Consider the following 57,671-nt stretch of genomic DNA (forward strand, 5'->3'; position numbering starts at 1 on the left):
GAAGACGGCACATCGGTGAGCGGCACGGCGGAGGCTGGCAGCACGGTCACGGTGACTGATGCAGCCGGTAATGAACTGGGCAGCGTGACGGTGGGTGAAGACGGTAGCTTCAGCGTGCCGCTGTCGCCGGCGCTGACCAACGGCGAGACGGTTACCGCAGTGGTGACCGATACGGCGGGCAACAGCAGTGAGCCGGTAACGGCAACCGCGCCGAATACGTCGGTACCGGATACGACAGCACCGGACGCGCCGGTGGCGTCGGTCAGTGAAGACGGTCAGACCGTGAGCGGCACCGCTGAGGCGGGGAGCACGGTACAGATTACGCTGCCGGACGGCACGGTGCTGAGCGCCAGTGCGGATGCATTCGGGGTTTACAGCATCGCATTGCCGGAGGCGCTGACCAACGGAGAATCCGTCACGGCAACGGCGACCGACGCGGCAGGTAACGTGTCCGAGGCGACCACGGTAACCGCGCCGGATACCACGGCACCGGCGGTGCCGACCGCGACAGTCAGTGAGGATGGCGCTTCCGTCAGCGGGACGGCGGAGGCGGGCAGCACGGTGACGGTCACCGATGCCGCCGGTAATGAGCTGGGCAGTGTCACGGTAGGCGAAGACGGCACCTTCAGCGTACCGCTGTCGCCGACGTTAACTAACGGCGAGACGGTCACCGCGGTGGTGACCGATACGGCGGGCAACAGCAGTGAGCCGGTAACGGCAACCGCACCGGATACCACGGCACCGGCGGTACCGACCGCCACGGTGAGTGAGGATGGATCTTCCGTCAGCGGCACCGCGGAGGCGGGCAGTACGGTGACGGTCACCGATGGGGCAGGTAATGAACTGGGCAGTGTCACGGTGGGCGAAGACGGCACCTTCAGCGTGCCGCTGTCACCGGCGCTGACCAACGGTGAATCCGTGACGGCAACGGCGACCGACGCAGCGGGCAACAGCAGTGAACCGGTGACGGCAACCGCGCCGGATACCACGGCACCGGCGGTACCGACCGCGACAGTCAGTGAAGATGGATCTTCCGTCAGCGGCACGGCGGAGGCCGGCAGTACGGTGACGATCACCGATGCTTCGGGCAATGAACTGGGCAGCGTGACGGTAGGCGAAGATGGCACCTTCAGCGTGCCGCTGTCACCGACGCTGACCAACGGCGAGACGATCACCGCGGTGGTGACCGATACGGCGGGCAACAGCAGTGAACCGGTGACGGCAACCGCGCCGGATACCACGGCACCGGCAGTGCCGACCGCGACAGTCAGCGAGGATGGCGCTTCCGTCAGCGGGACGGCAGAGGCCGGCAGCACGGTGACGGTCACCGATGCGGAAGGCAATGAGCTGGGCAGTGTCACGGTAGGCGAGGACGGCACTTACAGCGTACCGCTGTCGCCGGCGCTGACCAACGGCGAATCCGTCACGGCAACGGCGACCGACGCGGCAGGTAACGTGTCCGAGGCGACCACGGTAACCGCGCCGGATACCACGGCACCGGCGGTGCCGACCGCGACAGTCAGTGAGGATGGCGCTTCCGTCAGCGGGACGGCGGAGGCCGGCAGCACGGTGACGGTCACCGATGCCGCCGGTAATGAGCTGGGCAGTGTCACGGTAGGCGAAGACGGCACCTTCAGCGTACCGCTGTCGCCGGCGTTAACTAACGGCGAGACGATCACCGCGGTGGTGACCGATACGGCGGGCAACAGCAGTGAGCCGGTAACGGCAACCGCACCGGATACCACGGCACCGGCGGTACCGACCGCCACGGTGAGTGAGGATGGCGCTTTCGTCAGCGGCACCGCGGAGGCCGGCAGTACGGTGACGGTCACCGATGCGGAAGGCAATGAGCTGGGCAGCGTGACGGTAGGCGAAGACGGTAGCTTCAGCGTACCGCTGTCGCCGGCGTTAACTAACGGCGAGACGGTCACCGCGGTGGTGACCGATACGGCGGGCAACAGCAGTGAACCGGTGACGGCAACCGCGCCGGATACCACGGCACCGGCAGTGCCGACCGCGACAGTCAGCGAGGATGGCGCTTCCGTCAGCGGGACGGCAGAGGCCGGCAGCACGGTGACGGTCACCGATGCGGAAGGCAATGAGCTGGGCAGTGTCACGGTAGGCGAGGACGGCACTTACAGCGTGCCGCTGTCACCGGCGCTGACCAACGGCGAGACGGTTACCGCAGTGGTGACCGATACGGCGGGCAACAGCAGTGAGCCGGTAACGGCAACCGCGCCGAATACGTCGGTACCGGATACGACAGCACCGGACGCGCCGGTGGCGTCGGTCAGTGAAGACGGTCAGACCGTGAGCGGCACCGCTGAGGCGGGGAGCACGGTACAGATTACGCTGCCGGACGGCACGGTGCTGAGCGCCAGTGCGGATGCATTCGGGGTTTACAGCATCGCATTGCCGGAGGCGCTGACCAACGGCGAATCCGTCACGGCAACGGCGACCGACGCGGCAGGTAACGTGTCCGAGGCGACCACGGTAACCGCGCCGGATACCACGGCACCGGCGGTGCCGACCGCGACAGTCAGTGAGGATGGCGCTTTCGTCAGCGGCACCGCGGAGGCCGGCAGTACGGTGACGGTCACCGATGCGGAAGGCAATGAGCTGGGCAGCGTGACGGTAGGCGAAGACGGTAGCTTCAGCGTACCGCTGTCACCGGCGCTGACCAACGGTGAATCCGTGACGGCAACGGCAACCGACGCGGCAGGCAATGTGTCTGAGGCGACGACGGCAACCGCGCCGGATACCACGGCACCGGCGGTACCGACCGCGACAGTCAGCGAGGATGGTGCTTCCGTCAGCGGCACGGCAGAGGCCGGCAGTACGGTGACGGTCACCGATGGGGCAGGCAATGAGCTGGGCAGCGTGACGGTGGGCGAAGATGGTTCCTTCAGCGTACCACTGTCACCGGCGCTGACCAACGGCGAATCCGTCACGGCAACGGCGACCGACGCGGCAGGCAACCTGTCCGAGGCGATCACGGCAACCGCACCGGATACCACGGCACCGGCGGTACCGACCGCCACGGTGAGTGAGGATGGCGCTTTCGTCAGCGGCACCGCGGAGGCCGGCAGTACGGTGACGATCACCGATGGGGCAGGCAATGAACTGGGCAGCGTCACGGTGGGTGAGGACGGCACTTTCAGCGTACCGCTGTCGCCGGTACCAGCGGCAGGAGACGCGCTGACGGTAACGGCGACGGATGCGGCCGGGAATATGTCCGGGCCGGCCACGGCGACGGTGCCGGATACGTCGGTGCCGGATACGACAGCGCCGGATGCGCCTGTCGCGTCGATCAGTGAAAACGGCCAGAGCGTGAGCGGCACCGCCGAGGCGGGGAGCACGGTACATATTACGCTGCCGGACGGCACGGTGCTGAGCGCCAGTGCGGATGCATTCGGGGTTTACAGCATCGCGCTGCCGGTGGCATTGACCAACGGTGAATCCGTGACGGTCACGGCGACCGATGCGGCCGGAAACATGTCTGAGGCAACTACGGCAACCGCGCCGGACACCACGGCGCCGGCGGTGCCGGGTCAGCTTACCGTGTCAGAGGATGGATCATCCGTCAGCGGCTGGGGGGAAGCGGGCAGTACGGTGACGATCACCGATGCCACAGGTAATGAACTGGGCAGCGTGACGGTAGGCGAAGATGGTAGCTTCAGCGTACCGCTGTCACCGGCGCTGACCAACGGTGAATCTGTCACGGCAACGGCGACCGACGCAGCGGGCAACAGCAGCGGGCCGGCGACGGCAACCGCGCCGGATACCACAGCACCGGACGCGCCGACTGCCACGGTCAGCGAGGATGGTGGTAGTGTTAGCGGCACGGCGGAGGCCGGCAGCACGGTGACGATTACGCTGGCAGATGGCACGACGGCGACGGCACAGGCGGATTCAAACGGGAGCTACAGTTATGCTTTCCCGCAGGTACAGGCTAATGGCGAAACGATATCGGTATCGGCTACCGATATTGCAGGCAACGTTTCGGCATCAACCACGGTCACGGCGCCCGTATTGTCACTGGCGGCCAACGATAATGATGTCGTACTGGATCTGAGCGCCGATTCGGCAACGACGGTCGAGTCGTTAAGCGATTGGGGATTCTTAATCGTCGGCGCGTTAGGCGATATCGTGTCGTTGCTGGGAGATGACAGCGCGCAAGTGACCTTTACGGTGGATAGTAATGCGACGGCCGATGTCGTATTAGAAGCCAGCGCTACCGGCAGCGTCTTGTCTTTACTTAATACGATGGGCGTCACCGTACAGCAATATAACGCGCAAACCAGCGCCTGGAATACCGTTGCTGATAGTTCCGATCCGCAGTGGGCCAGCGTCTTTACCATTGGTCGTAGTGGCGTTTCTCTGAATCTTGACAACTTAGGTGAAGGTACTTACCGCGCATTGGCCTATAACACCACGCTGCTGGCCGTGGGATCGTTCACCAGCCTTACCGCAACGGTGACGCAAACCGCCGCAGGCGTAGTGAGTGGTGAAACCCTCTATACCGGCAACGTCATCACCGATGAGGATCCGGTGCATGGCGCCGATACCGTTCCGGCTAACGCGGTAGTGACACAGGTTGTGAATCACGCTGGCGATGTGGTTTCCGTTACGGCAGATGACACCGTGATTGAGGGGGAATACGGTACGCTGACCATTGATCTGGATGGTAGTTACACCTATACGCTGACGGAAACCTCCACCGCCGTGTTGGGACAAACGGATAGCTTCGCCTATACCCTCAGCGCGGGGGCGTTGACGACCAGCGCCAACCTCACGATCTCTTTGGGGGCTGAACCTCAAGCGCCCGGTAATGTTGTTGCGGTTGATGATGAAGTCGCTATCACTTTCGATACTTCAGTGGATTCGATTGATAATGGCCCTTCATCACAAAGTGGTTTCACCGTGCTGAATCTTGGTCTGGGCAATGTGCTGAATGTAGGTATTCTGGACGACCTTACCGACCCGATTATTTTCGATATCGAGGAGGGAAGCAGCAGAACCATGACGCTTCAGGCTTCGGCAGCCGGCGGTTCCGTCGTATCCGGTTTCGATCTCTATATTTACAAGTTCAACGATGCTACCCAGCAATACGATCAGTATCGCGTCGTGGATAGCTGGCTCCAGGTCCTGCTGGTGGGGGGAACCTCTGAGGCGTTGACGCTCACCCTGGAAGGCGGGCGGTATTTGTTCCTGATGGATACCGCTTATGGATTAACCGCGTTCACCCGCTATACCTTAAATATTCTGGAAGACCATATTTATAGCGTGGAAACGGTGAGTACCAGCGTTTCCGGTAATGTCATGCAGGATGACACCGCGCCTTCGGGGTCGATCATCAGCGCTGTTAACGGCGTGGCGATCGCCGCAGACGGGATGACCAGTGTTACGGGTTCCTATGGTGTGTTGGCGATCGATGCACAAGGGAATTATACCTACACGCTGAATAACGGTGTGGGCGCCGATGGTATCACCGCGCCGGACAGCTTTGTCTACACGCTGACTGCGCCGGATGGCGAGTCTGATGTCGGTTCGCTGAATATCACGCTGACCCCTAGTTCGCTGGCAGCCATTGAGGATAGCGTCACCTTGCCGGTAACGGCGGTGCAGGAGGAAACCAGCTACAGCGATACCGATGTCGGTACGACCAGTTGGTCGTCATCATTGTTCAGCTCAACGTCAGGTAACGGCTCCGGGACGCTGACCGTCGCAGACAACTCCGCGCTAAAAGACGCCACCATCACGTTTAATGTGGGCTCCAGCCTTAATCTCGGTGGTCTGAGCATTAGCTGGGCTTTATTGAACAGTGAAGGTACGCAACTGGCGTCTGGTTCGGTAGCCAGCGGCACCTTGCTGGGCGGTACGGCAACGGCGTCACTCGGCGACCTGGAATTGGCGGCGGGTGATTATACCCTTAATTTCACCGGCTCTATTGGCGCGTTGTCCTTAGGAACGATCACGGTGAGCGCCTCCGTGACGGGCACCAGCCAACTGCTCGACAGCTTCCAGACGGACTCCGCCACCGCGGAAGGTAATATCTTCGACGGTAGTGGTTCGGCAGACAACGCCGCCGATCAGCTGGTTTCGGTGCAGACGAAGGTCTCCGTGACCGATGTCAATGGCCAAATCACCACGCTCGATCCGTATATCACGAGCGACGCGACGGCATCGGTTCAGGGGCGCTATGGCACCTTGACGCTGGATAGCAACGGTGATTACCGCTATAGCCTTTCAAATGATGTGGATATTTCCACCATCACCCAGAAAGAGACGTTTGACTACACCCTGACCGCGCTCAGCGGTGAAACCGCCAGTTCGACATTAACCATCGACCTTACCCCCCAATTGGATGGATCCATCCATAGCGATATCGCGACCAGTACGGCTTACGACGATACGTTCGCCCTTGGTCTTGGGGCAGACACGTTGATCTTTAACCTGCTGGATAGTGCGGATGCGACGGGCGGCAACGGTAAGGACACCTGGACTGATTTCTCACTGGCGGAGGGCGATAAGGTTGATATCAGCCAGCTACTGGAAGGCTGGGATGCTGGCACCGGTAATCTCGGCGACTGGCTATCTGTCGAAACCGTTAACGGCAACACCGTGATCGCGATTGACCGTGATGGGCAGGGAAGCGCGTTTACCTCAACGGATCTGGTGTCGCTCCAAACGACGCAGATTACGCTGGATGAATTGATGGAGAACAACGCGATTATCGCTTGATGTAAAACGACAGCCCACAGGCACCGTGGCGAACCCCGGTGCCTGTGGCACATGCAATTTTTTCATTATATCAGGGAACAATATGGGAATTTGCCGTAGCAGTATGATGAGACTGACCTGTTTATGGGGAGTGATGGCGGGCGTTTACAGTGGTATCAGTGCGGCACAGGTTGACTCTCACACGCGCATTATCAGTACCGGACAGATCGTATCTCAGGATGCTTTACCCTCGCTTTCCGGCCAGATGGCCGCACCGATTCCCTCTCATGTGCCGGAAAATTTAGACCTCAATGCGGCCATTAGTCGCGCGGTTTCCTGGCACCCGGATATTCGTGAGGCCATCGGGCGCCTGCTTGAACAGTCTGAAACGGTCAATGTGGCAGAGGCGAAATACTATCCGCAGATAAATGGCGGCATTAATAACGGCATCACCAATAGTTACGGCAACAGTGGTTATAGCCCGTCGCTGGTGCTGTCCATTTCCCAGATGCTGTATGACTTCGGTAAAGTCGATAGCGAGGTGCGCGCGGCGAATGCCGGCGTCGCGCAGCAGCAGGCGAATGTCCTGGTCAGTATTGATAAGGTCGCGCATGACGCCGCATCGGCGGTAGTCCGTGTTCAGGGATACCAGCGGCTGGTCGATATCGCTAAAGATCAGTTAGCGGCGCTGGAGGGGATCAGTCAGATGGCTCGTCACCGCAGCGATGAGGGAGCGAGTTCACAGTCAGATGTGGTGCAGACCGATGTGCGTATTGAAGGCGCGCGTTCTGCCCTGTTGCAGTATCAGGCGAATCTCGATCGCTGGCGAGCGACGCTGGCCTCTCGATTGGGCTGGGCGCAGATTCCCCGAGTGAGCGATGACTTTCCGGTGAGTCTGAAAAATGCATGCAGCAGCGGTATGCTGGACGATCGGCTGATTCCGACGGTACTTGCGGCCTATGCCCGCGCGAATCAGGCACAGGCTCAGATGGATGAAGCAACGGCCCGGATGCGTCCGACGATTTCATTACAGCCTGAAGTCAATCACTACCTTAACGATCGCTATGCGAACAGTGAAAGGCTGGATCGCACCCAGTATTCCGCATGGGTGAAAGTCGAAATGCCTCTCTATCAAGGTGGCGGCCTGACCGCCAGCCGTAATGCCGCGGCGCATGCGCTTGAAGCGGCGAATGCCGCAATAGACATTGCGCGGCTGGAAGCGCGTCAGCAACTTACGGAATCGCAGAATGAATCGCAAAGTCTGGCCCATACCTTGCAAATTCAGGCGCGTCAGCAGGCGCTGGGGGAGAGGACGCGCAAACTTTATCAACAGCAATATCTGGAATTGGGCACCCGGCCATTACTGGATATCTTGAATGCTGAACAGGAAGTCTTTCAATCCCGCTTCACTGAACAGCAGACGTTGATGCAACTGCATCAGTTACAGCTTGATTGCCTGTACAGTACGGGAAAAATGCGCAACGCCTTCGCATTGAATCATCGCGCTATTCAGGCCGTGGAGATTCAACCATGAGCCAGACAGAAGAAATGACCGCTCCCGTTCAGGCGGAAGAGACGCCATGTTCAATGTCCGCGTGGGCGGCCGCCATTGGTTATGTCGGGGGACATTACCGGCTGGTCTTCTCTCCGGGCGCGCTTCAGTCCAGCGCCCGCTGGCTGGAAAACCACGCGTTGGAAGAGGCGTTAAGCCATCTGGCGCGACTGGCGGGAATGACCGCCAGGCTCCAGAACTCGCCGGATATCGCTACATACCATTTGCCTTTGGTCGTGCAACTGGCCGACGGGCGCGTCGGCGTGATTGAGCAGTTTGACGGAGAAGATAATCTGCTCGTCTGTTTTATGGAGGAGGATAAACAGCTTAACGCGCTCTCTCTGCGCCAGCTCTTGCCGGAAATTCGCCACATTGCCGCGTTCAGGCCAGCCAATCTGGTAAGAGACGAACGCGCCCGGCACTACCTGCAAGCGTATCGCCCCGACTGGCTGTGGCGGTGGGTATTTCAGGATATCAAACCCTATGGCTACGTCATGCTGGCTTCGTTGCTGGTCAATATTCTGTCGCTGGCCGGCATCCTGTTTTCTATGCAGGTTTACGACCGCGTGATTCCCGCGCAGTCCTACCCGACGCTCTATGTGCTGGCGATTGGGGTATTGATCGCCGTGATTTTCTCTTTCCTTTTACGGATCAGCCGCGCTTATATCACGGATATTTTGGGGAAACGCGCGGATATTCGGATTTCCGATCGCGTTTTCGGCCACGCGCTTCGGCTAAGAAACAGCGCGATCCCCCGTTCAACCGGCAGCTTTATTGCTCAGATCCGTGAACTGGAGCAAATTCGGGAAATGGCGACGTCAACCACGGTTTCTGCCGTGGTCGACCTGCCATTCTTTCTGCTGTTCTGGCTGGTGATGGCGATAATTGCCCCGCCGCTGTCATGGATCGCGCCTGTGGCCGCGCTGTTGATGATCCTGCCCGGTCTCTGTATGCAAAAGAAACTGGCGCAGTTAGCGCATTTGTCCACGCAGGAAAACACATTGCGCAATGCGGTGCTGGTGGAAAGTGTTCAGGGTCTGGAAGACATCAAATGGATGCAGGCGGAAAACCGTTTTCAACAGCAGTGGAATCATTACATCAGCGCGAGCGCGGAATCCGGTGTGAGAACCCGCAAACTCACGCAATGGTTGATTAGCTGGGGCGTGAGTGTGCAGGGCATGGTGTATGCGCTGGTGGTGATGATTGGCGCACCGCTGGTGATGGAAGGGGAAATGACGACCGGGGCTATTGTCGCGGCTTCCCTGTTAGCGTCTCGCATGATCGCGCCGATGACGACGTTGTGCGGCGTACTGGCACGCTGGCAACAAGTTAAAGCGGCGAAAGAAGGGTTGGATAGCATCATGCAACTGCCGCTGGAAAGCAGCGAGGACGAACGAAAAGTGCATTGCGATGTGCTCTATGGCCACTACCGGTTTCGCGGCGCGTCGTTTCGCTACCACAACGAGACTAACCTCATCGCGTTGAGAATAGCACAACTGGAGATTCGTCCCGGTGAGCGGGTCGCCCTGCTGGGGCGCAATGGCGCGGGAAAATCCACCCTGCTTCAAGCGATGGGAGGAGGAATGGATCTCGTAGAAGGTGAGTTACTGCTTGATAATCTGAGCCTGCCGCAGATTGATATGGCCGATGTGCGGCGTAACGTTTCCCTGACGACGCAGAACGCACGGTTATTTTTCGGCACCTTACGCGACAATCTGACGCTAGGCGCACCGCGCGCCAGTGATTCTGAGATCTTTGCCGCTCTGGACGTGTGCGGCGCGGGGAACTTTGTCAAAAAGCTGCCCCTGGGGCTGGAGCACCCGGTAATGGAAGGGGGATTAGGGCTTTCGGGCGGTCAGCGGCAATCGATCCTGCTGGCGCGCATGTTATTGCGTAATCCGAATATTGTGTTGTTGGACGAGCCCACGGCATTTCTGGATGAGCATACCGAACGAGAGTTTATTCAGCGCCTCGGTCACTGGCTGGGCGGACGGACATTGGTCGTCGCGACGCACCGGGTCGCAGTACTGGACTTGGTGGAGCGCGTCATCGTACTGAAAGAAGGGCAGCTTGTGATGGATGCGCCGAAAGAACAGGCGCTGAATACGGGCCGTCATCGCCCCGGTCATCAGGAGGTGAAAAATGAAAATGCAGTCGTCTGAATGGATGAAGGACGATCCCGAGCGGCAATATAGCCGGGAACGACGCTACATCGGCGCGCGGCGTATTATCGTCCTCACCACCTTACTCTTTTTCGTCACGGGCGTATGGGCATGGTTCGGTACGCTCGACGAAGTGTCGACCGGCGGGGGGAAAGTGATCCCCAGCTCGCGCGAACAGGTTTTGCAGTCGCTGGACGGCGGCATTCTGGTGGAATTGAACGTGCGGGAAGGGGATGTGGTTGAGGAAGGACAAGTCGTTGCCAGGCTGGATCCGACCCGTTCCGAATCCAATGTGGGGGAGAGCGCCGCCCGTTATCGCGCCGCGCTGGCTGCCAGCGCCCGCCTGAGTGCGGAAGTGAATGATGAACCGCTGACTTTTCCTCCTTCGCTGGAAAGCTGGGGGGAGCTGACCGCGATGGAAACCCGACTTTATAACAGCCGCCGCGCTCAGCTTGAGGATGCCCAGTCACAGTTAAAGGAAGCGCTGAGGTTGGTGGATAGCGAGTTAAACATTACCGAGCGTTTGGTGAAAAGTGGGGCGGCGAGCCATGTTGAAGTGCTGCGACTTCGGCGCCAGAAATCGGATCTTGAACTGAAAATGACCGATCTGCGCTCGCAGTATTATGTACAGGCGAGAGAGGAACTGGCGAAGGCCAACGCGGAGGCCAATACCTTATCGGAAGTAATTCGGGGACGCACGGACTCCGTGATGCGTTTAACAGTGCGTTCGCCCATGCGCGGCATTGTGAAAAATATTCAGGTGACGACCATTGGCGGCGTGATCGCGCCGAACGGTCAACTGATGGAGATTGTGCCGTTAGATGATCACCTGCTGATTGAAGCGCGTCTGTCGCCACGGGATATTGCGTTTATCCACCCCGAACAAAAAGCGCTGATAAAAATTACCGCCTACGATTACGCCATATATGGCGGGTTGGACGGCGTGGTAGAAACGATTTCGCCGGATACCATTCAGGATGAAGTCAAACCGGACGTTTTTTATTACCGCGTGTTTATTCGCACCCAGCAGGATTATCTGCAAAATAAATCGGGGCGCCAGTTTTCCATCGTGCCGGGGATGATTGCGACGGTGGATATCAAAACCGGTGAGAAAACGGTGATGGATTATTTAATTAAACCGTTTAATCGCGCGGCAGAAGCGCTGCGAGAGCGTTGATACCGAGTACAGACAAGAATTTGACGGCAAAAAGTAACGCTATCAGTGGCGCGTCGATTTCCCCGGTGACCGCCACGCCGTGCGGTTTTCGCTTCTCAGTCCGTTTATCCTTTCCCGCTCAGCGCCCACCGGGATTTATCCGCGTTTCTTCCTTGTGTTCTTTAATGTCGGGCACTATACTTACGCGTCATTTTTTCAGCCGCACACATACACGTTCCTTGCCTCCACGGGCCGCGGTTGACCCAGACAGGAGGCTGAATAATCCGTAAGGAGCAATTCGATGCGTCATTACGAAATCGTATTTATGGTTCATCCTGACCAGAGCGAACAGGTTCCGGGCATGATCGAGCGCTACACTGCTACCATCACTGGTGCGCAGGGCACGATCCACCGTCTGGAAGACTGGGGCCGCCGTCAGCTGGCTTACCCGATCAACAAACTGCACAAAGCGCACTACGTTCTGCTGAACGTTGAAGCGCCGCAGGAAGCGATCGATGAGCTGGAAACAAACTTCCGCTTCAACGATGCCGTTATCCGCAGCATGGTTATGCGCGTTAAGCACGCGGTAACTGAAGCATCTCCAATGGTGAAAGCGAAAGACGAGCGCCGTGAGCGTCGTGAAGATTTCGCAGAAGCTGGCGATGATGTGGATGCAGGGGATTCTGAAGAGTAATTGTCGTGGTGGCGATAAATCGTCTGGTGTTGTCCGGCACCGTGTGCAAGACGCCCATTCGTAAAGTCAGCCCGTCAGGCATTCCTCACTGTCAGTTTGTGCTTGAGCACCGCTCGACGCAGGAGGAAGCCGGATTGAGTCGGCAAGCATGGTGTCGTATGCCCGTGGTTGTCAGTGGACTGTCGTCACAAGCAGTTACCCACAGTATAACGGTCGGCACGTTACTTACCGTACACGGGTTTATTAGCTCCCATCAAGGACGCAATGGCCTGAGCAGGATAGTGTTACATGCCGAGCAGATTGAATTGATAGATTCTGGAGACTAGCCAAATGGCACGTTATTTCCGTCGTCGCAAGTTCTGCCGTTTCACCGCGGAAGGCGTTGTAGAGATCGACTATAAAGACATCGCTACGCTGAAAAACTATATCACTGAAAGCGGCAAGATTGTTCCGAGCCGTATCACCGGTACTCGTGCAAAATACCAGCGTCAGCTGGCCCGCGCTATCAAGCGTGCGCGTTACTTGTCTTTGTTGCCGTACACTGATCGTCATCAGTAATCGGCCACTGTCCATTAACGAGACTTTGAGAGGATAAGGTAATGCAAGTTATTCTGCTTGATAAAGTAGCAAACCTGGGCAGCCTGGGTGATCAGGTAAACGTTAAAGCGGGTTACGCCCGTAACTTCCTGGTTCCGCAGGGCAAAGCTGTGCCGGCAACCAAGAAAAACGTTGAGTTCTTCGAAGCACGTCGCGCTGAACTGGAAGCCAAACTGGCTGACGTTCTGGCCGCTGCTGAAGCTCGCGCCGCTAAGATCAAAGAACTGGGTAGCGTAACCATCGCGTCTAAAGCTGGCGACGAAGGTAAACTGTTCGGTTCCATCGGTACTCGCGATATCGCTGATGCGGTAACGGCGGCCGGTGTTGAAATCGCGAAGAGCGAAGTTCGCCTGCCGAACGGCGTTCTGCGTACTCTGGGTGAGCACGAAGTCAGCTTCCAGGTACACAGCGATGTCTTTGCTGAGCTGAATGTCGTTGTTGTTGCTGAAGCGTAATTCACGTTTATCGTCGAATTAACACTTTAGTTAACATGTGAAACGCTGGCCTTGTGCCAGCGTTTTGCATTTCAGGGGGGACATACCTGTAGTAAGCTTGTCTCTAAGGAGGCTCACATGTCCGAATTAATTCACCTCATCCGCGTGTATGACGCGCAAGCGCCTTTTCCTCCCCACACCTTTCTCATCGACCGCCTCTGGCCGCGGGGCATCAGCAAGGCGCGTCTGGAAGGGGTAGCGTGGTTTAAAGACATTGCGCCGAGCAACGCGTTACGCAAGTGGTTTCATGCCGAGCCTCAACGCTGGGCGGAATTTGTGGATTATTATCGTCATGAACTGACACAAGGGGCGGAATGCGACAGGCTATTGACGCTGCTTGAGCGGCAGCAGGTCATCACGCTGCTTTATGGCAGTAAAGACGCGCAGCACAACCATGCGATTGTTCTGCGCGATTTTCTGTTGTCCCGTCTGGCGCGTTAGCGAGTACGAGTAAATGCGCCATCCGCGCCGCGGGTGAACCGAATCGTCTGGTTGGTCGTGGTTTCAATTTCCAACTCGGCGACCATGCCTTGCGCATTCAGCTGTAATTTGACTTCCTGTCCTGCCCGTAAATTGCTAAGCGGTTTGTCCCGTCCTTCCACCTGCGCCATGGCGAACACATCGCTGACGGGCAGGTTGTTGTCGCGAAAGAGTTGCGCCAGCGTTTGTCCCGAGGCGATCTGATACTGTCGCCATGGCGCCGATGATGACGGCGGCGGTTCGGTCGCAGCAGGCTGTTGCTGCTGCGAAGACGGGGCGTTTTCAATGATCACGGCCTGCATGGCAGCCTGATTGTCCGCTTGAGTGAGAGGAACGGAGGTCGTATTGACGGGCGGCGTGTGTTGCGGGCTGTAAGGCCAAAGTAGAACGACCAGCAGTAGCGCAATCGCTACTAAAATCCAGCGGCGATGGAAGAACGGCAGGGGTTCCATCCAGCGATAGCTATCGGGGAGATGCCAGATTTTTCGCGATGCGGTCGCGATTTTATCAAGAACCGAGCCGGCACGTTGACGCAGGGAAGGCGAAGAGGAATGTGCCGGCCTGTCGTCGTCCTCTGCGTGCTCGATGGTTGCGTCATGTGAGGGCCGCCGCTGAACAATGCGTTGGCAGAAGCGTACTAACGTTTGATAATCCCAGGCGGTTTTCCGCTTCCTGGGCGCAATTCTGCCCATGGTGACCTCTCTTACTACAATTCAGTATAAAAACTCGCCAGTATAGAAACATGGTCGGTAATCAAGCGATGCCAGCAGCGAGGCGGCGTGTCAATAAAGTATCAGGGTAATAATGCAATCCAGTATACCGGTAATTCGCATTGTCTGACCAGTTAACACGTTGATGATTAAGGCGGCGCGCGTGTCGAAAACGCCATCGCTATCAGTATAGGCCAACGGTTCGGAATGATTTGTCCGGCATTCGGTTAACGTGATTGCCTGCACACAGGATTTTACCCCAATCTCCGTCGCTGTTATGCTGCGCTTTCAGTTTTTTACAGATTAAAAGGAACATCCATGACAACCCCTTCTTTTGATAGCGTCGAAGCGCAGGCAAGTTACGGCATCGGCTTACAGGTCGGTCAACAGTTACAGGAATCGGGTCTTGAAGGTTTGATCCCGGAAGCGCTGCTTGCTGGCCTGCGTGATGCGCTGGAAGGTAATGCGCCTGCGGTGCCTGTGGATGTGGTTCATCGTGCGCTACGTGAAATTCACGAACGTGCCGATGCGGCGCGTCGTGAGCGTCAGCAGGAGATGGCGGTAGAAGGCCAGCAGTTCCTGGCTGAAAATGCGCAGAAAGAAGACGTGAGCAGTACGGAATCTGGTTTGCAGTTCCGCGTGCTGACTCAAGGGGAAGGTGCGATCCCGTCTCGTCAGGATCGGGTACGCGTGCACTATACCGGTCGTCTGGTGGACGGCAGCGTGTTTGATAGCTCCGTTCAGCGCGGTCAACCCGCGGAATTCCCGGTCAGCGGCGTGATCCCTGGCTGGATTGAGGCGTTGACGCTGATGCCGGTCGGTTCCAAGTGGGAACTCTACATTCCGCATAATCTGGCGTATGGCGAGCGTGGCGCGGGTGCGTCCATTCCGCCGTTCAGCGCGCTGATTTTTGAAGTGGAACTGCTGGAAATTCTGTAATCTCCGGATTGATAGAAAAAAGGCGCTCAGTGAGCGCCTTTCTGGTTTCTACTGACGGCCTCATTTTACAGAGGCGTTGTTACTCGCCGCGCAACGCGCGTGGGAACAGCAAGTTGTTTTCCAGATGGATGTGTTCCATCAAATCGGTAATGAATTCATTGATCCCCGCGTACAGCGCGCGCCAGGTATTACAGGCACCGTCCGGCGGAACGACGCCGTTAGTCAGCTCTTTTACCACTTCGACATCATGTCCGGCATCATCGTGCTCATGCTCCATCACCGAAATCGGCGCGGCGGCATTTGCGCCCATGCCCTGTTCGATCATCGGGAAGAGGATACGTTCCTCTTTCATCATATGCTGAGACAGCTCGTTATAGATGATGGTCAACTGCGCCGTGAGACCGTGCGGGCAATGGGCCTTTTCATGATGTACCCGCTCAACTTTCTCCGCCATCAGAATCAATTCCGGCAGTTGTTCACGGTGACGGTCATGAAAACGAGGGATGATATAAGCGATAATGTCGGTCAGCGGTGCGTCACGCCAGTCCCGTGCATCTGAAGGCTGTGCCGCCAATGCCTGTAGTTGGGTTTCCAATTCGTCAATGTCGAGGTCTTTTTTGTCGGCGGCGCGGCTTAACGTCTGTTTCCCGCCGCAGCAGAAATCCAGGTTTAGCTCACGAAAGAGTTTGGTGGCGCGGGGGATAGCGATAGCCAGTTCGCCCAGAGATTGATCGCGGTATGCCATGATGGTGCCTCTCAAGAATTACAATTTATAAATTGCATTTTAAATGCATCTTTTGGCGTTGAATATACCGCTTACGAGGTAGAGCATAAAGCTTAATGTGCGGCTGCACGGCATCAGCGTTAGCGAAACGTTAAGAACGGTAAAGTCAGGAAAATGTGCATTTATCTGATAGTGGCGCAGGGGACTTCCCGGTATACCTGAGTCAGGCTGCCGTCGCGGTGAGCAAGGAGTTAGCCTATGTTTAAGCCACTCGTCATCAGTACCCTGTTTATGGGAATGTTTGCGATCATGCCGGCAGCGGAAGCGGATAGCATTCGTATTGATTTGCTGCCTGGTGTGACGCTGAATATCGGCGATCGTGACAAACGAGGTCGCTACTGGGATGGTTATGACTGGCGCAGCGAGCGCTGGTGGCATCAGCACCGGGGTTACCATCGGGGTGAACGCAATCGGCACGGTCACTATTGGGACGGCTGGCGCTGGCGTGATGCTCGCTGGTGGCATGAGAACCTGCGTGACAGACGTGGCGATGATAAGCGTCGTTTCGAGCCGTCTCGCTATGATGACGATCGTGGGCCGCGGCGCGCTGATGGGGACAGACGCGGGCATGAGCGGCGAAAGGATGACTATCGCAATGGACGGGGAGCGTTTCGCGACTAACAGATAAAGCGTACCGCGAAAGCCGGGGCTGGTTGGGCTCCCGCCGATGCAGGAGCCCGCGCATAACAAGGCGTTTAGCGCTTATTTAGCCTGTTGCAGGTCAAGGCGGTAAACCGCGAAGCCCGTTTCATCATTGCCGACGGGGGTCATCGGGTATTGCGCTTTCTCTTTGATAAACGCCGCGGCTTTTTCCGACGGTGATGTTTCAAAACGGATATCCAGCGGCGTCTTACTGACGACAGGCGCCAGACGCCAGTTGTTATCCGCCTGCGGCTTCACCTCTCCCGATTTCTTGGTTTCCGCGCTGATGTAAGCGGCCAGAACGGCGCGGTTTTCATCCGGCGAGGCGAAGGCCACATACTTTTCCCCCGTGCCGGCAAATTTCTCGCCGTAGGCGCGGTAGTTATTGGTGGCGATCAGAAAGGTCGCGTTAGGATCGATCGGTTTGCCGTTAAACGTCAGCGCATTGATACGGTGTGCTTTCTCGTTGATCAACGCGCACTCGCTGTCATAGCGGGCAGGCTGCGTGACATCAATCTGATAATTGACGCCATCGATCACGTCGAAGTTATAGGTACGGAAACCGTCCCAGTTGAGCAGAGATTGCGGTTCGCGCTTGTTCGGATCGATTTGATTGAACTGACCCGCCGCGCATTCCAGCCACTCCTGTACCTGCCGCCCGCTGACTTTCACTACCACCAGCGTATTCGGGTAGAGATAGAGATCGGCGGCGTTGCGGAAGGTGAGCTGGCCTTTTTCTACTTCGACATAGCTAGCCGGATCGTTTTTCCGTCCACCGGCTTTAAACGGCGCGGCGGCGGAGAGCACCGGCAGATCGGCCAGATCGGGATCGCCCTGTATAAAGTGTTCGACATAGGCGCGCTGGGCGTTGTTGACGATCTGTACTGTGGGATCGTCCTGAATCAGCGACAGATAGCTATACATGTTGTCTGCGGATTTGCCGATCGGCTTGCTGACGAACTCGCGCGTATTCTGGTGCGCGTCGGAGAGAACCTTAACCAGTTTGTCGTCTTCCGCCGCCAGTGATTTTTTCTGCGCCTTATCGTAGATCGGTCTGGCTTCCGCTTTTGCACTTATCACTTTCCATGTGCCGCCGTCGTTATTCAAGGTGAAATCGACAACGCCCAGATGGTCGCCCCACTGTCCCGGCATCACCGCAGGCACGCCGTTGAGCGTGCCCTGTTTGATATCGGCACCTTTGATATTCGCAAAATCCTTGCTGGGGAACACCGCGTGGGCATGACCAAACAGGATCGCGTCAACACCGGGAACCTGGCTGAGGTAGTAAACCGAATTTTCCGCCATTACCTTATACGGCTCGGCAGAAAGACCGGAGTGGGGGATGACGACCACCAGATCGGCGCCTTGCTTACGCATTTCCGGCACCCACTTTTTAGCGCTGGCGGTGATGTCTTCCACGGTAACTTTCCCGCTCAGGTTGGCTTTATCCCACACCATAATCTGCGGCGGCACGAAGCCAATATAACCGATACGCAGGGTATGCCGCTTGCCGTCGCGGTCCGTGACGGTTTTGTTTTCAATATGATAGGGTGTAAACAGCGGTTTACCCGTGTTAGCATCCAGCACGTTGGCGTTCACATAAGGGAATTTCGCGCCTGACAGCGCCTTATGCAGATAGTCCAATCCGTAGTTGAATTCGTGGTTACCGATATTGCCGACGGAATAGTCCAGCGTGTTCATCGCCTGATAAACCGGATGGACATCACCAGCCTTCAGCCCCTTCGCCGCCATGTAATCGCCTAACGGACTCCCCTGAATCAAGTCGCCATTATCGACCAGCACGCTGTTGGCGGCCTGTTCGCGCGCGGCGTGGATCAGGCTGGCGGTACGCACCAAACCAAATTTCTCGGTTGGCGTATCCTTGTAATAATCGAAATCCATCATGTTGCTATGCAGATCGGTGGTTTCCAATACCCGTAGATCAACCGTAGCGGCATGAACGGTCGTGGCGACCAGCGTAGCAAGCAGGCTGAGTGCCAGTGGATACTTCATTGCGTAACTCCTTGTGTAGGTGGTCATTGTCGGCGCGTGAGGCGATCGGGGGTGTCTTTCATATCATGATGAAGTTAAAGTGATTATCGTCTCTAAATGCTGAGGATGATATGAATAATGGCAATAATCGTCGATTGCCTCACAGAGGTATCATGGATGACAGAGATGAAGTCTGCATTACGCGTAACCGATAACGATGAGGTGGATCATGTTAGAAACTGTTTGCCAACTGGCTCGCGATGCCGGCGCCGCCATTATGCAGGTATACGAAGGGCATCACCCTGTGGATGTGGCGCATAAGAAAGATGATTCACCGGTGACCGCCGCCGATCTGGCTGCACACCGGGTCATTAAGGACGGGCTGAGCGCCGCGTTTCCTGAAATTCCGCTATTGTCAGAAGAAGATCCACCGGCATGGGACGTTCGTCAGCACTGGCAGCGCTACTGGCTGGTCGATCCGTTGGATGGCACCAAAGAATTTCTCAACCGTAACGGCGAGTTTACGGTGAATATTGCGCTGATCGAGAATGGTCAGGCCGTGCTGGGCGTGGTGTATGTGCCGGTCACGGGCGTAATGTATGCCGCCGCGGACGGAAAAGCCTGGAAAGAAGAAAACGGGCAGCGTCGACAAATCACGGTGAAGCCGGCGCACCCGCCGCTGGTGGTGGTCAGTCGTTCTCATGCCGATCGGGAACTGAAGGATTATCTTAGCCAATTAGGCGAGCACCAAACTGTCGCGATTGGCTCGTCGCTGAAGTTTTGTCTGGTTGCCGAAGGAAAGGCGCAGCTTTATCCGCGCTTTGGGCCGACGAACATTTGGGACACGGCGGCGGGGCATGCGGTCGCGGTCGCTGCCGGCGCGCAGATCCACGATTGGCAAGGGCAGACGCTGTCTTACACGCCGCGTGAATCTTTCCTCAACCCCGGTTTTCGCGTCGCTCTGTTTTAGGTCACGGTTTTTCTTCCAGCAACTGGCGCAGCAGGGATATAACCTGCTGCACTTCCTGTCCAGTCAACGCGCCATCTTTTACGAAACGGACTTTCCCCTGCTTATCCAGCACGGCGATAGCTGAGCTTTGTGGCTGTAGCTGCCAGCTTTTCCGCACGTTACCGTTGCTATCGACAATAAATTGCGACCACGGAAAGGCTTTCTTGTTGTCCTCAAGACTGCTGCGCACGAACAGGCTGGTGCCGATAACGGCATCATCGGTATTCACGATTGTCGTCGTTTGGTAATAATCGTGCGGTAAGTTAGCGGCCTTCAGTGCAGAGATGAGCGGATCATTCATCTTTTTGGCAGACGTCCGGCCAGCGATATGTTGTATCACGCGAACTTTCCCGGGCAGTTGCGCACTGTTCCAGTTTTTATAGCTAAACTGATTATTCAGGTATTGAAGTTCCCCTCTGTCTGCGACGCCAACGGGGGGAACCGACTGGTTAAGCGTCAGCGTATGGGCCAAGGCCAGAGGCGAGATCCCCCCCAACAGCGCAATGAAAGAGAGAACGATGAACTGGTCGCGTACTTTTATCATGGTAAATCCCTGAGCGTTGGCGGCGGCCCGATACGGTATCAGGCAATAGAATAAGCGTAGATTCGGGAAACGGGTCTGTCCTGCTTTTGATAAAACGGTTGCTGTCTGAGGGGAGAATAACCTTATTTTTGAAGGTTTATACTGATAAGAAAGCGTTTATTTAAACACTATTCTGTAAGATTGTGTAAAAGCAGTTAAGAATACTGAAAAGCGGGGAACGAAATGCCGTTTTGCGAGACTAAACTATCAGTATCCGTTATCTCATTAGCGCTCGACATCCTTCGCCATGTTGGTCAAAGGGAGAGCGTCGAAAATAAAACGGGAGAGTAAAAACGATGAGGATCTTCGAACGTTACAATCCTTTGAAAGTCGCCAAGTACGTGAAAACCCTGTTTCGTGGACGGCTGTATATAAAAGGGATTGGTGCTTTTGAGTTCGACTACGGCAAAATTTTATTGCCAAAGAAACAGGATAAACAGCATCTTCTGGTGATGTCTGAAGTCAATCGCCAGGTTATTCGGCTTCAGGCCGAGATGGGATAAATGACGAAGAAGCGGCCCGATATGGGCCGCTTTTTTATCGTCTAACGCAGCGGATTACTTTACTCTGCATGATCCATTTTCACGTTGGAGGAGGGGGCAGGTCGGTCTTCCAGCCGAGTGACCAGCAATTGATCGATCTTGTAACTGTCGATATCCACTACCTCAAACTTATAGCCGGAGAAGCGCACCGAGTCCGTTCGTTTAGGGATTTTCCGCAGCGTATACATCATGAATCCGCCGATCGTTTCGTAGTTGCCGGAATGCGGGAAATCATCAATGTGCAGTGCGCGCATGACGTCTTCTATCGGCGTGCCGCCTTCAATGAGCCAGGAGTTCTCATCACGTGCGACAATCTGTTCTTCCATCCCCTGACCGACGAGGTCGCCCATCAGCGTGGTCATGACATCATTAAGGGTGATGATGCCAACAACCAGCGCGTATTCGTTCAGAATCACCGCGAAATCTTCACCTGCCGCTTTGAAGCTTTCCAGCGCTTCGGACAGCGTCAGGGTATCCGGAACGATCAGTGCGGGACGGATCTGCATGCCGCTGGTCAAAACCAGACTTTGGTTTCCTAACACCCGGTTCAGCAGGTCTTTTGAATCCACGTAGCCGACGATCTGGTCGATATGACCGTCGCAGACCAAAAATTTCGAGTGCGGCTGCTCGGCGATTTTTTCCTTAATGCTGCTTTCCTGTTCGTGCAGATCGAAGTAGACCACGCTTTCGCGTGATGTCATGGAAGACGGCACGGTACGGGATTCCAGCTCAAATACGTTCTCAATCAGCTCATGTTCCTGCTTGCGCAACACGCCCGCCAGCGCACCGGCTTCTACCACGGCGTAAATATCGTCGGAGGTGATGTCGTCCTTACGCACCATCGGCAGTTTGAGCAGGCGGAAAAGGATGTTAGACAAGCCGTTAAATACCCAAACCAGCGGGCGAAAAAGGAACAGACAGAAGCGCATAGGGTTGATTATACGGACCGCTACCGCTTCCGGCGCAATCATACCAATGCGTTTCGGGGTGAGATCGCCAAACAGAATGAACAGGCTGGTGACGAGTGCGAACGAACAGATGAAGCTGACTTTAGCCGCGGCTTCCGGCGACATGAAGCGCTCAAACAGCACGGAGAACACGGGGGAGAAGGACGCATCGCCGATGATACCGGCCAGGATCGCGACGGCGTTGACGCCAATCTGAATCACGGTGAAAAAGATGCCCGGCGTTTCCTGAAATTTAAGGACCATATCGGCGTTGAGGTTTCCCTCATCGGCCATCAGTTTAAGTTTTATTTTACGGGAAGCCGCCAGCGATATCTCGGATAGCGAGAAAAACGCACTGACGGCGATCAGAAAGAGAATCAGTAATAGACTGTTTAATATCATTTTAACATTTTCGCCTGCGCCGGAATTGGCTCAGCGATCCTCAGAAAGGTGAATACACTCGTCATATTTCAGGTTGCTTTGTGCGTTGGCGGCATGAACCGGCACGCCTGCGAGAGCCTCACCCGTTGGGCCGCCACAGCAGCATTCAAATCCGCTCAGGCTGAATGTTTCGTCGACCTGAGTCAGAATATTGAGCGCCCTCTCTTGCCGCTTTCACACAACGCGAATAATTAAAAGTATCAATTCATGGTCGTGATTGAAGGTATATAACCGGGCGATATTCGGCCCGGTTCGGCGGCATTATAACAGGCGCGGTGAAATTCCCGCCAGCGATCAACGCTGGGGCGGCAGGCAGATCCCGATACCGCCTAATCCGCAGTAGCCATCCGGATTCTTATACAAATATTGCTGGTGTTCATCTTCCGCATAATAGAACGGGCCGGCAGGCGCGATTTCCGTACTGATAGGACGGGCGTCGCCGTTCTCTATCATCGCCTGCTGAAAGCGCTGAAGGCTTTCCCGCGCGGCCTGCTCCTGTTCGGGGGTCAGCGTATAGATGGCGGAGCGGTATTGGCTACCGATATCGCCGCCCTGACGCATTCCCTGCGCGGGATCGTGATTTTCCCAGAACAGTTGCAGCAACTGCTCATAGCGGATGATGGCAGGATCGAAGACGATACGCACCGCTTCAGCGTGATCGGTCTGACCGCTACAGACTTCACGGTAGGTCGGATTGGGCGTATAGCCGCCGGTATAGCCGGCTGCGGTGCTGTAAATGCCCGGCTGCTGCCAGAACAGGCGTTCTACGCCCCAGAAACAGCCCATCGCAAAAATCGCCACGGACATGTGGTCAGGCACGTGCGTCATGGAATGTTCATTAACGGCATGCAGTCTGGCCACCGGCATCGGGGTGGCGCGCCCCGGTAAAGCATCGGACTTCGTAATCCGCTGGGTTTTATCAATAGGACTCATCGCGTTGTTGACTCCGCTGGATTCGTAAAATTTTTATAGAGAGCATAACCAAGAAGCATTGAGCTGTCTTTATCTCTTCATCGCGTTTAATGTTAAAGTCATGTTTATTGATAAAGCGACAGACTGATATTTACAGGTAAAAATCTATTCTTAAGATAGAAAATTAGTATTTATCACTAATTTCATGCAAAGTTACGGCGCTGTTTCAACGTTACGTGGTGATGTGTCAGACAGGTGTACAACGTCGAGCGCCAACGCGGCGGGCGAAGTGATAAAAGCCATGCTATAGATTTTTAGGCGACAGATCGATTTTATCAGGGAGCTCAGTGACTATTTTTATCAGAAACAACAGTATTACAGGACAAAAAAGCGGTCTTGCTGCCTGCCGCGCGTCACGATACCGAATTTGGGGCCTGTTGTGCGCGCTGCTGATGTTGGCCCCCGAGAGTCAGGCGGCAAATGTACGTTTGCAGGTCATGGGGCTGGAAGGCGCACTACAAAAAAACGTGCGCGCGCGCCTATCAACGATTGCGGTTGATGAAGTGAATGCCGACGGACGTTTCCGTTCACGCGTTGATGAAGCGATCCGTCAGGGGCTACGTGCGCTGGGCTACTACGATCCACAAATTAATTTTGAATTCCGGCCCGCAGTGAATGGCGGGCGTCCTGTTCTTATCGCGACCGTCACCCCCGGTGAACCGGTCCGAATAGCGGAAGTGAACATCACCTTGCGCGGCGAGGCGCGGAACGATAAAGACTACCAGAAGCTGGTGAAAGACGACCGCCCTGAAATCGGTTCGGTGTTGAATCATAGCGACTACGATCGCTTTAAGAGCGGGCTGAATGGGTTGACCTTGCATAAAGGCTATTTCGATGCACGCTTTCAGAAAAGCCAACTTGGCGTGATGCGAGAAGAGCGAAAAGCGTTTTGGGACATCGATTTTGATAGCGGCGAACGCTATCGCTTTGGGGCGGTAAATTTTCAGGGCTCCCAAATCCGCGAGGCCTATTTACACAATCTGGTGCCGTTTCACGAAGGCGACGCCTATTCCAGCGAAGATCTCGGCGAATTAAACCGCCGCCTTTCCGCGACGGGGTGGTTTAATTCGGTGGTGGTCTCTCCCGATTTCGACGGCTCGAAAAATACGAAGGTGCTGCCACTGGAGGCGGTTGTCACGCCGCGTACCCGTAACCGCGTCGAGACTGGGCTGGGTTACGCCACCGATGTCGGCCCGCGTTTTAAAACGACCTGGAATAAACCCTGGATAAATTCGCGGGGGCATAGTCTGGAAAGCAGTCTGAGCGTGTCCGCGCCGGAGCAATCGCTCGATCTGAGCTACAAAATTCCGTTACTGAAGAATCCCCTTGAGCACTATTACCTGCTACAGGGCGGCTTTAAGCGCGAAGATCTCAACGATACCCAATCGGATAGCACCACGCTGAACGTGGCGCGCTACTGGGAGTTATCCAGTGGCTGGCAACGGGCGATTAATCTGCGCTGGAGCCTCGATCACTTTACGCAAGGCAGTGTGACGGATACCACCATGTTGCTCTATCCGGGCGTGAGCATTAACCGTACCCGCCAGCGTGGAGGGCTGATGCCGGAATGGGGCGATACGCAGCGCTATTCTATTGATATTTCTGACACCACGTGGGGATCGGATATCGATTTTGCCGTGATTCAGGCGCAGAACGTCTGGATCCGCACGCTGGCAGAGAAACATCGCTTTGTGACCCGCGGCAATCTGGGCTGGATTGAAACGAATAATTTCTCCCGCGTGCCTCCTTCTCTGCGCTTCTTCGCCGGCGGCGATCGCAGTATTCGCGGGTACAAGTATAAATCTGTTTCTCCGCGCGGTAGTGACGGCAAACTGACCGGGGCCTCCAAGCTGGTAACGGGATCGCTGGAATATCAGTACAACGTATCAGGAAAATGGTGGGGAGCGGTTTTTGTTGATTCAGGTGAAGCCGTGAATGATATCAAACAGAGTAATTTCAAGACCGGAGCGGGGGTCGGTGTGCGTTGGGCCTCACCGATTGGCCCTGTGAAGCTGGATGTTGCCATGCCGATTGGCGATGACGAGAAGAAGAACAATGTTCAGTTCTATATTGCGCTGGGGCCTGAATTATGACGGATGATAAAAACGGCGGTGAAAAAAAAGCGCATGAGGTCATGACCGAAGAAAATACTACGCCGCAGCCCGTGTGGAAAAAGCGGCCGTGGAAAAAGGTTGGCATCGGCATTGTCGCCTTTCTGATGCTGCTGATCGTGGCGCTGGGGCTGCTGGTGGGGACGACGTCGGGACTGCATCTGCTGCTGAAGACGGCGACGCGGGTCGTTCCGGGTCTGGAGATCGCCAGCGTCAGCGGCGGCTGGCGCGATTTGACGTTGAAAAACGTCAGTTACCAGATGCCGGGCGTTACGGTACACAGTGATGCGTTTCATTTGTCGCTGGCGCCTGGCTGTCTGCGCCAGAGCCAGCTTTGCATCAACGATTTGTCGGCGAATCGCGTTAAGGTGATGGTCGATACCAAGGCGTTGCCTGCGACGGAAGAGCCTGCGCCAGCGTCTGAGCCGGTCACGGAAATCTCGGCGCCTTTCCCTATTTCTCTGCGCCAGCTTGTGCTCAACGGCGTTGAGGTCAACGTGGATGACATGGCGATTTCTCTGGGCGAGTTCCGCACGGGAATGCAGTGGGAAGGTCGGGCGCTGACGCTGCTGCCGACGAAAATCAGCGCGCTGCGGGTGGATTTGCCGAAAACGCCCGTCGATGTACTGGAAGATGGCAAGGTGACGGCGGAGGAAATAGCGAGTGTCGTCAAGGATTCTGCCGCTAGCGTGCGCGAAGCCGTAGAGCAGGGGACAACGCAAACCCTTCATATCGATAAAACCCTTACGGCGACTCAGACGCCATCGATACCGAAAGCCGATCGCGCATCTGACAACCCGGCCCTGAGTGAACCGGAACAGCCGCTGGGCGAACGTCTGAATGAACTGTTCTCTAAACCGCTGCTGCCCGACCTGCCGCAGTTCACGCTGCCGCTGGACCTGAATATTGTTGAGATCCACGGCGAACAACTACGCCTGACGGGCGATCAAAACATTTTAATTAACGATCTGTTGGTGCAGGCTTCGACGCAGCAGCAGCGTTTACGTCTGGATAAGTTCATCGTGCAATCGCCGCAGGGCGGATTAACTGTGCGCGGTGAGGCGACGCTCAGCGATAGCTGGCCGGTCTCGCTGGCGGCTAACGGCGTACTGAATGTCGATCCGCTCAAAGGGGAAAAACTGAAACTGACGGTCGACGGTGGTCTGCGTGAACAGTTGAATGTGGCGCTGAATCTTTCAGGGCCGCAGCGTGCTCAGCTCGATCTGCAAACCCGGTTGGCGGAAGCCGGCTTGCCGCTGGCGTTGACGCTGCAAACCGAGCGCGTGCGCTGGCCGCTGAGCGGAGAAACGCAGTATCAGGCCAGCAATGTCAGACTGCGTTTTAATGGCAAAGTGACGGACTACGCGTTATCGCTGCGTGGGGATCTGAGCGGCGCCGCTATTCCCCCCGCGACGCTGCTGCTGGACGGCAAAGGCAACGAGCAGCAGTTTACGCTGAGCCGCCTGCGGCTGGCTGCGCTACAAGGGAACGCGGATCTGAATGCACTTATCGACTGGAGCAAAGCGATCAGTTGGCGCAGCGAACTGCTGATCAATGGGATTAACACCGCGAAACAGTGGCCCGAATGGCCGGCGAAAATAGATGGCAAGATAACGACGCGCGGCAGTGTTTATGGCGGCAGCTGGCAGTTGCAGGTGCCGGAACTGCGTCTGGACGGCAACGTGAAAGCGAATAAGCTCACGGCCAGAGGCGAACTGCGCGGCAACGCCGCTGGACAGTGGACAATACCTGAGCTGAATCTGGCTTTAGGCCGCAATCAACTGAACGTCAAAGGCGACCTGAGTGATAAGTGGCAGTTGGATGCCGACATCAATGCACCCTCGTTGGACGGCATGCTGCCAGGTCTGGCGGGGCGCGTCATCGGAACGCTCAAGCTACGCGGCAATCTGAACGAGCCGCAAGTGCTGGCGGATATTACCGCGTCCGGCCTGCGCTGGCAGGCGATGACGCTTGGTCGGCTGCGGGTGGAAGGCGATGTCAGCTCAGAACAGCAGATTCACGGTAAACTGGCCGTGCGTCTTGACGCGCTGAAACAGGACGCCCTTGACATTACGCAGTTGACGCTGGAGGCGAGCGGCAATGAGGATCAGCATCAGCTTCAGTTCAATATGCAAGGTGAGCCGGTTGCGGGACGGCTGGCGCTATCCGGGCATTTCGATCGTCAGGAACAGCGCTGGCGCGGCACGTTGAACAATACCCGTTTCGACACCCCCGTTGGTGAATGGCGGCTGACGCAGGATATGGCGCTGGACTACCAGAACATGCGACAGACGATCGTCATTGGGACGCACTGCTGGCGGAACCCGAATGCCGAACTCTGCGTGCCGAAGGCGATTGAAGCCGGGCCGAGCGGACAGGCCAGTGTTCGACTGAACCGCTTCGATCTCGCGATGTTGAAACCGTTCCTGACGGCGGATACGGCGCTGGCGGGAACGTTTACCGGCGGTGCGGACATCAGCTGGCAGGCTGGGCAGGCCTTACCACAGGCGAAAGTCTCGCTGGTGGGGCGCGGGGTGGGCGTTCGTCAACGGGTACAGAGCAACACGCTGCCGATCGATTTCGATACCTTTACGCTGAACGCAGGAATCGATCGTGGACAGGTTCAGCTCGGTTGGTTGATGGCGATCCGCGATAACGGTCGCTTGAGCGGCGATATCCGGGTCTCCGACCCACAGGGACAGCGTAACCTCGGCGGTAACGTCACGGTCAATAATCTTTCATTGGCGTTGCTTAATCCGGCCTTGAATAAGGGCGAAAAAGTGGCGGGGATATTGAACGCGAATCTGCGGCTGGCGGGAGACGCCGCGCGCCCCCAGATATTCGGCCAGATGGCGCTGGAACAGTTGGATGTTGACGGCAACTGGATGCCCGTCGATCTGACTACCGCGCGGCTGGCGGTGAGCTTCAGCGGGATGTCGTCTACGCTGCAAGGCTTCCTGAAAACAGATAACGGGCAGTTGAACCTCGGCGGAAACGCGGACTGGTCCCGGCCCGATGATTGGCGCGCAAGGATCGCGGCAAAAGGCCAGAAACTTCGGGTGACGATCCCGCCCATGGCGCGGCTGGATGTCTCGCCGGATATTGTTTTCGAGGCTACGCCGCAGCTATTTGCTCTAAACGGCTCTGTCAGTATTCCATGGGCGCGCATCGTGGTGAAAGAGATGCCGGAGAGCGCCGTGGCGGTGTCGTCGGATGAAGTCATGCTGGATGCCCAGGGGCAACCGCTGAAGAAAACCAGTGCCGCGATCCCGATCAACAGCAATCTGACCATCCGCATTGGCAATGACGTGCGGCTGGAGGCGTTTGGGTTGGCTGCTCGCTTGCAGGGCGACCTGAAGATGGTTCAGGATGAACGAGGGCTGGGGCTGAACGGACAGGTCGACATACCTTCCGGCCGCTTTAAGGCTTATGGGCAGGATCTGCTGGTTCGTAAGGGGGTGATTCTGTTCTCCGGGCCGCCGGATCAGCCGATCCTGAATATTGAAGCGATTCGTAACCCGGACAACACGGCCGATGACGTCACCGCTGGCGTGCGCGTTACCGGCATCGCCACCACGCCGAAGCTGGAGATATTTTCCGACCCGGCGATGTCGCAGCAGGAAGCGCTCTCCTATCTGCTGCGCGGGGAAGGGCTGGATAGCAGCGGGACGGATAGCGCGGCCATGACCTCAATGTTAGTCGGTTTAGGGGTTGCACAAAGTGGTCAAGTTGTGGGTAAAATCGGCGAGGCCTTTGGCGTAAGTAATTTAGCTCTGGATACACAGGGCGTTGGCGATAACTCACAGGTTGTCGTCAGCGGCTACGTCCTACCGGGTCTGCAAGTGAAATATGGTGTTGGCATATTTGATTCTTTGGCAACGTTGACTTTGCGTTACCGCCTGATGCCAAGGCTCTATTTGGAAGCGGTGTCTGGCGTTAGCCAGGCATTAGATGTGCTCTATCAGTTTGAGTTTTAGTGATGCGAATTATTGTTTACGGCAGTTTACGACGCAAACAGGGAAATAGTCATTGGATGACGAATGCGCAGTGGTTAGGGGATTGTCAGCTCGCCGGGTACGAGATGTACGATCTCGGCCATTATCCGGCGGTGGTGCCCGGTGATGGGGAAATTTATTGCGAAGTCTATCGTATTAGTTCGTCGATACTGACGGAATTGGATGCTTTAAAACGGGATGGTCACGAATACCAGCGTGAGCTGATCGCCACTCCGTTGGGCAACGCCTGGATCTACCTGTACAAACATCCGGTTGCAGGGCTGACGCGTATCGTCAGCGGCGACTGGTTGAAACGCGACGAAGAAATCACTTGATTCTGTGCGTTAAGTCACGCATATGGGGCTTATAAAAAAACACCGCGCAAGGCGGTGTTTTTGATCGAACCATGTTGTTGAACATGGATGGCGTTAAGGCTTATTTGTTTTTGGCGCGCTCGAAAGAGGCAACGATTTCGGCTTTTGCCGCTTCAGCGTTGTCCCAACCTTCCACTTTCACCCACTTGCCTTTTTCCAGATCTTTGTAGTGTTCAAAGAAGTGACCGATCTGTGCGCGCAGCAGCTCAGGCAGATCGTTAACGTCTTTAATATGATCGTATTCTTTCGTCAGTTTGCTGTGCGGAACGGCAACCAGCTTGGCGTCTTCGCCTGCTTCGTCGGTCATTTTCAGCACGCCGACGGGGCGGCAGCGGATCACCGAGCCCGGCTGCAACGGATACGGAGTCGGCACCAGCACGTCAACCGGGTCGCCGTCCAGAGACAGCGTGTGGTTGATATAGCCGTAGTTGCATGGGTAGAACATGGCCGTAGACATGAAACGGTCTACAAACAGCGCACCGGTATCTTTATCAATTTCGTATTTGATCGGATCGGCGTTCGCCGGAATTTCAATCACTACATAGATATCTTCCGGCAGATCTTTACCCGCCGGGACATTGTTCAGACTCATGTCGGTTTCCTTCTCTTAAACCTGAAATAGCGTGGCCGTCATTATAGCCAAAAAGCGTTTAATGTCCCTGATTTTTCATGTGCCAGAGACGTTCGTCGCCAGCGCAGGCTGTTTAAGTAAAAACACTTTCGTTATTAAAGTTTCCTTAAAGAAAGCAGGTGTACTACCGATAGGAACATGATCCAAATCACTTTATACGAAGGTATTTTTCGTATTTGTTTATTGCTTGTCATTTCAGGGAAAATAAGATGTTAAAGAATATAACAATCAAGACGAGTTTGATTGCGCTGTTGGGAATGATGGTTCTGCTTTTATTGCTGGTCTGCGGCATTGGTGTTAGCGCCATCAATCAGGGAAGCGCTTCGCTTACCAAGATCGATAAGATTCAGGGCAAGGAAGTGACGGCGCTGGCGGGGAGTTACACGGCTTCACTTCGCGCCAGAACGGGGGCGGCACTGGCGGCACGCCAGATGGAAAGCGGTCTGACCGATCTCGCTAATGCCTCAGTCGCGCGCGCAGAAGCCTATATGGCGCTTTCCGCTAAAGAAATGGCGCGTTTTCTTTCCTATGGCACCGTAACGGAGCGCGGCGCCAAAATGGCGGAAGAGGTAAAAACTCACTACGAGCAATACATGAGTCAGGGGATCCAGCCGATGGTCGCGGCGCTTAAGCGCGGTGACGTCGACGCTTACTATGTGCTATTGCAGGATGTACTGCCGCCGCTCAGCGTGAAGATGGATAAAGTGGCGAACGAATTCCGCGATTTCGCTCTGGAGGTGGGGGAAGGTATGCTCGTCGAAGCTCAGCGTTTTGCGTTCAGCCGGTTGATCATCATCGGGGCGGTTTTGGCGTCCGTTTTGCTGCTGGTGCTGGCAACCTGGATTGCGTTGAAGCGCTCAATTCTGTCTCCGCTGGAAGAAACGGTTAGACAACTGGAGTTTATTGCCCGGGGTGATTTGACGCAGCCGATCGCTGACGGCGGCAACAACGAGATTGGCCGACTGGTTCAGGCCATGAAGGCGATGCAGTCTTCTCTGGCAACCGCCGTGGGTCGCGTTCGCGATGCCGGCATGCAGATTGACGTCGGAACCCGGGAGCTGGCGTCCGGCAATACCCATCTGGCCGCCCGCACGGAAGAGTCGGCATCGTCACTGGAAGAAACCGCCGCCAGTATGGAGCAACTGACCGCGACGGTGGCGCTGAATGCCGAGAGTGCGGAGCAGGCGCACACGCTGGCGCAGGATGTATCTGACATCGCGGATAAAGGGAGCAAGACGGTGGGGAACATGATGGAGAAAATGCAGATGATCTCCAACAGTTCCGAACGCATTGGCGACATTCTGGCCGTGATTGACGGCATTGCTTTCCAAACCAATATCCTGGCGCTGAATGCCGCGGTTGAGGCGGCGCGAGCCGGCGAGCAAGGGCGTGGGTTTGCCGTGGTTGCCGGTGAAGTCCGTAATCTGGCGCAGCGCAGCGCACAGTCGGCGAAAGAGATTAAAATGCTGATGGAAGAATCGCAAAGCCGCGTCAGTGAAGGCGCCAGCATGGCAAAAATCGCGGGCGAAACGATGAGGGATGTCTCGGATGCGGTCGCGCGCGTGACGGCCCTGATGCGCGAGATTTCGTCAGCGACGCGTGAACAAAGTAACGGGATTGGGCAGGTCAATCTGGCGGTATCGCAGATGGATGAAGTCGCGCAACAAAATGCATCGTTGGTTGAGGAATCAGCAGCCGCGACGCGTTCACTGGAAGAGCAGGCGCGCCTGCTGGCAGAAAGCATGGCGCAGTTTAAAATCCAACCGCAGGAATTTACGGCGATTGGCCGGTTCTAACTGCCTGAAACTCGAATGATTTAGGGATATCTCCCGTAAAAAATTCCCGTGAAAACGGGAATTTTTCGTCTCACTCTTCTGGGGACGTTTGTTCGTCTTCTGGTTTTTTCTTCTTGCGCAGTTTATGCCAGATCTTGCCTTCCTGTCCGCGCCATAGGCGCTGGATGTTGTCGTGGTGGCGCATCAATATCAGGCAGGAAAGCATCGCGACCGGGAAGGTGAACTGGGGTTTGAACCACCAAACGTAAAACGGCGCGATGAGCGCGCTGACGATGGCGCCAAGCGAGGAGTAACCGCTCAACAGCACGGTCAGCAGCCAGGTGCCTGTCATCACGCCCGTCAGATCCCAACCGATAGGGGCAATCGCGCCGAAGGCCGTCGCGACGCCTTTACCGCCGCGAAAATGGAAAAAGATCGGATAGATATGGCCGAGGCAGGCGGCAATGGCGGTCAAGCCAAGATACAGCGGGGGGATGCCCAGCGCGTAAGCCGCCCAAACGGGCAACATGCCTTTTAGCACATCGAAAACCAGTACGGTCGCCGCGGCAGCCTTGCCGCCAATACGCAGTACGTTAGTCGCTCCCGGATTCTTCGAGCCGTGTTGACGAGGATCGGGGAGCCCGGCAATCCGGCAGAACAAAATCGCGCTGGAAATCGATCCACACAGATACGCGATTATTATCATACCAAGCGCGATAACACTCATAACGCCATTCCGTTCAATTGAGGGATGTTTAATAAGAGTCGTTTTACTCTTCTCATCTGTGGATAATACGCACATTCCGTCGGAAGTGGTATCCGACAGCGACAAAAACAGAGAATGGCGTGATGGATATCGTATTTATTGAAGAGCTTACCGTAATCACTACTATTGGCGTTTACGATTGGGAACAGACCATCCAGCAGAAACTGGTGTTCGATATCGAACTGGGCTGGGATAACCGTCAGGCTGCGGCCAGCGATGATGTTCGCGACTGTCTGAGCTATGCTGATGTCAGTGAGGCGGTGATTGCGCATGTGGCCGGTAAGCGTTTTGCGCTGGTAGAACGCGTGGCCGAAGAAGTCGCACAGCTGTTAATGCAGCGTTTCGCGATCCCCTGGTTGCGCATCAAACTCAGCAAACCCGGCGCAGTGGCGCAGGCGCGTCAGGTGGGGGTGATTATTGAGCGCGGTACGCGATAAATCTGATTTAACAGAATAAATAATGAATTACTTGCAACTAAATCGTAACCTAACCAGTCTATAAGCCTGTTATAGCGGCTCGCGGAAGTGCGCGCCGCTTTTTTTTTGGCAAATATCGGCTTCACCCACCGGCGCCGATACGCGTGTAGCGTTATCAGCTCTGCGAGTAAGCGATATTCTGTTTTTTTTATGAGAGGCAAGGATTTCTAGATGGCTGACCTGCATTCATTGCTAATTGCATTTATTCTCGGCGTGGTCGAAGGATTGACCGAGTTTTTGCCCGTATCGTCTACGGGGCATATGATCATTGTGGGCCATTGGCTGGGGTTTACGGACGAGAAAGCCAAAACGTTTGAAGTCATTATTCAGTTGGGTTCTATTCTGGCGGTCGTCGCGATGTTCTGGCGTCGTCTCTTTGGTTTGATCGGCATTCACTTTGGTGGTGTGCCACATGAAGGGCATACGGCTGGCCGACTGAAATTGACGCACATTTTGCTGGCGATGATCCCCGCGGTGGTGCTTGGACTGGTTTTCCATAACGTCATTAAATCGCTGTTTTATCCACAGAATGTGATGTATGCGCTGGTGGTCGGCGGCTTTCTGTTATTAGCGGCTGAATGGCTTAAGCCTAAAAAACCGCTTGCCGTCGGGCTGGATGATATTACGCATCGTCAGGCGTTTATGATTGGCTGTTTTCAGTGTCTGGCGCTGTGGCCCGGTTTCTCACGCTCCGGCGCGACGATTTCCGGCGGGATGCTGGTCGGGGTCAGTCGTTATGCCGCTTCCGAGTTTTCGTTCATTCTGGCGGTGCCGATGATGATGGGGGCGACCGTACTGGATCTCTACAAAAGCTGGCATTTCCTGTCACTGGCCGATGTACCGATGTTTGCGGTCGGGTTTGTGACGGCGTTTATCGTGGCGCTGATTGCGATTAAAACGTTCCTGCAAGTCATCAAACGCATCTCGTTTGTGCCGTTCGCGATTTATCGTTTTATCGTCGCGGGCGTCGTTTATATGGTGTTTATGTAAACGTTGTCCGGGTAACGAGAGGCCGCGCATTGCGCGGCCTTTCTTTTATGATGTCGCGGATACATCCGGCTGCTGCGCTTTCCAGTCTGCCAGCGCGCGTATACGGCGGCGCGTGAGTTCATGGCGGACGTCAATGCCTTTAAAGCCGTCGGCGACAACGTCGGCGCTGCCGACCTGACTGGCGATGCGGAAGGCTTCTCGCAGGTAGTCGCCTTGTGGATAAGGGTGCTCTTCAAAACCGGTCCGTCCTCTGGCGTCGGCTTCGCTGGTCAGCGCTAACTGCGCCAGACGCTGCGGCTTGCGCCAGACGTCGATCGCATCAAATAACTTCAGCAACGTTTTCGGTTGCAGCACCTGCACCGTGTGAATCAGATCGTGGTATTCCGCAACCAGTTTCGCCAAATCACGGATGGGGTTAGGCACGCGCAAACGCTGGCACAGCGCCTCAACCAGCTTGACGCCGGCCGGGCCGTGCCCGTGGTGGCTCGGCCATAATTCGCGGGGCGTTAGCCCTTTCCCTAAATCGTGGCACAGCGCGGCAAAACGCACATCGATCTCCGGACTGAGGCGGGCAGCCATTGCCAATGTCATCATCGTATGAATGCCCGTGTCGATTTCAGGATGCCATTTTGCCGGGGCAGGCACGCCGTACAGCTTATCGACCTCAGGGAACAGGATGGCGAGCGCGCCACAGTGTCGCAGTACCTGAAAATAGACCGCCGGCGAGGCGGTGCCGAGCGCTTTTTCCGTCTCTTTCCAGACGCGCTCTGGCGTCAGATAAGCCAGTTCCCCGCCCTGCGTCATTTTTGTCATCAGCGTCATGGTTTCTTCCGCAATCCGGAAGCCAAGATGGGCAAAACGCGCCGCAAAACGGGCAACGCGCAACACCCGTAACGGATCTTCACTGAAGGCATCGGAAACGTGGCGCAGTAAGCGATTCTCAAGATCGCGGCGGCCATGATAAGGGTCGATCAGGTCGCCCTGCTCGGTGCGCGCCATGGCGTTGATGGTTAAATCGCGGCGTAGCAAATCCTGCTCTAACGTGACATCCGGCGCGGCATGGCAGACAAAACCGGTATAGCCCGTGCCGGATTTGCGTTCGGTTCGGGCCAGCGCGTACTCCTCGCGGCTAACGGGGTGTAAGAAGACGGGAAAATCCTTTCCAACCTGCTGGTAGCCCTGCGCAAGCAGGCATTCTGGCGTCGCGCCCACCACCACCCAATCTTTCTCTGTTACGGGTAAATCAAGCAGGCTGTCCCGCACAGCGCCGCCGACAAGGTAGATCTTCAACGTCGGGCTCCTGAATCAATGGCCAATATCTGGCAACATTCTATCATCTTTACGTGGCGGCGTTGTCCGCGCAAAAAAATGCCTGCGTGGCGGCAGGCATGTCATCAGATTAGCTCATCCAGCGATCGTTTTTCTTCTTGCGGGGGATGATGTGCGGCAACAACAGACCAAGCAGGAGACCGATGCCGGCAACACCGCCGCCGTACATAAACCATTGCAGGATGATAGTCCGCTGTTTATCGTCCAACTGGACATTCGCCGCGCTGACTTTCTTCTGCGCGACGATAAGTTGATTTTTCAGATCCTGATTTTCCTGGCGTAACCCGTTGATAATATCATCGCTTGCTGCCACTTTTTGCTGCATGTCAGCCGTCCGCTGGTTCCAGGTCTGATCGATATTATTCAGTTTTTCGGTCAGGTCTTTGACCTGATTTTCCAGTTCCGGTACTCGTGTGCGCAGGCTTGGCGTTTCGCTGAGCTGATCAAGCGGTATCCAGGTGGTGCGATTTTTTTCATCACGGATTTGCGCGTAGCCTGCGTTTTCGTTCACGCTGAGCAGCGTGACCTGATCGCCGGCATTCAACGTACCGACGATACGGTATTGATTGCCCGGGCCGCTATGGACATACGTCAATAATTCATCGGAAATGAAGCGTTTCTCTTCCGCCTGCGCGCTCCAGCTCAGCGTGAGAGAAAATAAAGTGAAACAAAGTAAGCCTAATTTCTGCATAAGATCATTATGTTGCGTGAATGGTGGTCTGATAGTAGAGGCTTAAGTCTGACGAGGCAATGTGTAAACCGAAATGAGAACAGTCTTAGAAGGTGGCGAACGGGGAGTTAAGCAGGAAAAAGGGCGTAGCCAACATTATGTTTGCATAAGAAATGCGCGCTTGTTCGCAGGTGAAAAAGAGTCTGTGTGGTAAGGGTGGTCAGGTGAAGTAAAATGTTATTTACTGACATGATAATGAACGCGATTCTGGTGCTGTGAATGCTATGAGTGAAGAAATTGAACTGAAGTTTATTGTTCATCCCGACGGCGTGGAATCGCTGCTGACGCAGCTGGCTGAGTGGGAGAGTGATTACAGCCAGTATGAGCACATGCGCGCTCAGCGCCTGAGCAATACCTATTACGAAACGCCTGATAATTACCTGCGCCGCAATGGCATTGGTTTGCGCATCCGCGGTGATAACCAGCGCTACGAGATGACGGCGAAAACTGCGGGTAAGGTGATTGCCGGGCTGCACCAACACCCCGAATACAATGTCGCGTTGGAAAATGCCGAGCTGGATCTCAGCCGGTTTCCGGTTGAGATTTGGCCGGAGGATTGCGATGTGGCGTCGCTGCAACAGTCGCTTATCCCGCTGTTCAGTACGGATTTTACCCGTGAAAAGTGGGTGTTTACTTACCACCAAAGCGTGATTGAAGTCGCCCTGGATCGCGGTGAAATTCGTGCCGGCGCGTTGAGCGAACCCCTGTGCGAACTGGAAATGGAGCTAAAGCTGGGGCAGACCCACCATCTGTTGGCGTTGGCAAAAGAGATCGCGGAATTTGGCGGTTTGCGACAAGGCTGCCTCAGTAAAGCCGCACGGGGGTCTCATCTGGCGAAAGGCAATCCGGTTCGTCCGTGTCTTCCCCTGAATCGGCTGGTCGTGGATGCGAAAGCCAATATCGATCAGGCCATTCGCGCGGCGCTGGAGCAGGCGTTGAATCACTGGCAGTACCATGAAGAACTGTGGGTCAGAGGTGATTCTGCCGCGCGTGAGGCCCTGCCGCAGGCCAGCGCGTTAATGCGGGAAATGCTGGTGCTGGTGGGGGGGGGCGTACCCCGTAAAGTCACCACGCTTTTTCGCTCTGCGCTTGCCAGTCTGGAAGCCCGTCTGCAAGGCCCCGACGGTGCGGAGATGTGTTATAGCGTGGACTATCTGCAAAGTAAGTTGGTACTGACTTCCTGGCTGGTCGAATCAGGCTGGCGCGATTATATGGATAATAAAGATCGCATTAAGCTACAGGGCTCTTTCAAGCGTTTTGCCGATATTATGCTGAGCCGCACCGCAGCGGAGCTGAAAAGCGCATTTTCCTCCCCTCTGACGGAGGTACAGTACGAACAGCAAGCTCCCCGTCTGCAACGCTCTCTTTATGCTTTTCTTCTCTTATCCGGCGCTTATCCGGCAGAGCAGGTAGAGGCTTACGTTGAACACTGGCGGGGGTTGCTACAGGCGGTTGAACAATTCGCCGTCGATCGCGCCTCTGCGATGCAGTTGGAAACCTGCCGTAAAGCGACGCAGATGTTGTCTCCGTTCTGGTTACATAGCGGCGGACAGTAACCGTTAACGGCCGCTTGCCGGAGAGGACAGGCGGCGCATCAAGGGAACCCTCATGTCGATACTTCCTGTGCCAGCTCTACCAGTGCTTTTAGCGGAACATGCTCAGCGGGCGTTATCGCGTTTGCGCGAGGCGGCGCCTGATGAACCGGTATCAGACAGCGACGCTGCCGTGCTGGCATTGAGTGATTTTGTCAGCGATGCGCTGGTGCTGCACCCCGACTGGTGGCAACGGATCCATCAACAACCGCCGCAGCCGGAAGAGTGGCGACACTACGCCGACGTGTTGAATGACGCGATGGCCAGCGTGACCGATGAGAATACGCTGATGGCGACGTTGCGTCGGTTCCGCCGCCAGATGTTAACGCGAATTGCATGGTCGCAGGCGTTGCAAACCAGTTCGACGGAACAGACGCTGCGTCAGCTCAGCGAACTGGCCGAGGCGATGATTGTCGCCGCCAGAGACTGGCTGTATCAGGCCTGTTGCCGTGAGTGGGGGACGCCCTGCAACGCGCAGGGCGTCGCTCAGCCGTTGCTGATTCTGGGAATGGGCAAGCTGGGCGGCGGCGAGCTTAACTTCTCTTCGGATATCGACCTGATCTTTGTCTATCCCGAAAATGGTCAAACGCAGGGCGGACGACGCGAGTTGGATAACGCGCAGTTTTTCACCCGCCTGGGACAGCGGCTCATCAAGGTGCTGGATCAGCCGACGTTCGATGGTTTCGTTTACCGTGTGGATATGCGGTTGCGTCCCTTTGGCGACAGCGGGCCACTGGTGTTCAGCTTCGCGGCGATGGAGGATTACTATCAGGAACAAGGGCGGGACTGGGAGCGCTACGCAATGGTCAAAGCCCGCCTGATGGGAGGGATGGAGGATGCTTACAGTCAGGAGTTACGCCGTATGCTGAAGCCCTTCGTCTTTCGTCGCTACATCGATTTCAGCGTGATTCAGTCGCTGCGCAATATGAAAAGCATGATTGCCCGTGAGGTCAGGCGTCGGGATTTGCGTAATAACATCAAGCTGGGAGCAGGCGGCATCCGGGAGATCGAATTTATTACCCAGGTGTTCCAACTGATCCGCGGCGGGCGTGAACCGGGTTTACAGGCGCGCGCGCTGCTGCCTACGCTCCAGCATATCGGTACGCTGGGGCTATTGACGCCGCAGCAGGTGCGCGATCTCAGTGAATCGTATCTGTTTCTGCGTCGGCTGGAAAACCTGTTGCAGGCCATTGCCGATGAGCAGACGCAAACGTTGCCGGATGATGCATTGAACCAGCAGCGGCTGGCGTGGGGCATGGGGTTTGACCGTTGGGAACGATTGAACTCAACGCTGTTACAGCATATGCAGGCGGTGCGCCGCGTGTTCGACGATCTGATTGGCGACGATGCGCCGGACAGTCAGGATATCCCCGAACATGGCAGCTACAGCAGCCTGTGGCAGGACGCGCTGGATGACGGTGATCTGGCTCCGCTGACGCCGCACCTGACGGAAGCGGTACGTGAACAGCTGATGAAGACGGTTGTTGAATTTCGTAAAGACGTGGCGAAACGCACAATAGGGCCGCGCGGACGTGATGTGCTGGATCAACTCATGCCGTGTTTGCTGGCGGAAGTCTGCGCCCGTCAGGAGGCGGATACGGTGTTGTCCCGTTTGACGCCGCTGCTGCTGGGGATCGTCACCCGTACTACCTATCTCGAACTGTTGCTGGAGTCCCGGGCCGCGCTGGCGCAGTTGATCCGCCTGTGCGAGGCTTCGCCGATGGTTGCCAGCCAGTTGGCGCGTTATCCTCTGCTGCTGGATGAGCTGCTTGACGCCTCGACGCTGTATCAGCCGACGGCGCCGGAGGCGTATTCCGATGAGCTACGTCAGTATTTGCTGCGTGTGCCTGAGGATGATGAAGAGCAACAGTTAGAGGCGGTGCGCCAGTTCAAACAGTCTCAGTTATTACGCATTGCCGCCGGCGACATCGGCGGCGTGCTGCCGGTGATGAAAGTAAGCGACCACTTAACCTATCTGGCGGAAGCGATTATTGCCGCGGTCGTTCAGCAAGCGTGGGGGCAGATGGTGCAGCGCTATGGTCAGCCTTCCCATTTGCAGCATCGGGAAGGACGCGGGTTTGCCGTCATTGCTTATGGCAAGCTGGGGGGCTGGGAACTGGGTTACCGTTCCGATCTGGATCTGGTGTTTTTACTGGACTGTCCGGCGGATGTCATGACGGATGGTGAACGCAGTATCGATGGTCGCCAGTTTTATCTGCGCCTTGCGCAGCGCGTCATGCACCTGTTTAGCACCCGCACGTCATCAGGCATTCTGTATGAAGTGGATGCCCGTCTGAGGCCGTCGGGCGCCGCCGGTATGCTGGTGAGCACGATTGAAGCGTTCGACGACTATCAGCGCAATGAGGCATGGACGTGGGAGCATCAGGCGCTGGTACGGGCGCGTATGGTATACGGCGAAAGCGGCGTGCAGCAGAAATTCGAGTCCATTCGCCGCCGTATTCTCTGCACGGCGCGTGACGCAGACACCCTGCGTACCGAAGTGCGTGAGATGCGGGAAAAAATGCGTCAGCATCTGGCAAACAAAGATAAAGCGCTTTTTGATATAAAAACCGACGCGGGCGGGATTACGGACATTGAATTTATCGTCCAGTATCTGGTGCTGCGTTACGCCGCGCAGGAGCCGCGTTTAACCCGTTGGTCGGACAATGTGCGTATTCTGGACCTGTTGGCGCAGCATGGCGTGATGGAAGAGCGCGAAGCCAATGCGCTCAAGCTGGCCTACGTGACCATGCGTGATGCATTGCACCGTCTGGCGTTGCAGGAATTGTCAGGACGGGTCAGCAAAGATCGGTTCGTTGCTGAGCGAGAGCAGGTGCTGGTCAGTTGGAATAAATGGTTGTCGGGCGCGTAAGGTTCTTTCATGGGATATCGCCGCCATGCAGCGAGCGCCACGGTGCGGTGGCGTGTCATGAGGGTGCCTGTGATAGTATGTACGCAGAGAGTTTTACGCGCATTATGCGAAATAAGCCTGGAGTAGAGGATGAAAGTGACGCTGCCTGATTTCCGTCAAGCGAATGTGTTAGTGGTTGGGGATGTCATGCTGGATCGATACTGGTATGGGCCGACCAGCCGGATTTCACCCGAGGCGCCGGTGCCGGTGGTCAAGGTTGATACGATAGAAGAGCGACCCGGCGGCGCGGCGAACGTCGCGATGAACATTGCCGCGCTGGGGGCGGGGGCACGTCTGGTGGGGCTCACCGGAATTGATGATGCGGCCCGCGCGCTGAACGCCAAGCTGGGCGAAGTGAACGTAAAGTGTGATTTTGTCTCTGTTCCCACACATCCGACCATCACCAAGCTGCGCGTGCTGTCGCGTAATCAGCAATTGATCCGACTGGATTTCGAAGAAGGTTTTGCGGGCATTGATCCCCAGCCGATTGTCGAACGTATTCAACTGGCGCTGCCGAAAATTGGTGCGCTGGTGTTGTCTGACTATGCAAAAGGCGCATTAGCGCAAGTGCAAATCATGATTCAGACCGCGAAAGCGGCGGGGGTTCCGGTGCTGATTGACCCGAAAGGCACCGACTTTGCCCGCTACCGCGGCGCGACGCTGTTGACGCCGAACCTGTCTGAATTTGAAGCTGTGGCAGGGCGTTGTAAAACGGAACAGGAACTGGTTGATCGCGGCATGCAACTGGTGGCCGATTACGATCTCTCTGCGTTGCTGATTACCCGCTCCGAGCAGGGCATGACGCTGTTACAGCCGGGTCAAGCCCCGCTGCATTTGCCAACGCAGGCGCAGGAAGTGTATGACGTGACCGGTGCGGGCGATACGGTGATTGGGGTGCTGGCAGCAGCGCTGGCGGCGGGCAACCCGCTGGATGAAGCCTGCTTCCTGGCGAATGCCGCCGCAGGCGTGGTGGTCGGTAAGCTGGGAACCTCAACGGTAACTCCGATTGAGCTGGAAAATGCCGTCCGTGGCCGTGCCGATACCGGGTTTGGCGTGATGACGGAACAACAGCTGAAAGATGCCGTTGAACTGGCGCGCCAGCGGGGTGAGAAGATCGTGATGACTAACGGTTGTTTCGATATCCTGCATGCCGGGCACGTGTCCTATCTGGCAAACGCCCGCAAGCTTGGCGACCGCTTAATTGTGGCGGTAAACAGCGATGCCTCAACCCAACGTCTGAAGGGGCCGACGCGTCCCGTCAATCCCCTGCCTCAGCGCATGATTGTCCTGGGGGCGCTGGAGGCGGTTGACTGGGTTGTGCCCTTTGAAGAGGATACCCCGCAAAGGCTGATTGCCGGCATCCTGCCGGATATTCTGGTGAAAGGCGGAGACTATCAGCCGCATGAAATCGCCGGTAGTGAGGAAGTCTGGGCTAACGGTGGGGAAGTGAAGGTGCTGAATTTTGAGGACGGTTGTTCTACGACGAACATCATCAACACGATTAAAGCCAGCGCGTCTAAGTCTTAAAACAGATCGCTGACGGCGTCGATGCCGTTCAGGCCGCAAGCTAATGATCCTCGCCCTGCACATCACGGTCGGGGATCATAACAATCATCACGCCGACAGGGCGACACCTCAGATAAAACAGGTATGAAACCAGTGAAGAAAGAACCAGCCGAAGTGAATGCGCTCGCACTGCGGGTCGCGGAGTTGCGCCGGGTTTTACGCCATCACGAATACAAATATCACGTCGAAGATGCGCCCGAAATTCCTGATATCGAATACGACAAGCTGATGCAGGAACTGAAAGCCTTAGAAGCGGAACACCCTGAACTGGTGACCAGCGATTCTCCCACCCAGCGCGTGGGGGCTGCGCCGCTGGCGGCCTTTGAACAGGTGCGCCATGAAGTGCCGATGCTGTCATTGGACAACGTATTTGATGAAGAGAGCTATCTGGCGTTCAGCAAGCGCATTAGCGACAGGCTGAAAAACGGCGACGACCTGACATTCTGCTGCGAGCTGAAGCTGGACGGTTTAGCGGTCAGCCTGTTGTATGAAGATGGCCTGCTGGTGCAGGCGGCCACGCGTGGTGATGGGACGACAGGGGAAAATATTACCAGCAACATTCGAACCATTGCGGCGATCCCGCTGCGCCTTGAAGGCGATAATATTCCGCGTCGTGTCGAAGTTCGCGGCGAAGTGTTTATGAGGCACAGCGGCTTTGAGAAATTGAATGAAGAAGCCCGCCGCACTGGGGGAAAGGTGTTTGCGAATCCGCGCAACGCGGCGGCCGGGTCGTTGCGTCAGCTTGACCCGCGTATTACGGCGAAGCGCCCGCTGACGTTCTTCTGTTACGGCGTTGGCTTGCTGGAGGGAGGAGAACTGCCTGCCAGTCACTGGGAACGCCTGATGCGCTTCAAGGCGTGGGGGTTGCCGGTTAGCGATAAAATCAAGCGATGTACCGGTCCGTCCGAGGTGCTCGATTATTACCGCCAGATTGAGCAAACGCGCAGCTCGTTAGGCTTTGATATTGACGGTGTGGTCGTCAAAGTGGACTCTCTGGAACTGCAAGAGCGCTTAGGGTTCGTAGCCCGTGCGCCGCGTTGGGCTGTGGCTTTTAAATTCCCGGCGCAGGAACAGCTGACCTGGGTGCGTGATGTCGAATTTCAGGTTGGCCGGACGGGCGCCATTACGCCAGTTGCGCGTCTGGAACCGGTCGCGGTCGCCGGTGTGATTGTCAGCAACGCCACGCTGCACAATGCCGATGAGATTGAACGGCTGGGGTTGCAGATTGGTGATCGTGTGATTGTGCGGCGCGCGGGGGATGTGATCCCGCAGATTGTCGGTATTGTCGAATCTGAACGGCCAGCAACGGTGCAACCGATCGTTTTCCCTGTCGCCTGTCCCGTGTGTGGATCTGATGTGGAACGGGTGGAAGGAGAAGCCGTCACGCGTTGTACCGGCGGGTTGATCTGCGGCGCTCAGCGTAAAGAAGCGCTAAAGCATTTTGTTTCCCGTCGTGCGCTGGATGTCGAGGGCATGGGCGATAAGATCATCGATCAACTGGTGGAAAAAGAGTACGTGAAAACGCCAGCCGATCTGTTCCGCCTGAGCGCCGGGCTCCTGACGGGGCTGGATCGCATGGGGCCAAAATCCGCGACCAATCTAGTCAATGCGTTGGAAAAGGCGAAAAGCACCACGCTGGCGCGTTTCCTGTATGCATTGGGGATCCGCGATGTCGGGGAGTCGACGGCGGCTAATCTGGCCGCGCATTTTGGTTCACTGGAGGCGCTGTTTGCGGCTGATGAAGAAGCGCTTCTGGCGGTGCCGGATGTGGGGAAAGTTGTGGCTGCGCACGTACGTCATTTTCTTGAGGAAGAGCACAATCAAACCGTTATTCGTGAATTGACCGATCCTGCGGGTATCAACGTCCACTGGCCAGAGGTTCAGGTGGTCAACGCGGAAGAGATCGATAGCCCGTTTGCCGGAAAAACGGTCGTGTTGACCGGGTCGCTGAGTCTCCTGTCCCGCGATGAAGCTAAAGATCGGCTAACGGCGCTAGGGGCAAAGGTGAGCGGCAGCGTCTCGAAGAAAACCGATCTGGTGATCGCCGGGGAAGCCGCAGGCTCCAAACTGGTGAAAGCGCAGGAGCTGGGAATTGCCGTGATCGATGAAGCGGAAATGATCCGGCTATTGGGAGAGTAAGCGGGTGGAGAAAGAGGACCTGATCGAGATCGCGGCCGTGCAAATGCCTTTTGGTAAATATAAAGGGCGGGTATTGATCGATTTGCCGGAAGAGTATCTGCTGTGGTTTTCCCGCAAGGGCGAATTTCCTAAAGGTCGCCTGGGAGAGTTAATGCAGCTTACGTTAGCCATTAAAATCGAAGGGCTGCAAGGGCTGGTGACGCCCCTGAAACGTCCCTGAACCGGCGGGCGCTTACCGCCGGGCTTTCCTTCATATTCTTCTGATGCCGAAGGGGGGGCTACTCCTTTCGGCAATCTTGATAAAATAAATCCTCAGCGGCCATACACGTTAATCGCGCTACTCAGGCGTAGGGCCTGGCGATTAAGATCTTCAGCGGCTTCGGTCGATTGAGTCACCATATCGGTATTGCGCTGCGTCATTTGCTCTATTTGTGCAATCGACGTATTGATGAGGCCCAGCGCGGCAGTTTGTTCATGCGTTGCGTTGCTGATCTCTTTGATTAGCGTGGAAACTTGCAGGACTTCATTCACGATGTCACTGATATGGTTACCGGCGCTTTCGACCATCACGCGGCCCTGCTTGACACTTTCGACGTTGGCATCGATCAGCGCTTTAATCTCTTTGGCCGCGGAGGCGGAATGCTGTGCCAGATTGCGGACTTCGGCAGCAACGACGGAAAATCCCCGGCCCTGTACGCCTGCCCGCGCCGCTTCAACCGCGGCATTCAGCGCAAGGATGTTGGTCTGGAAGGCGATGCTGTCTATCACGCCGATAATATCAACGATTTTGTCGCTGGCGCTGGAAATGGAACCCATCATGCCGATGGTTTCCTTCATCATGTCGCCACCTTTTAACGCGACATGGCTGGCGGTTTCAGCCACGGTTGTTGCCTGAGTCGCGGTTGCCGCACTCTGCTGTACGGCAACGGTGATTTGTTCAATGGCCGCGGCGGTTTGTTGCAGATTGGCTGTCGTTTCTTCCGTCCGGGTATTCAGATCGACATTGTTTTCCGCCAGTTTATTGCTGACAGTGGTAATCCCCCGTACCTGTGTGCCGACGTCATCGACAAGCGAGTGCAGGTTCAACCCAAACTGGTTAATCGCGCGTAACAGCAGGCCGATTTCATCAACCCGATTCAGGTGAATATGTTTTACTTTGCGGCCTGATACCACATGCTGGGCCTGCTTTAGTATCACTCTCAACGGCTGGGAGATGTGTTTTTGCAAAAACACATCCGTGCCGACGAGCAGCAGCAGCGTCAGTACCAATAGCCACAGTGGATTCATACCGCTGAAAGCGAGCAGGCAGGGGATGAGCCCCGCAGCAACTAACGCCGCGCGTAAGCGCCAGCGAACGGACAATTTTTGCAACAGCGATAGCGGGGAAAAGAGCCCGGTGCGAACCACCAACCCTTTGTAGAATCTGCGCTTTCCCGCCTGTTTTTTCTTCACGGCATCATACAGCAGCTCGGCGGATTTGATTTCTTCGGCGCTGGGGGTATTGCGCACTGAGATGTAGCCGGTGAGTTGGTCATGATGGTAAACCGGCGTCACATTGGCGCGAACCCAATAGTGGTCGCCGTTGTTGCGACGATTTTTTACCAGTCCGGTCCAGCTGTCGCCGTGTTGCAGCGTAAACCACATATCGGCAAAGGCTTCTGCGGGCATATCAGGATGGCGCACGATATTGTGCGGCTGATTGATGAGTTGTTCTTCGGAAAAACCGCTGACTCTGATGAATGCCGAGTTAGCATACGTGATATGGCTATGAATATTTGTCGTGGACATCAATATGGTGTCCATGTCTAACAGATATTCCTGCTGTGTGACAGGCGTGTTTAATCTCATTAGAAACCCCGGCGTGCTTAATCCCGCTCAGCGTTCAGGTTTGGTCAGACGTGCGGTTCTTTTGGCTTCAGCCGCGTTGGTGATATCAGCGTCTGAAGCACAGCCGAGCCGCCGTATGGCTATCGCTGTGAAATCTGTCAGGGATATAGGCTATGTATATATTCAAATTATTCAAATAAGTATGCTGAAATTTTTTGAGTATCTAACGTGCTCATATAAAAAACCGATGCCAGACATTATTTATAATAAACAGGCTATCGCCCGATATTGCACGTACGGATGTTTTTATAGGCGTGTTTTGTCATAAATCGGTATTAATGTCAGCGCGCTTTTCAGCGCGTGCCAATTTATGATGAGGACGATTACCCTGTCAATTGATTCATTTTGTTTGCAATAAATAATTAAGGGAAAAGGATTGGAAATAGCTGGCGGGATGACGATGAATGGTTTGAAAAGTCGATGCCGGATGAGGGTTAATTGATGATGGAATAACTTGTTTGTTAATTTATTTTTTATTTTTTGTTTTCTCTGGTGGAATTGGATGTTGCTGTAATGATGTCCGCTGTTTTATTTTGACCTGTTTTTGTTTTTTTAAACGGCGTAATTTATTCCAGATCAAATATATCGTCCTGCGTTATCCGCAGGTCGGATCGATTATCCGGCCTGCGGGGAAAAATCATCAGGTGACCGGCGCCGGGTTGAAGACCGCCAATGCGTTATGCAGCCCCCATTGATCGGACCAGGTTTTTTTCTTGCCGCTGGCGATATCCAGAATGAAGTGGAAAAGCTGCCAGCCCACCTCTTCGATCGTGGCCTCTCCGGTGGCGATGGTGCCGGCGTCGATATCCATCAGGTCATGCCAGCGGTTTGCCAGCGCGGTGCGAGTCGCCATTTTAATCACCGGTACGGCCAGTAGGCCATAAGGCGTGCCGCGACCGGTGGTGAAAACCTGCACGGTGATGCCAGAGGCAAGCTGCTGAGTGCCGCACACAAAGTCGCTGGCCGGCGTCGCGGCATAAATGAGCCCGCGTTTGGTGGGGCGCTGACCGGGGGACAGCACTTCGACAATCGCGCTGGTGCCGGATTTAGCGATAGAGCCGAGCGCCTTTTCCACCACATTCGCCAGACCGCCTTTTTTATTGCCCGGCGAGGGGTTGGCGCTGCGGTCGGTCTGGCCGCTGTCGAGATAGTTATCATACCAGGCCATCTCTTCCAGCAGACGTTTACCGACGTCTTCATTCACCGCACGCGGCGTTAACAGATGAATAGCGTCGCGCACTTCAGTAACTTCGGAAAACATGACGGTCGCGCCGCAGCGCACCAGCAGGTCGGACGTAAAGCCAACGGCGGGGTTGGCGGTGACGCCGGAAAACGCATCGCTGCCGCCGCACTGCATTCCCACAACCAGCTCGGATGCCGGGCAGGTCACGCGCTGGCGTTGATTCAGTCGTTGCAGGTGTTTGTCCGCCATGGTGAGAATGTCATCCACCATCGAGCGGAAGCCGACGTGGTGTTCATCCTGCAAGCGCACAATACTGGTGTCATCCAGCGAAATCGCCTGTACGTCCGGCGTGCCTTCCAGCAGGCGCTCCGGTTGTAATTTTTCACATCCCAGGCCCACCACCAGTATTTCACCGCCGAAATTCGGGTTCAGCGTCAGGTTATGAAGGGTACGGATGGGGACAATCGCCGCCGGAGCATTAATTGCGACGCCGCAGCCGTAGAGGTGATTGAGTGCGACGACGCCGTCTACGTTCGGGTAATTGGGCAATAAATCCCGCTCTATGATTTTGACGACATAATCCACCACGCCGGCGACACAGTGTACGCTGGTGCTAATACCCAACAGATTCTTGGTGCCGACGCTGCCGTCGGCGTTACGGTAGCCTTCGAAAGTATAGCCTTCCAACGGCGGAAGAGGAGGCGGAACCCTGGTGGCGAGCGGCAGCGTTTCCAGCGCGGGCGCCTGAGGCAGTTCGACCAGCGATTCGTCAATCCAGCTCCCTTTGGCAATATCGCGCAGCGCATAGCCAATAATTTCGCCGTAGCGAATAATGGCGCCGGATTTGGCAATATCAACCAGGGCCACTTTATGTCCCTGCGGCACATGCTCAATTAATTCCAGGCCATCATTAAAACGGGTTCCGGCACGTAAGCCATTATTATTAACAACAATGGCGACATTATCGGATTCGTGAACCTTAATATAAAGCGGCTGTTCTTGTGCAGCATTAATTTCTGATTTATCTGACATAGTGAAAGCCTTTATTATTTGTTTGTCAGTCGTGCAGTGCGGACACTGGCACATGATTAACTTCATTGCTCATTAAATCAGTATACGTGGGCTTTACGGCGCATACATTATGCAACTGACCTAAGCCGGCTTTTTTTATTCGTTCCTTATAGGGCGAAATAACAATTTCAGGTGAGTTTGATCACATTCCATACCATCGCTGTTTCACTGCCTGAAATAGCAATAATATTTCCCGATGAAAAAAGAGAATAGCGGTGTTTTTCGTGAAACACCTCGCATTGAATAGGGCAAGTGCACCAACATATCAAAAAGGATATTTTTAATGTTGTGCTTTTCTCTAGTGAGCAGCCAGTAGGTAAAAATTATAATGGCCCTGCGAGTTGAAGATGTCAGCTAATTACTCTGAAGCCAGATAGCCTGGCTATTCGCAAAAAATAAAATGGCAATTTTAACCATCCATTGAGTCTTCATTCTGATAACCCTACATCGTTATCTGTTATCCGGAATGAATGAACGAACCGCGATTGAAGCAGGAGTTCATCATGAATACAGTAAGCTCAGCAGCTGGCGCGATACAAAAGAGAACAAACGCCCGCTACTGGATTGTCGTGATGTTGTTTATTGTCACATCATTTAACTATGGCGATCGCGCCACGTTGTCCATCGCTGGCTCCGCAATGTCAAAAGAGATTGGGCTGGATGCCGTAGGGATGGGTTATATCTTCTCTGCTTTTTCCTGGGCCTACGTTATTGGACAGATCCCGGGTGGGTGGCTGCTCGATCGCTTCGGTTCCAAACGAGTTTATTTCTGGAGTATCTTTACTTGGTCGATGTTTACCCTGTTGCAGGGTTTCGTCGATCTCTTCCCTACCACGGCGTCTATCGTCATCGCGTTGTTCTTCCTGCGTTTTATGGTCGGGCTGTGTGAGTCTCCCTCCTTCCCGGGAAATAGCCGGATTGTGGCCGCCTGGTTCCCGGCACAGGAGCGCGGGACGGCGGTCGCTATTTTTAACTCCGCGCAATATTTTGCCACGGTCATCTTCGCACCGATTATGGGCTGGCTGACCCACGCCGTGGGGTGGGCGCATGTGTTCTGGTTCATGGGCGGGCTGGGGCTCATCATCAGCTTTGTCTGGCTGAAAGTGATCCACGATCCCAAAGATCATCCGGGCGTGAATCAGGCCGAGCTGGATTATATTGAAGCCGGCGGCGCGTTGGTCAATATGGATGTCAAAGGGGCGAAAAAAGCCGCCGTAAAAGGGGAGAAATGGCATCAGGTCAAACAGTTGCTCACTTCGCGCATGATGATGGGCATCTATATCGGACAGTATTGTATTAACGCGTTGACCTACTTCTTCATTACCTGGTTCCCTCTGTATTTGGTGCAGGCGCGTGGCATGTCGATTCTCAAAGCCGGGTTTGTGGCTTCCGTCCCGGCGATCTGCGGGTTTATTGGCGGCGTGCTGGGCGGGGTTATTTCCGATTATCTGATGCGGCGCACAAATTCGCTGACGTTCGCCCGTAAAACACCCATCGTGCTGGGGATGCTGCTTTCGATGTCGATGGTGGTCTGTAACTATGTCGAAACCGAGTGGGTGGTTATTGCGGTCATGGCGCTGGCATTCTTCGGTAAAGGCATCGGGGCGCTGGGCTGGGCGGTGATGGCGGATACGGCGCCGAAAGAGATCAGTGGCTTAAGCGGAGGGTTATTTAACACCTTTGGTAATGCATCCGGCATTGTGACGCCGATTGCGATTGGTTACATCATCGGTATGACGGGGTCGTTCAGCGGCGGTCTGGTCTACGTCGGTATTCATGCCGCGGTGGCGATTATCAGCTACCTGTTCATCGTGCAAGACATTAAGCGCATCGAATTAAAACCGTTCGTTAAATAATGCAACAGCGCGATGCCTGTCACCGGTAAATATTGCAGCCTGCGTACATGCGGCACGATATATCACGGGGGAGGCAACTCCATAAAACGCTGTGCTATCACACTGATGGCGCGGCGTTTTGCTATTAATCTTCTACCAATTTTCTACCATTCATTCCCATAAAAACGGGAGCTCGCTATTCCCAATCGCGGGCCGCGACGATGCGTTTGTAAGACGAAAATTTACTTTTACCGGTTTTCGTGAAATACCTCCCATTGGCCTGTGATAATGACATATTTAATCTGTATTTAGCTGGGGAATGCTGTGCTATTGCCCAATGAGTTGTGAAATAAGAAAACTTATACTTTTTCCTGAGGTTGATAAAGCGAGATGGATTATCACACCGCTTTTTCCACCGTTTTATTCCTGTATCGAGGAAGTAAACCTGTTTTTATTCTGGCACCCCTACAAGCACGCTTTATTTCAACGCAGAGTAAAAACAAGGTCGCGCTAATAAAGTAGGAAAACAATATGAAATCATCTACTGGTGCACCATCTGTTTTTTATTTCTCTATAACCGCATTCTTTTCATCAGCCTCAGTGCGAGCCTGCACGATGGCAAACATCGGAACAGTCAGCGTCTTCCACTCAGTCGGTGACGGGAGCGTATCATGAGAAACTTGTCGGCAACGCCTGTGATTACCGATATGCAAGTCATCCCCGTCGCGGGTTATGACAGTATGTTGCTGAACATCGGTGGCGCGCACGGCGCTTATTTTACGCGCAATCTCGTCATCCTGACCGACAGCGCCGGGCATACCGGTGTCGGTGAAGCGCCCGGCGGCGAGGTCATTTATAACACGCTACTTGAGGCGATTCCTCGTGTGAAGGGGGAAGAAATCGCCCGCATGAACCGTCTGGTCCATGACATCCATGTCGGCAACCAGTCTTCTGATTTTGACTCCTTCGGCAAAGGGGCCTGGACGTTTGAACTCCGGGTTAACGCCGTCGCCGCGCTGGAAGCGGCGCTGCTCGACCTGATGGGGCAGTTCATGGGCGTGCCGGTTGCCGAACTGCTGGGGCCGGGTAAACAGCGTGACGAAGTGACGGTACTGGGTTACCTGTTCTACATCGGCGACCGTACCAGGACGGATCTGCCTTATCTGCCGGGTGAAAAAGGTCAACACGAGTGGTATCACCTGCGTCACCAGCAGGCGATGGACAGCGAGGCGATTGTGCGTCTGGCTGAAGCCACGACGGACCGCTACGGTTTTAAAGATTTCAAACTCAAAGGTGGCGTACTGCCGGGTGAACAGGAGATCGATACCGTGAAGGCGCTGAAGAAACGCTTCCCGGATGCCCGCATTACGGTCGATCCCAATGGCGCCTGGCTGCTGGATGAAGCCATCGATTTGTGCAAAGACATGAAGGGCATTCTGACCTATGCGGAAGATCCTTGCGGTGCCGAACAAGGGTTCTCAGGTCGTGAAGTGATGGCGGAGTTCCGCCGCGCCACCGGGCTGCCGGTCGCGACCAATATGATCGCCACTAACTGGCGTGAAATGAACCATGCCGTAATGTTGCAGGCGGTCGATATCCCGCTGGCCGACCCGCATTTCTGGACGATGCACGGCGCAGTGCGCGTTGCCCAGATGTGTGATGAGTGGGGGCTGACGTGGGGTTGTCATTCAAATAACCACTTTGATGTTTCTCTGGCGATGTTTACGCACGTGGGCGCGGCGGCGCCGGGTAACCCGACGGCGATTGATACGCACTGGATCTGGCAGGAAGGTCAGCATCTGACTAAAGAACCGCTGCAAATCGTCAACGGCAAAATCAAAGTGCCGGAGCGGCCAGGTCTGGGGATTGAGTTGGATATGGAACAGGTCATGAAAGCCCATGAGCTGCATAAGACATTACCGAGCGGCGCACGTAATGATGCCGCCGCCATGCAGTACCTGATCCCCGGCTGGACATTTGATCGCAAGCGCCCGGTTTTTGGCCGCTAACCCGACATAAACAATTTGTTCCGACATAAACAATTAGAGAGACAGGACAAGAAAATGACATTGCAACGTTCAACGCCGGTGATTACCCATATGCAGGTGATCCCGGTTGCAGGTCACGACAGTATGCTGCTCAACCTGAGCGGCGCACATGCGCCCTATTTCACTCGCAACATCGTGATTCTGAAAGATAACGCCGGTAACACTGGCGTGGGTGAGGTGCCCGGCGGCGAGAAAATTTGCCAGACGCTGGAAGAGGCCTCGGCGTTGGTCATCGGTAAAACGCTGGGCGAGTACAAAAACGTCATGACGGCCGTGCGTGCACAGTTCGCCGAGCGTGACGCTGGCGGCCGCGGTTTACAGACCTTCGATTTGCGTACCACCATTCATGTCGTGACGGCGATTGAAGCCGCGATGCTCGACCTGCTGGGGCAGTTCCTCAATGTCAGCGTGGCTTCGCTGTTGGGAGACGGCCAGCAGCGTGATGCGGTGGAGATGCTGGGTTACCTGTTCTACATCGGCGATCGCAATAAAACCGATCTGCCTTACCAGAGCCAGAGTAACGAGAAATGCGACTGGTATCGCCTGCGTCATGAAGAGGCCCTGACCCCGGAAGCCATCGTGCGTCTGGCGGAAGCGGCGTATGAGAAATACGGTTTCAATGACTTCAAACTGAAGGGCGGCGTTCTGGCCGGTAGCGAAGAGGCGGAAGCGGTAACGGCGCTGGCGAAGCGCTTCCCGCAGGCGCGTATCACGCTGGATCCAAACGGAGCCTGGTCGCTGGATGAGGCAATACGCTTGGGTAAACAGTTGCGCGGCGTGTTGGCCTACGCGGAAGACCCCTGCGGCGCGGAGCAAGGTTTCTCTGGTCGTGAGGTGATGGCGGAGTTCCGTCGTGCGACGGGGCTGCCTACGGCGACCAACATGATCGCCACCGACTGGCGACAGATGGGTCACACCTTTTCTCTGCAATCGGTCGATATCCCGCTGGCCGACCCGCATTTCTGGACGATGCAAGGCTCCGTCCGTGTCGCACAGATGTGCCACGAGTGGGGCTTGACCTGGGGTTCTCACTCCAATAACCACTTTGATATCTCACTGGCCATGTTTACTCAGGTCGCGGCGGCGGCGCCGGGCAAGATCACGGCGATCGATACGCACTGGATCTGGCAGGAAGGCAACCAACGTCTGACAAAAGAACCGTTGCAGATTGTCGGCGGTATGGTGGCGGTGCCGAAAAAACCGGGGCTCGGTATCGAACTGGACATGGATCAGGTAATGAAAGCGAATGAACTGTATAAAAACATGGGATTAGGCGCGCGTAACGATGCGGTAGGCATGCAGTACCTTATTCCTGAGTGGACGTTTGATAACAAGCGTCCGTGTCTGGTGCGCTAACGTGCTGATTTTCCGCTTTTAGGGTGCGGCCTCGATGGACGACGCCGCGCCGGAATGACCGAGGATAAAAAATGAAGACTCCGCTGTTACCTAACCGTTTTCGCCAAGATTTGCAGCAGGGGAAGACGTTGATTGGTTGTTGGTGTGCGCTGGGCAACCCGATTTCAACTGAAGTACTTGGACTGGCAGGATTCGACTGGCTGGTGCTGGACGGCGAGCATGCGCCTAACGATATCCTGACGTTCATTCCCCAACTGATGGCGCTGAAAGGCAGCGACAGTGCGCCCGTCGTGCGCCCGCCGTGCAATGAACCGATCATTATCAAGCGGTTGCTGGATATTGGGTTCAATAACTTCCTGATCCCCTTTGTGGAAACGGCGGAAGAGGCCGCGCGCGCCGTGGCCTCTACCCGCTATCCGCCGGCAGGGATCCGCGGCGTCTCCGTGGCGCATCGCAGCAACGGTTATGGCACCGAGCCGGACTATTTCGCCAGAATTAATGACTGCATTACCGTGGTGGTGCAAATCGAAAGCCAGGAAGGGCTTGATAATCTGGATGCCATTATCGCGGTTGACGGGGTTGATGGCGTATTCGTCGGCCCGAGCGATCTGTCCGCGGCGCTGGGGTATCTCGGCCAGCCGAATCATCCCGAAGTGCAGAATGCCATCCGCCACATCTTCGACCGTGCGGCGGCGCACAACAAACCCTGCGGTATTTTGGCGCCGGTTGAAGCCGATGCGCGTCGCTATTTGTCGTGGGGCGCGACCTTTGTCGCCGTCGGCAGCGATCTGGGCGTGTTCCGTAGCGCCACGCAGGCGCTGAGCGACAAATACAAGAAGTGAACAGCGGTTCCGCTGCGAATCGAATCCGCTCTGCGGCGGGTTTATCGTGAATTGAAGTGATATCTACATCAGACAATGAGGTTAGGGCAATGAAAATTGGTTTTATTGGACTGGGCATTATGGGAAAACCGATGAGTAAAAATCTGCTGAAGGCAGGTTACTCATTAGTCGTGATGGACAGAAATCCGGAAACGGTCGCAGATGTGGTTGCTGCGGGCGCAACGGCGGCTGAAACGCCGAAACAGGTTGCCGAACAGAGCGATGTCATCATCACCATGCTGCCGAATTCCCCGCATGTTAAAGAGGTGGTGCTGGGAGAGAACGGCGTCATTGACGGCGCGCGTGCCGGCAGCATTGTCGTGGATATGAGCTCAATCGCGCCGCTTGCCAGCCGTGAAATCGCCGCCGCTCTGGCGGAAAAAGAGATTGCGATGCTGGATGCGCCGGTCAGCGGTGGTGAACCTAAGGCGATTGACGGCACGCTGTCGGTGATGGTCGGCGGTGACAAAGCGCAGTTTGAGCGCTGTTTTGAGATCCTGAAATCGATGGCGGGTTCCGTGGTACATACCGGCGATATTGGTGCCGGCAACGTGACCAAACTGGCGAATCAGGTCATTGTGGCGCTGAACATCGCGGCGATGTCGGAAGCGCTGGTGCTGGCGACGAAAGCGGGGGTTAACCCTGAGCTGGTCTATCAGGCGATCCGCGGCGGACTGGCGGGCAGTACCGTGCTGGATGCCAAGGCGCCGATGGTACTGGATCGCAATTTTAAACCGGGTTTCCGCATCGATCTGCATATTAAAGATCTGGCGAACGCGCTGGATACCTCACACGGCGTGGGGGCGCAGTTGCCGTTGACGGCGGCCGTGATGGAGATGATGCAGGCGCTGAAAGCGGACGATCTGGGATCGGCCGACCACAGTGCGCTGGCTTGTTACTACGAGAAACTGGCTAAAGTTGAAGTATCAAGATAACCAATGGCCGTGAGTCGGCTGGCGCAGGAGGCCAGCCGACCAGCGGATAACCATTCTGATCCACTCAATAGATTTCAGGATCTGCGATTTGCGTTGCAGGACAGTTTGTTCTCGGTTTGAACAACGGACACGCAGCCTGAAATATAACGGGTATTAGCGCCGTTTCATGAGCGCGCGGATTATTGATGCAATCGGAACGTTGATGAAATCGGACCGTTTATGAAAATAGTGATCGCACCGGATTCTTATAAAGAAAGCCTGTCTGCACAAGAGGTTGCCACGCAGATTGAAAAGGGGTTTCGTGAAATCTTTCCCGATGCCTGCTATGTCAAATTACCCGTTGCAGATGGTGGGGAAGGCACCGTTGAAGCGATGGTTGCAGCGACCAACGGCAGGATTGTCAATGTTAAAGTCACTGGCCCGTTAGGCGATAAGATCGACGCGTTTTTTGGTCTGTCTGGCGACGAGAAAACGGCCTTCATCGAGATGGCGGCGGCGAGCGGGTTAGAGCGGGTGCCTTCGCAACAGCGCAATCCGTTAAAAACCACCAGCTATGGCACGGGCGAGCTGATTCGCTGCGCGTTGGATCACGGCGTCAGACACTGCATCATCGGTATTGGCGGCAGCGCAACCAATGATGGCGGGTCAGGGATGGTGCAGGCGCTGGGCGCGAAGCTGCTGGATGATAAGGGCGAGCAGATCGGTTTTGGCGGTGGCGAGCTCGACAAGCTGGTGAGCATTGATATCCGTGAACTGGATGAGCGAATTAAAGGTTGCCGCTTTGAAGTGGCCTGTGATGTAACCAATCCGTTAACCGGGAAGCAGGGCGCATCGGCGATATTTGGCCCTCAGAAAGGGGCCACGCCGGCCATGATCGAACAGCTGGATAGCGCGCTGAAGCATTATGCGGCGATCATTCTCCACGATCTGGATATCGCGGTGGAGCAGGTTCCCGGCGCTGGCGCCGCCGGCGGGATGGGGGCGGCGCTTCAGGCGTTTTGCGGTGCCGAACTGCGTCAGGGCATTGAGATTGTGACAGAGGCGCTGGGGCTGGATGAACTGGTACGGGATGCCACGCTGGTGATCACCGGGGAAGGGCGTATCGACAGCCAGACGGTTCACGGCAAGGTTCCGATTGGCGTGGCGCGGGTCGCCAAACAGTATAATAAACCCGTGATTGGCATTGCAGGCAGCCTGACGGCAGATGTCGGCGTCGTCCATGAACATGGTCTGGACGCTGTATTCAGCGTGCTTTACAACATCTGTTCTTTAGAAGAAGCGCTGGATAACGCGGCGGAAAACGTGCGGATGGCGGCGCGGAATATCGCCGCCACGATCCGTCTGGCGCAGTCCGTCTCGCGCTGAGCGCCATCGTGATTTGGTAGGGACTAGATTCAATGTCGACCTTACTAAATAATGTCGGCTTTACTAAATATTGTATGCAGACGTAGACGCGGAGACGGTTTCGTGCGCCACAATACTGATATTTCATGCTACTTCGCAGCACGCGCCCGACACGGGGAGGCTCAAACGCCGCTCGCCCCGTTACCCCTGGGCTTTCGGCGTAAATTATGCCGCTAACGCGGTACCCTCGTCGGTATCTGGCTTAACGGAGCGATTGCGACACGATTACTCGCCCCATAAATGGGGCTCGCCCTTCGGGCCAGCACG

Annotated in this window: 42 protein-coding genes; 30 read left to right on the top strand and 12 right to left on the bottom strand. The window is 55.7% G+C overall.

Annotation, left to right across the window (positions count from 1 at the left end; genetic code table 11):
• From EDC54_RS14045 to EDC54_RS14090, 9 genes are all read left to right on the top strand, one after another.
• On the top strand, positions 1-6,744 hold a 6,744-nt coding region (locus EDC54_RS14045), incomplete at its 5' end, for a BapA/Bap/LapF family large adhesin (protein WP_132457553.1).
• Between the two features lie 133 nt (positions 6,745-6,877).
• Positions 6,878-8,257 carry a TolC family outer membrane protein gene (locus EDC54_RS14050; protein WP_230514528.1) on the top strand — a complete coding sequence of 460 codons (1,380 nt, stop codon included), beginning with the start codon at positions 6,878-6,880 and terminating at the stop codon, positions 8,255-8,257.
• Positions 8,254-10,437, top strand: a complete 2,184-nt coding sequence (locus EDC54_RS14055; RefSeq protein WP_230514524.1) for a type I secretion system permease/ATPase — start codon at positions 8,254-8,256, stop codon at positions 10,435-10,437. Before EDC54_RS14050 ends, EDC54_RS14055 begins: the two co-directional genes overlap by 4 nt.
• A 4-nt stretch (positions 10,438-10,441) precedes the next feature.
• A complete protein-coding gene (locus EDC54_RS14060; RefSeq protein ID WP_132457768.1) occupies positions 10,442-11,614 on the top strand; it encodes an HlyD family type I secretion periplasmic adaptor subunit in 1,173 nt (390 codons plus the stop codon).
• A 280-nt stretch (positions 11,615-11,894) separates the two neighbouring features.
• Positions 11,895-12,287: a 30S ribosomal protein S6 gene (gene rpsF / locus EDC54_RS14070; RefSeq protein ID WP_005974793.1), complete on the top strand. Its 393-nt coding sequence runs from the start codon at positions 11,895-11,897 to the stop codon at positions 12,285-12,287.
• A 5-nt stretch (positions 12,288-12,292) separates the two neighbouring features.
• Complete coding sequence (gene priB, locus EDC54_RS14075; protein ID WP_132457562.1) at positions 12,293-12,613, top strand: primosomal replication protein N; 321 nt, start codon at positions 12,293-12,295, stop codon at positions 12,611-12,613.
• Between the two features lie 4 nt (positions 12,614-12,617).
• Complete coding sequence (gene rpsR / locus EDC54_RS14080; RefSeq protein ID WP_005974788.1) at positions 12,618-12,845, top strand: 30S ribosomal protein S18; 228 nt, start codon at positions 12,618-12,620, stop codon at positions 12,843-12,845.
• 41 nt (positions 12,846-12,886) lie between these two features.
• Positions 12,887-13,339 carry a 50S ribosomal protein L9 gene (gene rplI / locus EDC54_RS14085; protein ID WP_107170005.1) on the top strand — a complete coding sequence of 151 codons (453 nt, stop codon included), beginning with the start codon at positions 12,887-12,889 and terminating at the stop codon, positions 13,337-13,339.
• 117 nt (positions 13,340-13,456) lie between these two features.
• Positions 13,457-13,819, top strand: a complete 363-nt coding sequence (locus EDC54_RS14090; protein ID WP_132457565.1) for a DUF488 domain-containing protein — start codon at positions 13,457-13,459, stop codon at positions 13,817-13,819.
• On the opposite strand, the gene EDC54_RS14095 is transcribed toward EDC54_RS14090, so the two are convergent.
• Entirely contained in the window at positions 13,816-14,550 is a 735-nt protein-coding gene (locus tag EDC54_RS14095; protein ID WP_132457568.1) for a LysM-like peptidoglycan-binding domain-containing protein, read from the bottom strand. The genes EDC54_RS14090 and EDC54_RS14095 overlap by 4 nt on opposite strands.
• A gap of 336 nt (positions 14,551-14,886) precedes the next feature.
• Between EDC54_RS14095 and fklB the strand changes: the two genes are divergently transcribed.
• Positions 14,887-15,507 carry an FKBP-type peptidyl-prolyl cis-trans isomerase gene (gene fklB, locus EDC54_RS14100; RefSeq protein WP_132457571.1) on the top strand — a complete coding sequence of 207 codons (621 nt, stop codon included), beginning with the start codon at positions 14,887-14,889 and terminating at the stop codon, positions 15,505-15,507.
• A 79-nt stretch (positions 15,508-15,586) separates the two neighbouring features.
• Here the strand turns inward: fklB and ytfE are convergent, their stop codons facing one another.
• Complete coding sequence (ytfE, locus tag EDC54_RS14105) at positions 15,587-16,252, bottom strand: iron-sulfur cluster repair protein YtfE (RefSeq protein WP_132457574.1); 666 nt, start codon at positions 16,250-16,252, stop codon at positions 15,587-15,589.
• Between the two features lie 237 nt (positions 16,253-16,489).
• Between ytfE and EDC54_RS14110 the strand changes: the two genes are divergently transcribed.
• Positions 16,490-16,912 (top strand): DUF2502 domain-containing protein, encoded by a 423-nt coding sequence (locus EDC54_RS14110; protein ID WP_132457577.1) that lies wholly within the window; start codon positions 16,490-16,492, stop codon positions 16,910-16,912.
• Positions 16,913-16,993: 81 nt separating this feature from the next.
• Here the strand turns inward: EDC54_RS14110 and EDC54_RS14115 are convergent, their stop codons facing one another.
• Complete coding sequence (locus EDC54_RS14115) at positions 16,994-18,946, bottom strand: bifunctional 2',3'-cyclic-nucleotide 2'-phosphodiesterase/3'-nucleotidase (protein WP_132457580.1); 1,953 nt, start codon at positions 18,944-18,946, stop codon at positions 16,994-16,996.
• Between the two features lie 208 nt (positions 18,947-19,154).
• Here EDC54_RS14115 and cysQ point away from each other — a divergent pair, with 208 nt between their 5' ends.
• Entirely contained in the window at positions 19,155-19,895 is a 741-nt protein-coding gene (gene cysQ / locus EDC54_RS14120; protein WP_132457582.1) for a 3'(2'),5'-bisphosphate nucleotidase CysQ, read from the top strand.
• Position 19,896: 1 nt separating this feature from the next.
• Here cysQ and EDC54_RS14125 read toward each other — a convergent pair whose 3' ends face one another.
• On the bottom strand, positions 19,897-20,478 hold the full coding sequence (locus EDC54_RS14125) for a YtfJ family protein (RefSeq protein ID WP_132457585.1): 582 nt from the start codon (positions 20,476-20,478) through the stop codon (positions 19,897-19,899).
• A gap of 335 nt (positions 20,479-20,813) precedes the next feature.
• Between EDC54_RS14125 and EDC54_RS14130 the strand changes: the two genes are divergently transcribed.
• Positions 20,814-21,020, top strand: coding sequence for a DUF1107 domain-containing protein (locus EDC54_RS14130; protein WP_132457588.1), 207 nt, complete (start codon positions 20,814-20,816; stop codon positions 21,018-21,020).
• Positions 21,021-21,079: 59 nt separating this feature from the next.
• Here the strand turns inward: EDC54_RS14130 and EDC54_RS14135 are convergent, their stop codons facing one another.
• The gene (locus tag EDC54_RS14135) at positions 21,080-22,405 is read right to left on the bottom strand and encodes a hemolysin family protein (RefSeq protein WP_132457774.1); all 1,326 of its coding nucleotides are present in this window, start codon (positions 22,403-22,405) and stop codon (positions 21,080-21,082) included.
• Between the two features lie 336 nt (positions 22,406-22,741).
• The gene (msrA, locus tag EDC54_RS14140; protein WP_132457591.1) at positions 22,742-23,380 is read right to left on the bottom strand and encodes a peptide-methionine (S)-S-oxide reductase MsrA; all 639 of its coding nucleotides are present in this window, start codon (positions 23,378-23,380) and stop codon (positions 22,742-22,744) included.
• Positions 23,381-23,811: 431 nt separating this feature from the next.
• Between msrA and tamA the strand changes: the two genes are divergently transcribed.
• From tamA to EDC54_RS14155, 3 genes are read left to right on the top strand one after another with little or no spacing between them, the layout of a single operon-like run.
• The gene (tamA, locus tag EDC54_RS14145; protein WP_132457777.1) at positions 23,812-25,512 is read left to right on the top strand and encodes an autotransporter assembly complex protein TamA; all 1,701 of its coding nucleotides are present in this window, start codon (positions 23,812-23,814) and stop codon (positions 25,510-25,512) included.
• Positions 25,513-25,553: 41 nt separating this feature from the next.
• Positions 25,554-29,507, top strand: coding sequence for an autotransporter assembly complex protein TamB (tamB, locus tag EDC54_RS14150; RefSeq protein WP_230514529.1), 3,954 nt, complete (start codon positions 25,554-25,556; stop codon positions 29,505-29,507).
• A 2-nt stretch (positions 29,508-29,509) separates the two neighbouring features.
• Complete coding sequence (locus EDC54_RS14155) at positions 29,510-29,860, top strand: gamma-glutamylcyclotransferase family protein (RefSeq protein WP_132457597.1); 351 nt, start codon at positions 29,510-29,512, stop codon at positions 29,858-29,860.
• A 100-nt stretch (positions 29,861-29,960) separates the two neighbouring features.
• Here EDC54_RS14155 and ppa read toward each other — a convergent pair whose 3' ends face one another.
• Complete coding sequence (gene ppa, locus EDC54_RS14160; RefSeq protein WP_039350246.1) at positions 29,961-30,491, bottom strand: inorganic diphosphatase; 531 nt, start codon at positions 30,489-30,491, stop codon at positions 29,961-29,963.
• A gap of 248 nt (positions 30,492-30,739) precedes the next feature.
• Between ppa and EDC54_RS14165 the strand changes: the two genes are divergently transcribed.
• Positions 30,740-32,326, top strand: a complete 1,587-nt coding sequence (locus EDC54_RS14165) for a methyl-accepting chemotaxis protein (RefSeq protein WP_132457600.1) — start codon at positions 30,740-30,742, stop codon at positions 32,324-32,326.
• Between the two features lie 70 nt (positions 32,327-32,396).
• Here EDC54_RS14165 and plsY read toward each other — a convergent pair whose 3' ends face one another.
• Positions 32,397-33,032 carry a glycerol-3-phosphate 1-O-acyltransferase PlsY gene (gene plsY, locus EDC54_RS14170; RefSeq protein ID WP_132457603.1) on the bottom strand — a complete coding sequence of 212 codons (636 nt, stop codon included), beginning with the start codon at positions 33,030-33,032 and terminating at the stop codon, positions 32,397-32,399.
• A 122-nt stretch (positions 33,033-33,154) separates the two neighbouring features.
• On the opposite strand from plsY, the gene folB reads away from it, so the two are divergent.
• Together folB and bacA are read left to right on the top strand one after the other, a co-directional pair.
• Positions 33,155-33,508, top strand: coding sequence for a bifunctional dihydroneopterin aldolase/7,8-dihydroneopterin epimerase (folB, locus tag EDC54_RS14175; protein ID WP_132457606.1), 354 nt, complete (start codon positions 33,155-33,157; stop codon positions 33,506-33,508).
• A gap of 210 nt (positions 33,509-33,718) precedes the next feature.
• The gene (gene bacA / locus EDC54_RS14180; RefSeq protein WP_132457609.1) at positions 33,719-34,537 is read left to right on the top strand and encodes an undecaprenyl-diphosphate phosphatase; all 819 of its coding nucleotides are present in this window, start codon (positions 33,719-33,721) and stop codon (positions 34,535-34,537) included.
• Between the two features lie 45 nt (positions 34,538-34,582).
• Here the strand turns inward: bacA and EDC54_RS14185 are convergent, their stop codons facing one another.
• On the bottom strand, positions 34,583-35,827 hold the full coding sequence (locus EDC54_RS14185) for a multifunctional CCA addition/repair protein (RefSeq protein ID WP_132457611.1): 1,245 nt from the start codon (positions 35,825-35,827) through the stop codon (positions 34,583-34,585).
• Positions 35,828-35,936: 109 nt separating this feature from the next.
• Entirely contained in the window at positions 35,937-36,557 is a 621-nt protein-coding gene (locus EDC54_RS14190) for a TIGR04211 family SH3 domain-containing protein (protein WP_132457614.1), read from the bottom strand.
• 263 nt (positions 36,558-36,820) lie between these two features.
• Here EDC54_RS14190 and EDC54_RS14195 point away from each other — a divergent pair, with 263 nt between their 5' ends.
• The 5 genes from EDC54_RS14195 (at position 36,821) to EDC54_RS14215 (ending at position 45,024) form a co-directional block, all read left to right on the top strand.
• Positions 36,821-38,152 carry a CYTH domain-containing protein gene (locus EDC54_RS14195; RefSeq protein WP_132457617.1) on the top strand — a complete coding sequence of 444 codons (1,332 nt, stop codon included), beginning with the start codon at positions 36,821-36,823 and terminating at the stop codon, positions 38,150-38,152.
• A 52-nt stretch (positions 38,153-38,204) separates the two neighbouring features.
• Positions 38,205-41,060 carry a bifunctional [glutamate--ammonia ligase]-adenylyl-L-tyrosine phosphorylase/[glutamate--ammonia-ligase] adenylyltransferase gene (gene glnE / locus EDC54_RS14200; protein WP_132457620.1) on the top strand — a complete coding sequence of 952 codons (2,856 nt, stop codon included), beginning with the start codon at positions 38,205-38,207 and terminating at the stop codon, positions 41,058-41,060.
• Between the two features lie 129 nt (positions 41,061-41,189).
• Positions 41,190-42,626, top strand: coding sequence for a bifunctional D-glycero-beta-D-manno-heptose-7-phosphate kinase/D-glycero-beta-D-manno-heptose 1-phosphate adenylyltransferase HldE (gene hldE / locus EDC54_RS14205; RefSeq protein WP_132457623.1), 1,437 nt, complete (start codon positions 41,190-41,192; stop codon positions 42,624-42,626).
• A gap of 123 nt (positions 42,627-42,749) precedes the next feature.
• Positions 42,750-44,804, top strand: a complete 2,055-nt coding sequence (gene ligA / locus EDC54_RS14210; protein WP_132457626.1) for an NAD-dependent DNA ligase LigA — start codon at positions 42,750-42,752, stop codon at positions 44,802-44,804.
• A gap of 4 nt (positions 44,805-44,808) precedes the next feature.
• Positions 44,809-45,024: a DUF3820 family protein gene (locus EDC54_RS14215; RefSeq protein WP_132457629.1), complete on the top strand. Its 216-nt coding sequence runs from the start codon at positions 44,809-44,811 to the stop codon at positions 45,022-45,024.
• A gap of 92 nt (positions 45,025-45,116) precedes the next feature.
• On the opposite strand, the gene EDC54_RS14220 is transcribed toward EDC54_RS14215, so the two are convergent.
• Together EDC54_RS14220 and garD are read right to left on the bottom strand one after the other, a co-directional pair.
• Positions 45,117-46,652, bottom strand: a complete 1,536-nt coding sequence (locus EDC54_RS14220) for a methyl-accepting chemotaxis protein (protein ID WP_196238459.1) — start codon at positions 46,650-46,652, stop codon at positions 45,117-45,119.
• A gap of 679 nt (positions 46,653-47,331) precedes the next feature.
• Positions 47,332-48,906 (bottom strand): galactarate dehydratase, encoded by a 1,575-nt coding sequence (gene garD / locus EDC54_RS14225; protein WP_132457632.1) that lies wholly within the window; start codon positions 48,904-48,906, stop codon positions 47,332-47,334.
• Between the two features lie 542 nt (positions 48,907-49,448).
• Here garD and EDC54_RS14230 point away from each other — a divergent pair.
• From EDC54_RS14230 to EDC54_RS14255, 6 genes are all read left to right on the top strand, one after another.
• Positions 49,449-50,801, top strand: a complete 1,353-nt coding sequence (locus tag EDC54_RS14230) for an MFS transporter (RefSeq protein WP_132457635.1) — start codon at positions 49,449-49,451, stop codon at positions 50,799-50,801.
• A 650-nt stretch (positions 50,802-51,451) separates the two neighbouring features.
• Positions 51,452-52,789, top strand: a complete 1,338-nt coding sequence (locus EDC54_RS14235; protein ID WP_132457638.1) for an enolase C-terminal domain-like protein — start codon at positions 51,452-51,454, stop codon at positions 52,787-52,789.
• Between the two features lie 54 nt (positions 52,790-52,843).
• The gene (gudD, locus tag EDC54_RS14240) at positions 52,844-54,184 is read left to right on the top strand and encodes a glucarate dehydratase (protein WP_132457641.1); all 1,341 of its coding nucleotides are present in this window, start codon (positions 52,844-52,846) and stop codon (positions 54,182-54,184) included.
• A gap of 71 nt (positions 54,185-54,255) precedes the next feature.
• Complete coding sequence (gene garL / locus EDC54_RS14245; RefSeq protein WP_132457644.1) at positions 54,256-55,026, top strand: 2-dehydro-3-deoxyglucarate aldolase; 771 nt, start codon at positions 54,256-54,258, stop codon at positions 55,024-55,026.
• A 59-nt stretch (positions 55,027-55,085) separates the two neighbouring features.
• Complete coding sequence (gene garR / locus EDC54_RS14250; RefSeq protein WP_268991125.1) at positions 55,086-56,000, top strand: 2-hydroxy-3-oxopropionate reductase; 915 nt, start codon at positions 55,086-55,088, stop codon at positions 55,998-56,000.
• A gap of 219 nt (positions 56,001-56,219) precedes the next feature.
• A complete protein-coding gene (locus EDC54_RS14255; protein ID WP_132457650.1) occupies positions 56,220-57,365 on the top strand; it encodes a glycerate kinase in 1,146 nt (381 codons plus the stop codon).
• The last annotated feature ends 306 nt before the right edge of the window (positions 57,366-57,671 follow it).

The organism is Samsonia erythrinae, assembly GCF_004342665.1.
GTDB lineage: Bacteria > Pseudomonadota > Gammaproteobacteria > Enterobacterales > Enterobacteriaceae > Samsonia > Samsonia erythrinae.

Excerpts from the sequence above, each read along its gene's own strand:
- tamA (WP_132457777.1), top strand. The coding sequence starts at position 23,812 with ATGTTGGCCCCCGAGAGTCAGGCGGCAAATGTACGTTTGCAGGTCATG.
- ytfE (WP_132457574.1), bottom strand. The coding sequence starts at position 16,252 with ATGGCATACCGCGATCAATCTCTGGGCGAACTGGCTATCGCTATCCCC.
- ligA (WP_132457626.1), top strand. The coding sequence starts at position 42,750 with ATGAAACCAGTGAAGAAAGAACCAGCCGAAGTGAATGCGCTCGCACTG.
- EDC54_RS14255 (WP_132457650.1), top strand. The coding sequence starts at position 56,220 with ATGAAAATAGTGATCGCACCGGATTCTTATAAAGAAAGCCTGTCTGCA.
- folB (WP_132457606.1), top strand. The coding sequence starts at position 33,155 with ATGGATATCGTATTTATTGAAGAGCTTACCGTAATCACTACTATTGGC.
- EDC54_RS14110 (WP_132457577.1), top strand. The coding sequence starts at position 16,490 with ATGTTTAAGCCACTCGTCATCAGTACCCTGTTTATGGGAATGTTTGCG.
- EDC54_RS14115 (WP_132457580.1), bottom strand. The coding sequence starts at position 18,946 with ATGAAGTATCCACTGGCACTCAGCCTGCTTGCTACGCTGGTCGCCACG.
- msrA (WP_132457591.1), bottom strand. The coding sequence starts at position 23,380 with ATGAGTCCTATTGATAAAACCCAGCGGATTACGAAGTCCGATGCTTTA.
- plsY (WP_132457603.1), bottom strand. The coding sequence starts at position 33,032 with ATGAGTGTTATCGCGCTTGGTATGATAATAATCGCGTATCTGTGTGGA.
- EDC54_RS14090 (WP_132457565.1), top strand. The coding sequence starts at position 13,457 with ATGTCCGAATTAATTCACCTCATCCGCGTGTATGACGCGCAAGCGCCT.
- EDC54_RS14235 (WP_132457638.1), top strand. The coding sequence starts at position 51,452 with ATGAGAAACTTGTCGGCAACGCCTGTGATTACCGATATGCAAGTCATC.
- tamB (WP_230514529.1), top strand. The coding sequence starts at position 25,554 with ATGACCGAAGAAAATACTACGCCGCAGCCCGTGTGGAAAAAGCGGCCG.
- rpsR (WP_005974788.1), top strand. The coding sequence starts at position 12,618 with ATGGCACGTTATTTCCGTCGTCGCAAGTTCTGCCGTTTCACCGCGGAA.
- EDC54_RS14095 (WP_132457568.1), bottom strand. The coding sequence starts at position 14,550 with ATGGGCAGAATTGCGCCCAGGAAGCGGAAAACCGCCTGGGATTATCAA.
- EDC54_RS14195 (WP_132457617.1), top strand. The coding sequence starts at position 36,821 with ATGAGTGAAGAAATTGAACTGAAGTTTATTGTTCATCCCGACGGCGTG.
- EDC54_RS14230 (WP_132457635.1), top strand. The coding sequence starts at position 49,449 with ATGAATACAGTAAGCTCAGCAGCTGGCGCGATACAAAAGAGAACAAAC.
- garD (WP_132457632.1), bottom strand. The coding sequence starts at position 48,906 with ATGTCAGATAAATCAGAAATTAATGCTGCACAAGAACAGCCGCTTTAT.
- EDC54_RS14155 (WP_132457597.1), top strand. The coding sequence starts at position 29,510 with ATGCGAATTATTGTTTACGGCAGTTTACGACGCAAACAGGGAAATAGT.
- rpsF (WP_005974793.1), top strand. The coding sequence starts at position 11,895 with ATGCGTCATTACGAAATCGTATTTATGGTTCATCCTGACCAGAGCGAA.
- EDC54_RS14050 (WP_230514528.1), top strand. The coding sequence starts at position 6,878 with ATGGCGGGCGTTTACAGTGGTATCAGTGCGGCACAGGTTGACTCTCAC.
- EDC54_RS14125 (WP_132457585.1), bottom strand. The coding sequence starts at position 20,478 with ATGATAAAAGTACGCGACCAGTTCATCGTTCTCTCTTTCATTGCGCTG.
- gudD (WP_132457641.1), top strand. The coding sequence starts at position 52,844 with ATGACATTGCAACGTTCAACGCCGGTGATTACCCATATGCAGGTGATC.
- EDC54_RS14130 (WP_132457588.1), top strand. The coding sequence starts at position 20,814 with ATGAGGATCTTCGAACGTTACAATCCTTTGAAAGTCGCCAAGTACGTG.
- glnE (WP_132457620.1), top strand. The coding sequence starts at position 38,205 with ATGTCGATACTTCCTGTGCCAGCTCTACCAGTGCTTTTAGCGGAACAT.
- EDC54_RS14055 (WP_230514524.1), top strand. The coding sequence starts at position 8,254 with ATGAGCCAGACAGAAGAAATGACCGCTCCCGTTCAGGCGGAAGAGACG.
- cysQ (WP_132457582.1), top strand. The coding sequence starts at position 19,155 with ATGTTAGAAACTGTTTGCCAACTGGCTCGCGATGCCGGCGCCGCCATT.
- EDC54_RS14165 (WP_132457600.1), top strand. The coding sequence starts at position 30,740 with ATGTTAAAGAATATAACAATCAAGACGAGTTTGATTGCGCTGTTGGGA.
- fklB (WP_132457571.1), top strand. The coding sequence starts at position 14,887 with ATGACAACCCCTTCTTTTGATAGCGTCGAAGCGCAGGCAAGTTACGGC.
- EDC54_RS14220 (WP_196238459.1), bottom strand. The coding sequence starts at position 46,652 with ATGAGATTAAACACGCCTGTCACACAGCAGGAATATCTGTTAGACATG.
- EDC54_RS14190 (WP_132457614.1), bottom strand. The coding sequence starts at position 36,557 with ATGCAGAAATTAGGCTTACTTTGTTTCACTTTATTTTCTCTCACGCTG.
- rplI (WP_107170005.1), top strand. The coding sequence starts at position 12,887 with ATGCAAGTTATTCTGCTTGATAAAGTAGCAAACCTGGGCAGCCTGGGT.
- garL (WP_132457644.1), top strand. The coding sequence starts at position 54,256 with ATGAAGACTCCGCTGTTACCTAACCGTTTTCGCCAAGATTTGCAGCAG.
- hldE (WP_132457623.1), top strand. The coding sequence starts at position 41,190 with ATGAAAGTGACGCTGCCTGATTTCCGTCAAGCGAATGTGTTAGTGGTT.
- ppa (WP_039350246.1), bottom strand. The coding sequence starts at position 30,491 with ATGAGTCTGAACAATGTCCCGGCGGGTAAAGATCTGCCGGAAGATATC.
- bacA (WP_132457609.1), top strand. The coding sequence starts at position 33,719 with ATGGCTGACCTGCATTCATTGCTAATTGCATTTATTCTCGGCGTGGTC.
- EDC54_RS14060 (WP_132457768.1), top strand. The coding sequence starts at position 10,442 with ATGAAGGACGATCCCGAGCGGCAATATAGCCGGGAACGACGCTACATC.